This window comes from Pseudonocardia yunnanensis, assembly GCF_039534065.1.
GTDB lineage: Bacteria > Actinomycetota > Actinomycetes > Mycobacteriales > Pseudonocardiaceae > Pseudonocardia > Pseudonocardia yunnanensis.
Genome location: NZ_BAAAUS010000019.1, coordinates 1 through 57535, shown reverse-complemented (window position 1 = coordinate 57535; position 57535 = coordinate 1). Strand labels below are relative to the sequence as shown.

The following is a 57535-nucleotide window of genomic DNA, read 5'->3' as shown; positions in this document are numbered from 1 at the left end:
ATGCACGCAGCAACGCGACACCCTCGAGGCCGAGCAGATATGCCAATGGGTGCTCGTAGATCACGGCGGCACGGTAGCCGGGCGCTTCCGACGCGAGCCAACCGTTTATGCCTACTCAGAGGCAGTGGCGCATCACGCCTGTCGCGCGCCGCGCTGTTCGGCCGTGATGACGGGATCGGTGACCCCGCCAGGGGACGTCCATTTGTCGATGTCCCACCCGGCCCGCGTCGCGCCGGCCCGGTAGGCGCTGTCGTAGAACTCGAGCACCGCTGCCCGAGGATCCGGCGCCGCGCGAGCGTCGTCGTAGCGCAGAACCGCGAGGTGGCTGCTACCTCGCTCGATCCAGTCGGCCGTCGAGGGGTGCAGGGGTTCATCCGCCAGTCCGGCAGGCTCGGGGGACGTGTAGGAGTAGAACGCGGCCTCGGGGAAGGCGTCCTCGCCGAACCAGAAACCGAAGCTGGTGACGTCCCGGGAGTAGGCCTCGCGGGTGACCGGATCCGTGGACGGGGGTTGATCGACGAAAGCATCGCCGAACCGGGTGACCGCGATGTCGAACGTGTGCCAGAAGTGGTGAACAGGGCTGGTCTTGCCGGAATAGCCGGCCGCGAACTCCTCCAGCAGCAGGTTCACCTGGCTGAGAACACGCCAGTAGCGGCTCACCGCAGCGGCGTCGTAGATCGCGTGTTCGGTGTCCTCTGCGAACGGTCGGCCGGAGTCGGACAGGTCGAACGGCCAGGGCAGCGCGATCCTGACGTCGGCCCCGACGGCGGACAACCCCTTGTGCACCTGGTCGTAGAAATCCGCGACCGAGTTACCGGCAAGGGGGAACGAGTACCGCCGGCCGCTCAGTGCGGTGATGTCCAACCGGTGGTCCAGGAAGTCGAAGTCGATCGTGAAGATCGTCGATCCGTCGGTCATCGGACGAGTCGTGATACCGCGGCTGGTGACATGGAAGGGAACGCTCCACCAATGGTTGCGGCGGGGGCTGGCCGCCAATCTGACCTTGCCGACGATCTGGGCAAAACGGTGCAACGTCGCGCGAGTGTCCACCCAGGAGGTGAACGGAAGATCAGGGAAGAGTTCCACGGTGTTCTCCTCGAGGTCGGGCCCACGACGGAAGCCCCGCAAGCATCCCGCACCAGCCTCTAGGTCACCGCGCACACCACGGTGCTACGGCACACACGTCCGGCCGTGTGCACCGTGGCCACACGATGTGTGCCGTCATCTAGTGGCCTGCGCTCTGGCCTCCGTCCACGTGGAGGATCTCGCCCGTCACGAACGGGGCGTTCTCCAAGTAGGTCACCGCTTCGACGATGTCGCTCACCTCGCCCATTCGGCCGACGGGGTGGAGGGCCGCCAGCATCTCGTGCTGTGCCTCGGGGTGCATGGGCGTCTTGATGATGCCTGGCGAGACGGCGTTGACGCGGATGCCGCGGGTGGCGTACTCGATGGCCAGCGACTTGGTGGCGGACTGCACGCCACCCTTGGTCAGCGATGCCAGCACCGAGGGGACGTCGGAGTTGGCGTGGTCGACCAAGCTGGTGGTGATGTTGACGACATGGCCGCCGCCCACGCTCAGCATGTGCGGGATCGCGGCCTTGGTGATGCGGAACAAGCCCGCCAGGTTCACGCCGACGACGGACTGGAAATCGTCTTCGGTGTAGTCGGTGAAAGGCTTGGGGACGAAAAGCCCAGCGTTGTTGACCAGGGTGTCTATACGACCGAAGTGCTCGATGCCTGCAGTGATGACGCGATCTGCGCCGGGGTCGGCGACGTCGGCCTGCACCGTGAGAACGTCGGCGTCGTCAGACGGGGCGACGCTGCGTGACACGGCGACTACGGCGAAACCGATCTTGCGGTACGCCGCGACCAGACCTGCGCCGATGCCCTGCGAGGCACCGGTGATGACCGCAACCTTCTTCTCCTGCGTAGTGCTCATTCCGCCCTTTTTCTCCGCCTGAGCTCGTTGGCATGGACAGCCTCGGCGTAACGGTTATCCTTCACCGGGCGTCAGCCACGGACAACCACCATCTTTCCGCCGGCTTCGTTCGCCTCCATCACGCGATGTGCCTCGCGGATATCCTCGAACGCGAACACGCGGGCGGGTTTGGCATCGAGCTTCCCCGCCGCCACCTCCCGCGCGATGTCCTGAAGGGGCACATCGGACAACGGAAAGCCAGGCGTCCCGAAGACGAAGCTCCCGAAGAAGGTCAGGTAGACCCCACTGGCCATCTGCAGAAGCGGGTTGAAGTCGGCGATCGGGTCGAGGCCGCCGAGCCACCCGGCCAGGCAGGCACGCCCACCTCGGCGCAGCATGGCGAGAGAATCGATGATCACACTGTTGCCGACCAGATCGAGCACCGCATCGATCTGCTTGGACTCGGCGATCCGCTCCGAGAGGTCGAGCGCCTCCAGCTCGCACCGCTCGACGCCCAACGCCTCCAGCATGGCGAATCGGTTCCGACTGCGCGTCGTCGCGAGGACGCGCAGCCCGGCGTTGACCGCCATCTTGATCGCCGCCTGCCCGAAGGAGGACGTCCCGCCGCGGACGAGCAGCAACTGACCGGGCTCGATCTCGAGGTTGCGGAACAGGCAGGTCCAGGCGGTGGCATACGTCTCGGGAATGGCCGCCAGCTCGGCCCACGACAGCTCGGCGTCGATCAGCGCGACATTGGAGACCGGCGCACGCGTGAACTCGGCATAGCTTCCGTTTCTGGTACGTCCGAGACCGCCCATGAGAGCGGCAACCTTGGCGCCGACGGGAAACTCACCACCCGGGCACGACTTCACGATGCCGACGCATTCGATGCCGCTCACTTCCGCAGCCTCGGCCCACTCGCCGCGCCGCATGTGTATTTCGGCATGATTCAAACCGAAGGCCTTGATGTCGATGACGACTTCGCCTGCCTCGGGCTCGGGCTCGGGGATGTCCTTGTAGACGAGACTGTCGAGACCACCGAACTTCTCGAGAACGATGGCACGCATGATCTTCCTCCAGGGGACGGCCGGCAGCGGTCCGCGCCAGCGTAACGCATGAGAAGGTTCGCCGATCGCCATCGAAATTCCACATGCGAACCGGGACGGCGCCCGTCGAGAGCTATTCGAAATATCGCAGACACCTTTCGACAAGACGCACGTCCGCCCTCCCCGCACTGTGGTAATCGTAATTCGAGCCGCACCGCTCGGAATAGAAAGAGCCGCATGGATATCAGCAATTCCGGGCAAACCGCCGAACCGGCGCCCCCGGCGAGCCGACCGGGGCCACCTTTGCCACCCGGCCGACCGGTGCCTGCGGAGGCATCCGGCGGCCTCCCGTGAGTCAACAGCCCGACAGCCATACCGTACTAACCCCCCAACAGCGCTTGACAGGTTACATCGGCGAGTCTTACGCTTCATAACCACCATTGATAGTTGATGTGGTTAGCTGGACCGCCGGGCGTGACCACGGGAAGGAAGATCGCGATGCCACAGCGCCCAGCCGGAGCGACACCCGATCGCGTGCCGGAGCAGGTCGGAGAGCCTCCCGCGACCGCCCCGGGCCCAGCGCTCGGACGTATCGTCACCGCCACCCAGGGGCGGCCACGTGGACAGTCGCTCACCGTCACGCCAGGCTTCGGTCCACTTCCCGCCATCTACCTGCCGGCCGCACCGCTCAGCCCGCTTCGAGCCGGGAGAGGGAGAACCGCCCGTCTCAGGGCGCTGGCATCGCGTGTTATGTCCCTGTTCGCCGGAGTCCGGCACCACCGTGCATCGCAGACCGGTTGCCTCAGGTCGATCTCATGACGACGCTGCGCGCGCTCCAATGCCTCGTGGCATTGATCGACTCGGAATCGGTCACCGAGGCCGCAGCCATGCTGCACATGTCACAGTCGGCGGTCTCACATCAGATCGCAGGCCTGGAGCGCGAACTCGGAACACAGGTGGTCGAGAGGCTGCCCCGCGGCGTCCGCCCCACCGCGGCAGGCCGGGCCGCGGCCAATGAGGCCCGCACCGCACTGAAAGCCGCCGCTCGCGCGATCGAGACAGGCCGGCAGGTCGGCGGCGGCCGCGCGGGTCGACTCCGCATCGCATGCAGCGAGACGATGACGGTCTGGCTACTGGCGCCCGTCCTCAAGGACTGGAGCCGACGAAGACCCGACGTGCGCCTCGACCTCGCCGAGTTCACGAGCGCGGACCGGATGACGGAGCACATCGCCGCAGGCGAGTCGGACATCGGCGTCGGGCCACGGCCCACGACCACATCGGCCCGCATCGAGCTGCTCGGCCAGGAACCGATGGTCGTGGTGGCCGCCTGCGGCCATCGGTTCGCCGCGAAGTCGTCGGTGTCGGTGATCGAGCTCGCCGACGAGCCGTTCGTCCATTACGACCCGGACAACGGACTGTCGAGCTGGTTGGACGAATTCGCGGCGCAGCATCAGCTGAGCACGATGCCGGTGCTGCGCACCCGAAGCCCCCGGACTGCGGCCCAACTCGCCGCTTCAGGGATGGGGGTAGCGATCGTGCCGATCTCCGCCCTGATGGCCCAGTCGGCACGCATCGTCCGCCACCTGGATCCCGAGGTGCGCCGCGACGTGACCGTGCAGATCGGCAATTCCGCCGACTCGCTGGCGCAGCGGTTCGTCGCCGATCTACGCCGTCGCGGCCTTCCGTGCTCGGCGGTCTCCGATCACAACCGCGACATCAGTGCCTGACGGCGCGCGGCCTGGTCAGCCAGCCTCCTGGCTTCGCCGGTAGTGACGACGAGCCTTCAGACGATTGCCGCAGACCTTCATCGAGCACCAGCGAGCGGAGTTGCCGTGACTGCGATCGAGAAGGAACAGCCGGCATTCGGGGTTGGCGCACGGCCGGAGGCGACCGGGCATCTGCTCCTGCACGTGGCCCCAGGTGAGCAGCGCACGCGTGGCGAGGAGTCGGTCGTCGTCCACGTCGAGCCGCCAGCCCACCCCGTCGCCCGTCAGGTCGGGGCGAAGCCGGACGCCGCGAAGCGACGGCGCGAGCACCGCCACCGGCTCCTGACCCCTCACCACAGCCTGCAGCCGGTCGCGAACCCGGCGCAGATGGCCGATCTCCGGCGGCGAACCACTGCCGCCCCTGGCGAGAGCCCAGTGCTGCGCCTCGTCGTCGACGGCGAGCAGGTCTCGGCTTTCGTCCCCGACCACGGGTGTGCTGTTCAGCAGGTCGAGCAGCAACTGCTCGTCGCCCGAGTCCATCGGATGAACCACGCGATGATCCTAACCACATGAAGGCGCTTGACAAGTTATGAGTGGGCATGTCTGATGACATTCGCCTAACCAATCAAATGATGATGGGTAGTTAGTCATGTCTGACGTGCACCACCGCAGCGCCACCGTGAACGGCCACCGGATCTTCTACCGCGAGGCCGGCCCCGCCGGCGCGCCTGTGGTCCTGCTCCTGCACGGCTTCCCCACCAGCTCACGAATGTTCCGCCGCCTGGTACCTGCGCTCGCCGACCGTTACCACGTCGTCGCGCCCGACCACCTCGGCTTCGGACACTCGGCAACGCCCGGAACCGACGAGTTCACCTACACCTTCGACGCGCTGACCAACATCACGCAGGGCCTGCTCGACCAGCTCGGCATCGACCAATTCGCGATGTACGTACAGGACTACGGCGCACCCATCGGCTGGCGGCTAGCGCTGCGCCGGCCGACTGCCGTCACCGCCATCATCAGCCAGAACGGCAACGCCTACGACGAGGGCTTCGTCCCGGACTTCTGGTCGGCGGTGTGGGCCTATGCCGAGAATCCCGGCCCTGCCACCGAGCCGGGCGTTCGTGGTGCGCTCTCCCTCGACGCCATCCGCTGGCAGTACCTCACCGGCGTGGCGGAGCCCGACCTCGTCGACCCGGACATCTGGCTGCTCGACCACGCCGGCGTCGTCCGGCCCGGGAACGACGAGATCCAGCTGGCCCTGTTCCGGGACTACGCGACGAACCCGCCCCTCTACCCCGCTGTCCAGGAGTACTTCCGCACCAGCCAGGTTCCGCTGCTCGCGATCTGGGGCGACGGCGACGAGATCTTCGGGCCGGACGGGGCGAAGGCCTTCGCCACGGATCTCCCCGATGCCGAGATCCACCTCATCGAGGGCGGCCACTTCCTGCTCGAGAGCGCCTTCGACACGGCGAGCCGCTACATCCGCGGGTTCCTCGGCCGCACCACGGCAGCGACCACGTCCTGACGCTCAGGCACCCTCGAAAGGACCCACAGCATCATGACCGGACCGCTGAAGGACCAGACCGTTCTCGTCGTGGGACGCGGCGGCGGTCTTGCCCGCGCCGTCGCACTCGCCGCCCGTGACGCCGGCGCTCATGTCGTGGCGGCCGGGCGGCGCCCCGATGCCCTCGCCGGCGCCTACGCCGGCGAGCCGGACATCACTGTCGACAACGTCGATCTCACGGACGAGCCCTCGATCATCTCCCTCGGGGAACGGCTCGGGACCCTCGACCACGTCGTGTCCACCGCATCGGCCCGCGCCCGCGGCCGCCTCGCGGAGCTCGATCGGGAGGCGGTCCGGGCGTCCTTCGACACCAAGGTCATCGGTCCGCTCATGCTGGCCAAGCACCTTGCTCCGCGGATCAACGACGGCGGCTCGTTCGTGCTGTTCTCCGGGGTGGCAGCCTTCAAGATCGCCGTCGGCACGCTCGCCGTCGCGATCACCAACGGCGCCGCCGACACGCTGACCCGCTCACTCGCGCTCGAACTGGCGCCCATCCGGGTCAACGCGATCTCTCCCGGCGTGGTCGACACCGGCGCCTGGGACGCACTCGGCGAACAGCGCAAGACCGAGATGTTCGCGGACATGAGTGTCCGCAACCCGGCACGACGCATCGGCACGGCCGACGACATCGCCTCCGCCGTGCTGTTCGCACTCACCAACACCTTCCTCACCGGTGTGACGCTCGCCGTCGACGGCGGCGAGGTGCTCACCTGATCCGAGACCGATCGGAGGACCTCCCCATGGGCCTGTCGTGGCAGCAGGGACCGCTCTCGTCGGGAACGGTCGGGCGCTTTCTCGTCCCCGACCCACTCCCCCACCGACTGCTGTTCGCCGAGCCGTTGCGGCGGCGGATGCGGGTGCGGCTCGGGGGTGAGTGGATCGCCGACAGCGAGGACGTCGTCCTGCTGCACGAACCCGGCCGCTACCCCGTCGCCTATTTCCCGGTCGGCGACATCGAGCCCGAGGTGCTGGAACGGCTGGAAACCGTCACCGACCATCGCGATCTCGGGCCGACGTCCTGGTTCGCTGTGCACACCGCCGCAAAGACGGCGCAGCGTGGGGCGTGGCAGCACACGGGCCTGCCCGAACACGCGCGTGAGTTCGAGGGGCGAGTCGCATTCGCCTGGCGGGCGATGGACGCCTTCTACGAGGAGGACGAACGCATTCTCGGTCACGCCGCGGACGCCTACCACCGCATCGACATCCGCCGCACGTCTCGCCATCTGGTCGTGTGCCTGGGTGACCGCCCGGTCGCCGACACGTCGGAACCAGTCGTCCTCTACGAGTCCGGGTTCGCCCCGCGCTGGTACGTCCCGCGGGCCGACATCGACGAGACCGCCCTGACCCCTGTCGACGGCCAGACCTTCTGCCCGTACAAGGGACTGGCCAGCTACTACGACATCGGCGACGCCAAGCGGGCCGCGTGGTCGTACCGCGACGCGTGGTCCGAGGTCGGACGGGTGCGCGACCTGGTCTCCTTCGAGCCGGACAAGCTCACCGTTCTCCTCGACGGCACAGTGCTCGAACTCGAACCCGGTCAGCAGGTCACTCCGCACGGCATCGACCGCGGGCTCACCACCGACGAGGTCGCCACCGATCACGCCGATCCGGTCGTCGATACCTGACGTCCGGTCCCGGACCGAGCGGAGCGATCAAGCCACTAGCTTTCGTGTTCGGGCAGCGACGCGAGCCGTCGTGCGAGCTCGTCACGCTGGTTCTGCAGCCGCGTCAGCCGTTCCTCGACGACGGCGAGGCGGGCACGGTAGGTCCGCACGGCGAGCCCGGGGTCGCTACAGGGGCCGTCGGGCTGCTCCAGACAGGGCCCGAGCTCCCGCACGGCCTCGATGGTCAGCCCGGAGGCGAACAACTCGGCGACGTGGCGGGCCCGCGCGACGGCCTCGTCAGAGAACTCGCGCCAGCCGTTCGAGCCGCGCTCGGAGTGCAGCAGCCCGTTCTGCTCGTAGTAGCGCAGCATGCGCCTGCTCACCCCGGTCCGCTCAGCGAGCTCCCCGATCCGCAACGCCGCCCCCGTCCGGCCTTGACCTTGACACCCGTGTCACTACCTAACCTGCCTGACATGGCACCTGATTCCTCCGCACGCACAGCACTCGTCACCGGGGGTGGCTCCGGGATCGGGCGGGCGATCGCCGTCGCGCTGGCCGAACGTGGCGCCGACGTGCTGGTGACGGGGCGACGGCCCGACGCGCTGGCCGCGACGGCGGCATTGCACCCCCGCATTCGCATCCGCGTCGCCGACGTGGCCGAGCCCGGCAGCGCAGACGCTGTCGTCGCGGCCGCCGCGCCATCGGGCCGGCTCGACGTGTTGGTCAACAACGCCGGCATGATCCGGGTGATGCCCCTCGGGCAGATCGACGCCGCCGAGGCCGAGCGGATGTGGGCGGTCAACGTGCTCGGCCCGACAATGCTCACACAGGCCGCGCTGCCGTTGCTCGTGACGAGCCGTGGCGCGGTCGTCAACGTCTCGAGCGTGTTCGGCGCGAAGCCCGCCCCACAGATCAGCGTTTACGGCGCCACGAAGGCCGCAATCGAGCAGCTCACTCGCAGCTGGGCGCTGGAGCTGGCCCCACACGGGGCGCGGGTCAACGCCGTGGCACCGGGTCCGGTCGCGAGCGAGGTTCTGCAGAGTGCCGGGCTCACCCCGGAGCAGATCGCCGCGACGGAGGCGGAGGAACGAGCCCGGATCCCGCTCGGGCGCCGCGGGTCGCCCAAGGATGTGGCGGACTGGGTGGCGGCGCTGGCGGAACCGGACGCATGGATCACCGGCCAGGTCATCGGCGTGGACGGCGGCGACGCGCTGACCTGATCGATCAGAGCTTGCGTGAGTAGTCGATGGCCACCGACGGGACCGCCATCAGCAGGCCGGCGATGGCGAACATGATGAAGACCCCGACGAAGCTGCCGCTCACCTGGACGATCACGCCGACCAGGATCGGGGCGAGGATGCCGGCCACGTTGCCCGAGAAGTTCATCGCGCCGGAGAGCCGGCCGACGTGCTGCGGCGAGGCGAGCCGCGCTGGAACGGACCAGTACAGCCCGCCCCAGCGGAGGAAGAAGTTCGCCAGGCTGATCAGCAGGATCGCCGCCGCGGGTGTCGACACCGTGTTGACGAGGATGATCGCGACGGCGACCCCGAAGCCGGCGAGGCCGAGCAGGGTGCGGAGCACGAGGTTCGCCGAGGCGCCCGAGCGGATCCACCGGTCCGCCACCTGACCGGCGATCAGCTCGCCGACGAAGCCCGCGCCGAAGATCACGAACGTCCAGAGACCGGTGATGCCGAACGAGACGTGCTGCACCTCGCTCACGTAGGACGGCGCCCAGGTCAGCAGGCCGTAGACCACTGCGTCGTAGCCGAAGAACGCGATGAGCAGCAGCCAGGCACTACGGAACCGGAAGTACCGCAGGGCCGACCCCCGCGCTTCGGGCTCTCGACCTTCCTCGGCCTCGCCCGTCGCGAGGTAGTCCGCCTCCTCACGCGTGATCATGGGGTGGGTGGCCGGGTTGTCCCGCATGAAGAACCAGGCGGCTATGCCGATCAGCACCGTGACCAGGCCGACGCCGGCGAACGCCAGCCGCCACGTGCCCAGCCAGACGATCAGACCCGTGACCAGCAGCCCGCCGAACGCCGTGCCCAGCGGGCCGCCACCGTCGACGAGCGTGCTCCCGCGTGCGTGTTCGCTCTTGCGCAGCCAGCGCGTCAGCGACGCGTTGGCGCCGTTCTGCACCGGGCCTTCGAAGACACCGAGGAGCATCCGCATGCCGATCAGCGAGGCCACACCGTTCGCGAGTCCGGTCAGTCCCTCGATCACGCCCCAACCGAGCAGACTCGCGGTCACGACCTTCCGCGGCTTCAGCTTGTCCACCAGCCAGCCGCCGGGTAGCTGCATCACGGCGTAGGTCCAGCCGAACGAGCTGAGGACGACCCCCGTGATCGCGGCGTCGAGATGCAGGTCCTTGCTGATCAGCGGCATGGCGATCGACAGCGACGCACGGTCGATGTAGTTGATGATCATGACGAGGACGAAGAACCCGAACATCCACCAGCGGAGGCCGGAAACGCGGATACCGGAAGCCTGGGTACGGACTCCACTTCGAGTGCCCATGTGCACTTGTGAGAACCACCAGTTCTATCGCGTGACCGTCAGAGACGGAGGGATTCACCAGCCCGTGCGACCGCGATTCCGGGCGCATCTTCGGCGGCGGTGACGTGCGCGAGGTCGAGTTCGACACCGAGATCGCGGATACCGTCGGCGGCCGCTGCCTGCAGCCTGTCGTCGGTGACGATGCGGTCGAAACGGCGTAGCGGTACGACGTCGTACATGCCGAAGGTCCCGAACTTCGTGCTCGTCGCCAGGAGCACCGACTCGGAGGCGCCGTCCAGGGCCGCGAGCTTGACCTCGACCTTGGCTTCGGCCGGGGTGGTGACCCCTCGGCTCAGGTCCCAGGAGCTGGTGCTGATGAACGCGAGGTCGGTGTTCAGCCGGCGGAGCGTCTGGGCCGCCAGCCGCCCGACCGTGGATCGATTGGTGTGATCGAGACGGCCGCCGACATGGATCACGTCCACGTTCGTGGATCCGGTCAGATCGTCGACGATGACGCAGTCGTTCGTGATCACCGTGATTCCGCAGCGTTCGCGGATGGCCGGGGTGAGCGCGCCGGTGGTCGTGCCCGCATCGAGGTAGATCGTCATGTCGTCGTGCAACAGGCTTTCCGCCCGCTGCGCGATGGCGACCTTCTCGGCGCGCTCGGTGCCCGCTTTCGTGGCGAACGTGGGCTCCTCGCGCATGGAGCTCGCGTGGCGCACGCCGCCGGGCACGGAGTAGGCCCGACCCTCCCGCTCGAGCACGACGATGTCGCGGCGCACGGTCATGTGGGAGACGCCGAGAAGCTCGGTGAGCTGGGCGACGCTGAGAACGGTGTCCCTGCGCAGCAACCGCATGAGCTTCTCGCGGCGCTGGTCGGGAATGAGATTCGTGTCCTTCTCGATCACTGCCCGGATTCTTTCTCCGCCTGGGCCGCGGCATCGAGGCCGGGTGCGGCACCGAGCTCACGGCGCAGGACGCTGAGCCTCCGATAGGCGGCGTCCCGGTAGGCGAGCAGCGCCGGAACGTCCTCGCTGGGGATGTCGAGGAACCCGCGGCCGCTCTTGATCCCGAGGTTGCCCTCGTCGACCGTCTTGCGCAGCCGCTCCGGCGCAGCCAGCCGCTCGCCGTACTCGGCGGACAGGCTCTCGTAGGAGGCGGCGTAGACATCCAGCCCGGCCATGTCCCCGATCGCGAAGGGACCGAAGAGCGCGAGCCGGAACCCGAAGGCGTTGCTCACGACGGTGTCGATCTGTGACGGGGTGGCCAAGCCCTCGTCCACCATCCGCACGGCTTCCTTGTACAGCGCGAACTGGAGCCGATTCGCGACGAAGCCGGGGCTGTCGGCGATCCGGGCCGGGACTTTGCCCGCCTCGGTGACCATCGCCTCGACGCGGGCGATCGCGTCCTCGGATGTCTGTGGGGTCGCGATGAGCTCGATGGCGGGAACGAACGGCGCCGGGTTCATCCAGTGCACGCCGAGGAAGCGTTCGGGACGCTCGACAGATTCGGCGAGCTCACCGATCGGGATGGCCGACGTGTTCGTGCCGATCACGGTGTCGGCGCGGGCGGCCCGGGAGATCCGGCGCAGCGCGTCGGCCTTGACCTGGCGGTCTTCGAAGACGGCCTCCGTGACGTAGTCGACGTCGGCCACGGCGGATTCGATGCTGTCGGCGGCACGCAGCCGCTGTTCGAGGATCTCCACCGAGCCGGGGTCGAACAGGTCCGTCTTCACGAAGCGACGGGCCTCGTCGAGGAGCCGGACACGTGCGGCCTCCGCCTTGGCCGCATCGACGTCGCTCAGCACGACGTCCCGGCCGGACAGGGCGAGCACCTGAGCGATTCCGCCGCCCATGTATCCCGATCCGACGACTGCGACGGTGCGGATGCCGGCGCCGGACTCACTGGCTACGGGGTCGCTCGACATTCGGTCCACTCCTTCGGGGCTTCATGGGGCGACGTCATCGCGTCGTCACCTGGGACGTTAGCTCCGTATTCACAAGACCGTCAACTCTGATAACGTTTCTTCACAGATGCGATCACGGCAATTCACATGATTCGGACAGGATCGCGTCGAGAGGGGTGGACGTGCCGCAGTGGGGCTGCATAGCCGACGACGTGACAGGGGCGACCGACCTCGCCACCAACCTCGTATCCCGTGGCCTGCGCACGGTCGTGCTGCTGCAGCCGTTCTCCGACTCGGGCGTGCCGCTCGGTCCCGGGCGGCTGCCCACGGAGGTCGACGACATCGACGCGATCGTGGTCGCGCTCAAGTCGCGCACCGCCCCGATCGACGTCGCCGTGGCGCAGAGCGTGGCATCGCTCGACTACCTGGAGTCCGTGGGCGCGGAGCGGATCTATGTGAAGTACTGCTCCACCTTCGACTCGACGCCCGAAGGGAACATCGGGCCGATCATCGACGCCGTGCTCGCGCGAACCGGCGAGGACCGCACGATCGTGGTGCCGAGCTTTCCCGACGCCGCGCGCACCGTGTACCGCGGACACCTGTTCGTCGGCGACGATCCGCTGGACGAGAGCCCGATGCGCAACCATCCGCTGACCCCGATGCTCGACTCGTCGGTGCCGCGCCTGCTCACTCCGCAGACCAAGGGACGCGTGGGCCTCGTGACGCTGCCGACCGTGCGCGCAGGTCGTGCCGAGCTCGCCCGGCGCCTGGAGGCGGAGCGCGGCGACGGGCCGGTGTCCCTCGTCGTCGACGCGATCGAGAACGAGGATCTCGAGACGATCATGGCGGCCGCGGGAGCACTACGGGTGGTGACCGGGGGATCAGGTCTCGCACTGGGAATGCCCCAGCGCGCCACGTCCGACGCCAGGCGGATTCGCGGGGTCGAAGGCCGTCGCGCGGTGCTCTCGGGCAGCGCCTCCCAACGCACCCGCGAACAGATCGCCTTCGCTCGCACACGGCTGCCGTGGTGGAAACTCGACGTGGACCGGCTCTCACGGGGACTCGAGGACGCCGTCGAGGAGATCGCCCACTGGGCCGCCGCCCGCTGGGCCGACGACCCGACGGCCATCCCGCTCATCTACTCAGCGGATTCCCTCGACGACGTCGACCATGACACACCCGACGCCGCTGATCTCGTGGAACGGACCTTCGGTGCCGTCGCCCAGCGTCTCGTGGCGCTCGGCGCGGCACAGCTGATCGTGGCCGGTGGCGAGAGCTCGGGACGGGTCATGGCCGAACTCGGTGTGGCCCAGCTGCGGATCGGCCCTGCCATCGCCCCCGGAGTCACATGGAGCGAAGCCACGACGGCGACAGGCACCCTGCTGAACGTCGCGTTGAAGTCGGGCAATTTCGGCGAGGTCGACATGTTCACCGAGGCATGGCGCGAACTGGAACGGGGCACGAGCGCGTGAGCGACAACGGTTCTCAGACATTCGTGGAGACGGAAGCAATCCTTAGAAGGGAACTCGTGGCCGCCGCAGCGCAGCTTGCGGCTGCCGGCATGAGCCCAGGCTCGTCGGGCAACCTCAGCGTCCGGCACGACGACCGCATCATCATCTCGCCGACAGGCTCTGATCTCAGGTCGCTCGACCCCGATCGGCTCTCGGTACTCGATTTCGACGCGACGCTGCTCTCGGGACCCGCACCGTCGAAGGAATATCCGTTCCACCGCGCTTTCTACCGTCGCGACGAGACGTTGCGAGCCGTCGTACACGTGCACTCCCTCGCCGCCTCTGCGTGTTCGTGCCTCGACCCATGGTCGCAACGCAGCGCGATCCCGCCGCTCACACCGTATTTCGTCATGCGCGTCGGCCAGACACCCCTGATTCCCTACGCCGATCCCGGCGATCCGGCGCAGGCCGATGCCATCCAGGCGTCCCGTTCGCGTTTCCGGGCAGCGCTGCTGCAGAACCATGGAGCGATCACGGCCGGGCGCACCGTGGGTGAGGCACTGGAAGCGGTCGTCGAGCTGGAGCACACGTGTTCCTTGCTCCTGCAGCTCGGCTCCCGCCCGTTCCAGCTATTGCCACCGGAGGCCGCCGACCGGCTGGCGAAGAAGTACGACTCGCCCTGGGGCTGACCCGTCCGCATGTCACATGACGTGTGACGCCCCTCCGTCCACATTCAACGCCGATCCGGTGACGTACCCGGCCGCGTCCGACGCGAGGAACGCGATCGCCGCAGCCGCCTCCTCCGCCCGGCCGGTGCGTCCCAACGGCACCCGGAAGTCGCGGGCGAGGTCCGCGTAGAACTCCTCTCGCGTGCGCCCGTCGTCGGCCGCACGCCACCGGCGATCGTTCTGGAGGCTCTCCACCACGCCGATGCAGACCACGTTCACCCGGATCCGATCCGACGCGACATCGCGGGACAACGCCTTCGCGTAGGCGAGCCCGGCCGCCCGCGACACCGACGTGGGGGACGACCCGGCTGACGGTTGCCGCCCGGCGATCGCCAGAACGCTCACCACCGCGCCCCCGCCCCGTGCCCGCATCGTCGGCACCACCAGGCGCGCCATCCGAATGTGGGCCATCAGTTTCAGGTCCAGGTCGTCCTGCCATGCCGCATCGTCGACCTCGGCCGCGTGCCCCCTCGCCGAGGTCCCCGCGTTGTTCACCAGGATGTCGATCCCGCCGAACCGCTCGACCGCGGCGCCGTGCAGCCGCACCAGCTCGTCCGGATCCGTGGCGTCGCAGGGGACGCCCAGGCACCGCTCGTTGTCGAGCTCTGCCACCGCATCGGCGAGACGCTCCTTGTCGCGGCCGCACACCACGACGCTGCTGCCCTCCGCGAGCAGCAGCCTCGCGGTCGCGAGCCCGATACCCGCCGTGCCGCCAGTGATGACAGCGACCTTGCCGGCCAATCCCAGTTCCACAGCCACACTCCCGGACTCGGCTTCCCGCCACTCCCGACCGGCACCGCGACGGCGCCGAACTCGCGGCAGGAATTCATATTGTGAATAGCTGAGCAATTCAGTGAACTTTAGCCCACCGACGCATGGACGCCGGCGGATCGTGCGTGGCACGATCTTCCTCGACGCGGGACCTGCGTCGGGCACACGGCAAGGAGGTCGTGCGTGAGCGTCGTGCTCGGCTCGGGTGAGTACACGTACCGCGCGCACGACGGGCAGTGGGGCGACCTGCCCGAGGGCTGGGAACTGATCGACGTGGCCGGGGTCGCGGTCGACGACCAGGACCGCGTCTTCGTCTTCAACCGCGGCGCGCACCCGGTGATCGTGCTCGACCGCGACGGCCGTTTCCTCGGCTCATGGGGCGAGGGGATCTTCACCCGCGCCCACGGCATCCATCGGGGTCCCGACAGCAACCTCTACCTGACCGACGAGGGCGACCACACCGTCCGCGCGTGCACGCCCGAGGGCGAGGTCCTGCTCGAGATCGGGGTCGCAGGGCGTCCGGCGTCGTTCATGAGCGGCGAGCCGTTCCACCGCTGCACCCACACGGCGCTGTCGCCGCACGGGGACATCTACGTCTCCGACGGCTACGGCAACGCGCGGATCCACAAGTTCGCGCCGGACGGGACGCATCTCCTCTCGTGGGGCGCCTCCGGCGTCGGCGAGGGCGAGTTCAGCCTCCCGCACAACATCGCCTGCGACGCCGACGGCTGGGTCTACGTCGCCGACCGCGAGAACCACCGCATCCAGATCTTCGACGGCGACGGCCGGTTCGAGACGCAGTGGCATGCGGTCCACCGCCCGAGCGCCTTCCATCTGACCGGCGGCCCCGACCCGCTCTGCTACGTCGGCGAGATCGGCACCCCGCTCGACTTCCAGCGCGGTGCGCCCAACCTCGGGCCGCGAGTCAGCATCTTCACCCCCGGCGGGGAGCTACGCGCCCGGCTCGGCCGGGAGCCGAACCTCGGCACCGGCGCCGGTCAGTTCATCTCGCCGCACGGCCTGTGCGTCGACTCCCATGGCGACATCTACGTGGGCGAGGTGTCCCACACCGGCTGGCCGAACGTCTTCGGCTCCGACCGGCCCCGTCCGCAGCCGCTCCGGGCACTGCAGAAACTGGTGAAGGCCGGCCCTCCGAACGCGAAGGAGTCGAGTTGACCAGGAGCAACCCGCTCAAGGGGATCGGCGAGTCCGGCCGCGTGCAGATCGGTACGTGGATCAACCTGGTCCGCAACCCCGCTGTGCTGACCCTGCTCAAGAACAGCGGCTTGGACTTCGCGCGGGTGGACATGGAGCACTCCTCTCCGTCCATCGAGACGATCGCGGACATGGCGGTGCTGGCACGCGCGCTCGGATTCCCGCTGATCGTGCGCCCGCCCGCGGCCGACCGCGAGTGGGTCACCCGGCTGCTCGACGTCGGTGTCGTGGGCCTGCACGTCCCGCAGGTCGACACCCCGGAAATCGCGCGGTCGGTCGTCGAGGCCGCCTACTACGCGCCGCTCGGGCTACGCGGGATGGCGGTGAACGGCCCGCACAACGACTTCCGCGCGGAGGCCGGGCTCGACGAGCTGAACGCGCAGGTGCACATCACCGTGATGCTCGAGTCGCGCGAGGCGTTCCGGCACCTGGACGAGATCGTCGCCACCCCAGGGGTCGACGCCGTCACTCTCGGGCCCGCCGACCTCGCACAGGAACTGGGTGTGCGAGGCACACCCGACGAGGCACGCGTGGTGAACGAGCACCGGTGGCTGCTCCTCGACGCGGCGCGTCGTCACGGCAAGGACGTCGCGATGCTGTTCGACACGGTCGAACAGGCCCGCCCCTGGATCGAGGCCGGCATCAGGATCATCGCCATCGCCTCCGACGTGGCAGTGCTGCAGAACGGCTACCGCGGCATCGTCGCCGGGCTGCACACCGGCACCGACGGGCACGGCGACGACAGCTCCGCATCAGACTCCGACGTGATGGGATTCGAGCATGCCCGTTCTCGAGCACGGTGACGTCAGAATTCGCTACGACGAGCACGGCACCGGATTCCCGGTGCTGCTGTTCGCACCCGGTGGCCAGCAGTCGTCCGTCGGGTTCTGGGAGCGCGCCCCCTGGAACCCCATCGAGCACCTCTCCCCGCACTACCGCGTGATCGCGATGGATCAGCGCAACGCCGGCGGATCCACCGCCCCGGTCAGCGCGTCCGACGGATGGCACTCCTACATGGAGGACCACCTCGCGCTCCTCGACGCCCTCGGCATCGAGAAGTGCCACCTCCTGGGCATGTGCATCGGCGGACCGTTCATCGCGCAGCTCGCCGAATCGGTTCCGGACCGCATCGGCGCCGCGGTCGTCCTGCAGACGATCGGTCTCGACGGCAACCGGGATCTCTTCCACGGGACGTTCGACGCCTGGGCCGCCCGCCTCGCCGATCAGCACCCCGAGGCCGACGCCAACGACTGGAAGGGCTTCCGCTCGAACCTCTACGACGGGCCGCACATTCTCTACAGCGTCGCCGACGACGTCGTACCCCGGCTCACGACGCCGATGCTGGCGTTCCTGGGGAACGACGAGGCGCACCCGGCCAATGCGTCGCGGTTCCTCGCGGCGCACGCACCGAACACGCAGCTCGTCGAGCAGTGGAAGGAGCCGGAGCACCACGCCGCGGCGCGCTCGGCCATCGAGGCGTTCCTCGCCGACCACACGCCCGCGAGCTGAGTGGGAAGCCGGCTCCCGACGTGAGCTTCCGTCCGGGACGGGACGGGTCGACTCGCTCATCGCGGTCGGCCATCCCGTCCCCGTGCCATCGATAACAAGACATCTTGCTAAAGGAGTCTTGTTAAACTAGCTTCCTCCACATGGCGGACGACCGCGAACCCAGGACGATCAGCGATCCGAAGGCGTTGCGAGCGCTGGCCCACCCGCTGCGCTGGCAGCTGATGGAGTTTCTGGAGCTGGAAGGCAGCGCAACCGCCACGCGCTGTGCCGAGGCGACAGACGAGAGCGTCGCGAGTTGCTCCTACCACCTCAACGTGCTCGCGAAGTACGGCTTCATCGAAGAGGCACAGGGAGGCATCGGTCGGGAGAAGCCGTGGCGCCTCACCGGACACGATCAGAGCTGGGCCGCCGGCGGGGAAGGCCTGGACGTCGAGAGCGCACTGGCCGCTCAAGCGCTGAGCGACGCCGTGCTCGATCACCACCACGCGCACCTCAAGACATGGCTGCGCCGGAGAAGCCGGGAAGAACAGAGGTGGCTGGAGGCAACCGGGATCACCCGGGGGCTGGCCTTCGTCACGGATCAGGAGCTCGCCCAGCTCACCGCTGAGCTTCGGATGATCGTGAACCGCTACGCCGACCGACTCGAGGATCCGGGTCTGCGGCCACCGGGGGCGCGTCCCGCACAGATCTTCGTATCGACGTCGCTGTCGCGCCCGCCGGAAGCAGAGCGAGGCGGCACATCGTGACGGACCGCAGCATCCGGTGGCCGGACGTTCACGGCCACCGTCACGCGCTACTCGCGCAGGCCGCGGAGTATCGGCTCGTCACGAGCGCATGCCGGGCGACGGACCGGAAGCGTTTTGCAGGGCCCAGCAAGGCGATGCGGCTCTACCTGCGGATCTGGTGGGCCTCGCGACCACGGAGTCACGAACTGCTGGCTGCGTACGTAGGACCTGACAGCGGCATGCGCTCAGTGCCGCCCACTCGCCAATGATCGAACCAATGCACACTCTGGTTGTTGCTACGCCCCCGCAGCGAATGCAGGTGTGGTGCGCGGTGACCGGCGCTCCGTAGGCCACCGCCACCCCTCCCCTCGTCAGGCGTGAATGGTGGCGAGTTGTGGGGGTCTTCGCCGCGCGGTCTGCGTTTGGTCGATCCACTTCGGCGGGATGAACTCTGGGATCCCGTTGAGGATCCGCACGATCCAGCCGGACTCACGATGCAGTAGCCGGTGGTGGTAGCGGCAGAGCATCACGCAGTTGTCCACCGTGGTCTCCCCGCCATCTTCCCAGGCTTCGACGTGGTGGATCTCGGACCAGGAGGCGGGGCGTCCGCAGCCGGGCTTCGCGCAGCCGCGGTCCCGGGCGGCGATCGCCCGCCGCAAGGCATCGGGAATGGTCCGCCGGGCCCGTCCCACATCCAGGGGTTGCCCGGCCCCGCCCAGCACCACCGGCACCACCCGGGCATCACAAGCCAACATCCGCAGATCCGCCGGCCGCAGTTGGGTGCCGAAATCCAGACTCGCCGCCCGGGCCCGCTGCTCCAACTCCTGTAGCGGAATCACCACGCTGAGGTGCGGGCGTTCGCCGCCGCACTGGGGTGGCTGCCCGGTCTCCAGCACCCGCTGGCAGATCTCGCCAAGGGCATCCGCGCGGCGTTGGGCGGCGCTGCGGTCATCCTCCCGGCCGCGGGGCATACACAACGCGTCCAGCGCTGTGGGCAGCAACTCCCGGGTCAACCCATCCAGTTGGCCCTTCACCTTCCCGGTACGGATCGACAGGTGCAGCTCGTTGGGCTGCGGCGGATCGTCCTCCCGCTCACCCGGCCCATCCTGGTCGAGCAGGGTGATCAGTTCGTGGGCGAACACGCCGAGTTCATTCGGCCGGTAACCGGTGGCCTGCTCGGCGAGTTGGGCCTCGGCGGCGGCCCACACCTCGGGCGTGAGGCGGCGGGCGGCTGGGGAGCGGAGGGCTTCGGCGATGACCTCGACGTGCCTCAACCCGATCCGCCCCGCGGAGAACTCCACCGCGATCATTGGCAGTCGTGCGGGCAGGACCTGCCCGTCCAGTGAGGTGCGGGGGCAGACCTCCTCGGCCACCCGCACCCGGCGGCGCGCCACCGCTGTGTCGCAACCGAGCAGATCCGCCACCGCCTGGGTCGGGCTGCGATAGCCGCGGGCGGCGAACACCCCGTCCCGCACCAGCCCGGCGACCACCTCGATCTGGATCTGCTCCAGCTGGCGGGCCATCGACTCACATACGCTCAGCGCGGTAATCCGGTCTTCCCCCCGGCGCGATCGAACCGGCGGCGGCCCGCAGCAGACCGGCCCCGTGCTGCAGGGCCCGGTCCGCGATAGCGACCGCGTTTCCCGACACACCAGAATTGTCCCGGCCGCGTGCGACAGAACCGCGCCTTCGGGCATTGGCAATTGCGAACAATGCAACCGAACATCGATCGGATGCCCGCGCGTCGTCCACGTGAGCCCCACCGGTGGCGACCGGCGGGACCGGGCTCGGTGAGCCGCGCGCGGCCCACCGACACGTCGACCTCGCACCCCACTGGCGTGACTCGTGACCAGATGAGTAATCTGGTCACGAGTCAGGGAGTGGTCGATGGCAGAGGTCAAAGACGGCCGGCGAGCCCAGCGGATCCTGGATGCAGCGGCCGATCTGGTGCTGCGGTGGGGCTACAAGCGGGTCACCATCGAGGAGGTCGCCAGGCACGCGGGCATCGGTAAAGGCACCGTCTACCTGCACTTCGAGTCCCGCTCCTGGCTGTTCATGTGCGTATTGATGCGCGAGTCGCTGGCCATGGTCGACGAGCTGGCCGACGCCATCCGCCGGGACGCGGCGGCGGCGCTGCCGGCCGAGCAGGCCCGCCTCGGCTATCTCGAGGTGCAGCGCCGGCCATTGCTGCGGGCGATGTTCGTCCGCGACAGCGAACTGCTGGGCGAGCTGGCCCACGAAGGAGCGGTCGAGCCGTTGCGCGTATGGAAAGGCGAGCTCGCCGACGAACAGTTCCGGCTGATGCGCGAGCACGGACTGATGCGCACCGACATCGATCTCGACACCCAGATGTACATGCTCGGTGCGATACAGACCGGCTTCTACCTCTACCAGCCGGCCCCCGGTTCCGCGGGTGCCGAGCCGGAAGCGGCCGCGGCCGCGCTGAGAAGCACCGTGCAGGCCGCGGTGCAGCCGCCGGGCGCTCCCGATCCGGACGCTCTCGCTGCCGTGGTCCCGACGGTGCTCGCGAGCTACCAACGGTTCCGGACGTCACTCGCGGCGGCGATCGCCGAGCGACCGACGAAGGCCGCCAGTCCGGCCTGAGGTCCCGGAACAAGGAAAGCAAATGCCGCGGCGCACACGGAGCGCCGGCGGCCCCACGTTGTGCGGTTCGTCCCAGAAAGGGATTCGAATGAGTCGCATTGTCATGGCGGGCATGCCGGCCGCCGGTCACATCAATCCCAGTGTGCCGCTCGTGCGGGAACTGGTGCGCCAGAACGTCGACGTCACCTACTACGCCACCGACGAGTTTCGCGACTCGGTGGAGCGGGCCGGCGCCGAGTTCCGCCCCTACCCGGCGGGAACGATCACCTCGAACGACATCGCCGAAGCCACCCGTGCCGGCAGCCCCGTGCGGGTGGTCACCCGGATCCTGACCACCGCGGAATCGCTGCTGCCGTTCCTGCTGACCGACCTGCGCACCCTGCAGCCCGCCGCGGTCGCGTTCGACTCGAACGCGATCTGGGGCCGCATGGCCGCGGCGAGCCTTCGCCTGCCCATGATCTCGTTCATGACCACCATGATGGTCGGCGGCGCTGAACTCCGGAGTCTGACCGTCCGGGAATGGGCCCACTTCGTCCGGACCGCCGTACCGGATCTGCCCGGGACGCTCGCGGCGCGGCGGCGGGTGGTGCGCCGCTTCGGGAAGCAGATCCTTCCGCCGCGTCCGGCGTTCCCGATGCGCGGCGACGTGACGATCTTTTCGATTCCGCGGTGGCTGCAGCCGCCTGATCCGCGGATCGACGAACGCTGCCACTTCATCGGCCCCACGATCGACCCGGATACCCGCGACAGGGATCTCGACGCCGAACTGGCCGCCCATCTGGACGGTCCCGAACCGCTCGTGCTGGTGTCTCTGGGCACTCTCCATGCGGGCAGCGACGAGTTCTTCCGTACCTGCTTCCACGTGCTCGCCGATCTGCCCGTGCGCGTCCTCCTCACGGTCGGCTCGCACACCGTTCCCGCCCGGCTCGGCCGGCCACCGGCGAACACCCTGGTCCGCGCGTCTGTACCTCAGCTCGAGGTACTCCGGAGGACGGCGCTGTTCGTCACCCACGGGGGAATGAACAGCGCACTCGAAGGGCTGGCCCACGGAGTGCCCCTCGTCGTGATCCCCCAGCAGTTCGAGCAGCTCGTCATCGGCCAGGCCGTCGCCGACAACGGCGCCGGTGTCGTGCTGCGGCACCATCTGTCGAATCGACCCGTGCCGCCCGGCGAGCTGCGCGCGGCCGTCGAACACGCCCTCATCGACTCGTCGCAACGAACGTCCGCCAAGGCCGTCGCCGAAACCCTCGGCGACGGAGGCGGCGCCCCCGTCGGCGCCGAGGTGATCCAGAGCCTCCTGGCCAGGAGCCGCTGACGTCCGCGACCGCATCCGGCAGTCGCCGACCGATGGGCACCGGCTCATGTCGATGGCTCTCGACTCGTGCCGGCCCTACGCTGCTCCGGTGACCGCCACCGGAGGTAGCTCGCCGGTGGTCACGGTCGCCGAGCTGGTCGGGATGCTGTCGCTCTCCGCCGATCTCGGTCTCGGTCAACCGCAGGGGCATCTCGCGCGGTCCAGTCTGATCGCACTCCGGCTCGCCGAACGAATGGGACTGTCCACAGCCGACCGTGAGACCACCTACTACCTCGCGTTGCTCGCATGGGTCGGCTGCACCGCCGACTCCCACGAGACCGCCGGCCGCTTCGGCGACGACATCACGCTGCGGCAAGGCGTGTACGACGTCGAGATCGGCAGTCCGGCGATGCTCGGCTATCTGCTGCGACGTGCAGGCTCAGGTGCAGGGGTACAGCGTCGTGTCCGCGTCACAGGCGAACTGCTCGCCACGGCCGGGCGCACGGTGCGCGAGGCGCTGGTGGCGCACTGCCAGGTGACCGGTCAGCTCGCGGACCGGCTGGGCTTCGACATACGCATGCGCGAGTGCCTCTCCCAGACCTTCGCCCGCTGGGACGGACGCGGCACCCCGGCCGGGGTACGCGGAGAGGCGATCAGCCTCCCGACCCGCATCGTCTGCCTCGCCGATCTCGTGGAAGTCCACCACCGCCGCGGAGGAACTCGGGCTGCGCTCGACGTGATCCGATCTCGGCGTGGCACCTCGCTGGACCCTGCCCTCGTCGACGAGTTCGAGCAGTGGGGCGAGGAGATACTCGACAGCCTGCCTGCCGAGACGAGCTGGGCTGCCCTGATCGACGCCGATCCCGCACCTCACACGTTGAGCGCCGCGGCGCTGGACGCGGGGCTGGAAGCACTCGCGGACTTCGTCGATCTCAAGTCGCCGTTCTTCGCCGGTCACTCCCGCGGGGTCGCCGACCTCGCCGCGACCGCCACCCGCTGCGCCGGGTTACCCGCCGCCGAGGTCGACCTGGTCCGCCGCGCAGGGCTCGTCCACGACCTCGGCCGCTCCGGCGTCCCGAACACGATCTGGGACAAGCCGGGCGCACTGACCGACGTCGAACGCGAACGCGTCGAGTTGCACGCCTACTACACCGACCGCATGCTGCGCCGGGTTCCCGCGCTCGGCGACGTCGCCGCGATCGCGACGCTGACCCACGAGCGGTTGGACGGCACCGGCTACCACCGTGCCCTGCCCGCGATCGCGATCCCCATGACTGCCCGACTGCTCGCCGCAGCCGACTGCTACCACGCGATGACCGAACCCCGGCCGCACAGACCCGCCCACACCGCGGATGAGGCAGCGAGGCAGTTGCGTCACGAGGCACGAGTCGGGGCGCTCGATCCGGCAGCCGTCGAAGCCGTGCTCGCCGGCGCAGGACACCGGCCCCGTCGCGCCGCCGGAGGCCCCGCCGGGCTCACGCCCCGTGAGGTCGAGGTGCTCGTGCTGGTCGCCAGGGCCGCGTCCACGCGCCAGATCGCCCGCGAACTGCGCATCGCCCCGAGGACGGCGGGCAACCACATCGAACGGATCTACACGAAGATCGGGGCGAGCACGCGCGCCGCGGCCGCGCTGTTCGCGATGCAGCACGGGCTTCTGCGCACCCTCGAACCGCACGATCCATAGGGAGAACTCCTCACGACGCCGACCCCGGACCGCTCATAACGTCACCTCACCCGCGTACAGACGCCGGGTGCACCGGTCCGAGGAGAAGCAATGAGCAACAAGGCAGTCATCAACCTGACCACCGGCCTGGAGGACCCCGAGCGGGTGACGGTGGCGTTCCTGACTGCGGTCGCCGCTGCCGAACAAGGCCGGCCGACCATGATGTTCCTGACCAAGGAGGCCGTCCGGCTCGCCGTTCCCGGGATCGCGGTCGCCACCGCCTGCGAGGGCTGCCCGCCCCTGACCGAGCTTCTCGACCGCTTCGAACGGGCCGGCGGCCGGTACCTCGTCTGCCCGATCTGCGTCCACGCGAAGAAGATCGACGACAGCACGTTCATCCACGGAGCCGAGGTCGGCGGCACGGTTCCGCTGTGGCAGTGGATCGGCGACGGCGCAGCAACGACGTTCAGTTTCTGACGAAGCAGGGTCATGCGAGATGTACGGCGTGCCTCGCCTCGTACCAGGTGTCGCCGACCGGCTCTCCCGCCATGTTCCAGCTCCACGAGTCGGTGGGACTGATGCGGATGTACAGGCCCGGCCCGACCATTCCGGTCCGCTCCACCGGTTGATCGGCTCGTCCATAGATCCGTATCCCACGCGCGATGAACGGTTCGAAGGACACCATGTCGTCGACCACCAGCGCTACTTTCGTGTTCCCGGCGCGGACGTTGCGGAACTTCCTGGTTCGTTCGACCGACGCCCCGGATCCGCCCACCCAGAAGAACTCCCCGTCGAACTCGAACGCGAGCGGGACGACATCGGGCTGCCCGTCGGCGGAAAGCGTGGAAACCCGGGCAAGCGGTTGCGAACGTAGGTAGGCGATCTCTTCCGCGGTGAACGACATGCAGTGGCTCCTCTCGAGAAGGTGCTCACAGTGTGTACGAACGGCAAGCGTCGAGATCGACGGCAGCCGGCAAAGGATCACGAGGCGCCGATTCGCAACGCCGTGACCACCAGCGCCGTGTACCGCATCGTGAAGCTGTCCCCGAATGTGTCGACGGCGGCGCCGGTGCCCGTCAACACCTCCTGGAGCTGGGCGGGTGGGAGCCGCGTGTGCAGGCCGGTGGTCGGCAGCTGGTCCAGCCACTCGTCCCGGGTGTAGCTCCGCTCCCAGTCGAATCGCCATTGCTCGGGCTCGCCGAACGCACCCGTCCCCCGGATCCCGTCCGCCGTCATGGCTCCCATCGCCGAGTACCCGTCGATGGCCGACATCGTCGGCCGGCGGGCGGCAGGCGAGTCGGGCAACACCCGGCGGTAGACCTCGACGAACGCTTCCGCCAGTTCGGGCGGTGGTTGGGCGGCGTTCCAGAACACGGCCAGGCGGCCACCGGGCCGCAGCACCTGCGCTGCCTTGGCCGCTCCCGCAGCCGGGTCCACCCAGTGCCAGGTCTGCCCGGCGACGACCGCATCGAACTCGCGGCCTGCCGGGTCCCAGGCTTCGAACGCCGCCACTTCGACGTCGAGCCCCCGCTGCCGCGCCAGCTCGGCCATCCGCGCATCGACGTCGACCCCGAGCACCGTGCAGCCGGCCGCTTGGAACTGCCGGGCCGCGATGCCGGTGCCACAGCCGACGTCGAGAACGTCGAGTCCGGGACTGGCGGCGACGATGCGGTCGATCATGGCTTGCGGGTAGCTCGGTCTGGCCCGGTCGTAGCGCACGGCGTCCGTGCCGAACGACTCCGCCATCTGTCGGTGGTGATGAGGCTCGTTGCCGGAAGACGGCGTTCCCGCCGACGGTAGAGTGGGCATGTGCCCACTCTAGTGGGCACATGCCCACTCAACGAAGGATGCACGGTGCCGACAGGTGTGGCCATCCACGACGCGCGCGATCAGCTGTTCGACGCCGCCGAGCGCGTACTGCTCCGGGACGGGCCGAACGCGCTGACCAGCCGGGCGGTCACCACGGAGGCCGGCTGCGCGAAGGGAGTGCTGCATCGGCACTTCGCCGAGTTCGACGCGTTCCTCGCCGAACTCGTGCTGAACCGCGTGGCCCGGATCGAGGGTCAGGCCGCGGCCCTGCGGGCTTCGGCCGGGACGGGCACCGTCGCCCACAACGTCGCCCACGCCCTGACCGACCTGTTCGGGTCGGTCGCCGTGGCGATCGTCGGGCTCATCATCTCCCGGGACGATCTGCGTGCCCGACTCCGCCGGACCACGCCGACCGGCATCCCACTGCTCACGGAAGCCACGGCCATGATCGCCTCATACCTCAGCGCCGAGCGCGAACTGGGCCGCATCGCGGCGGCTGCCGACGTCGACACGCTCGCCCCCACACTGATCGGGGCCGGACACCTGCTCTTCGCCGACCGGAAAGGCACACCGCCGGAAGCCGGTACCATCGACAAGGTCGTCACCTCGGTCATCGCCGGTGTCGTGCGAGAACAGCAGCCATAACCGGCGACGCCCTAGTTCAGGCAGGTATGGCGGTCAGAAGACTGTACGGCCGTCCGGGCGATGCGAGCGGGACCACTTCCATCAGCTGCAAGCCGCAGCCGGCGAGCAACTGGGCGAACTCCGACCGAGTGCGCTCCCTTCCCGCAAGGTTGACCAGCATGGTCAGATCCCGCACCAGCATTCCGGCGTCGAATGCGGTGGGGTCGTCGGGCACCACCGACTCGATCAGGTACAGGCGCGCGTCGGCCGTCATCGACTCCCGACAACACTTCAGCACCATGCCGGCCCGCTCATCGTCCCAGTCGTGGACGATGTGCTTGAGCAGGTAGGCGTCGCAGCCGCCGGGCACCGATTCGAAGAAGTCACCACACACGATCTTGCAGCGGTCGCGGACGCCGGCCGCCGCGAGCGATGCTTCGGCGTCGCGCAACCCGGACTCGGTGTCGTAGAGCAGCCCGGACGCCTGCGGGTTCGCGGCGAGCACGCCGGCCAGCAGCGCCCCACTGCCACCGCCCACATCGGCTATCCGCCCGTGCCAGGCAATATCCAGCTCACGCATCGCCTGGACGACGCCCCGGCTGACTTCCGCCATCGTCTCGTTGAAGATCGCTGCCTGCTCCGGGTGTGTCGACAACAGCTCGAAGAAGCCCTCACCGAATATGTGCCGGACAGCGTCCTGTCCAGTACGGACGCTGTAGTTCAGTTCACCCCAAGATCCCCGTTCCGCCGCGTTGCCGTACCGCAGGATCATGTTGCGCACCGATCCGGGGACACCGGAGCACAACAGCTCGCCGGCGGTAGTGAGCGCAAAGAGTTCCCCGTCGAGTCTCACCACACCCACGGACACGGCCAGCCGCAGCAGCCGGTACAGCGACGGCGCGTGCGTTCCGGACTGCTCGGCAAGCCGCTCCACACTCGCCGCCCCGTTGGCCAGTAGCTCGGCAATGCCAAGACTGACCAACGAGTGCAGTGCATGAGGAACGTAGGAGTTCCACACCATGGAGACGAGTCGATCACGCTCTCTTTCCGCATCGTCCATAGTTCCGTCCTACCAGATGCCCTCGCCCCGGGGTCGCGCAAACTTCACGGGAATGAGCTAGCCGACATGAAGAAAATGCCGACCCGCGATCGAAGATGTGCAATGCGCAGCGCCTGCGCATATCCCTGGGACAGGTTCGGCCGATCGCGGTGGCCACCGACGTCTCGATCTCTGCGTCGGATACCTCGAGATCGTCGGCAATATCAACTGCTTCGATCGCCAGTGGACCACACCGACCTTGTTGATACCCTGTCGCTGCCGCAAAGCGCAGATGCTTGACGGACATTCGGCACGTGCCACTCTCCGCTGTCAACAATGCGCACAGTGATCGTTTTTGCGATACGTACCGTGCGGGGATGACCGACAACCCGTGCCCGAACGGGTGATGCGAGGCGATTGATCGAGTCGCAGACGGCAAGGATCTGACGTATCGGAGACTCCGACTCTGATAACGGACCCAGGGTATTCCTCTGGGCGGAGCGCGCCAAAAAATGCGGGTAATCATAGCCAGCTGGAGCCCATAACGAGCGGCGTGCGGCAATGGAGATCGACGATCGTGGATGTCGCTTTCGGCGGAGGGACGTACGCCCTTCGAGGATTCCGCGCCCCGAGCTTCAACGAGGACTTCTTCAGGCTCCTGCACGACGAGGTAGTGAAGCCGGCGGGCGAAGACATGGCGACCCAGATGATCGTCGTCACGAAGAGCCCCGGCAACGACTGGTACGTCGTGAACAGCAATGGCGCTCTGCGCGGGCCGAACAACACCGGTGGAACGAGCACCTGCGATCGGATTCTCGTCTACGCGTGAGATTCATACCTCGTCGATCATCCGGCCGCGGGCTACTCCCGCTCGGCGAGCGCCTGCGCCGCACCGCGTGGCACCACCATCACCGGCACGGGTGAGTGCCGGACGATCCGCGATGAGCGAGAGCCGATGAACACGCGCTCGAGCGGTCCCGCGGTGCTGGACCCGACGGCCAGCAGGTCCCCGTCCGCCCACCCGATGTCCTCGATCGCCCCCGCCCAGTCGGCGCCGTACCCGACCACCGACTCGATCGAGGACGGGCGGCGCGGCAGCCGTTCGACGTCCTCCAGGACGGCACGCTGAGCGAGCTTGGCGTCCGCCGCCCACTCGTGCGCCACGCCGTCCTCGGCACGGGAACCGATCCCTGCCGTCAGGGGCGTGCGCGGGCGCACGGCGAAGGACGCGACACGCAGCGTGGCACCCGCCCGCGCTGCGACCTCCGCGACGGCGATGACGAGCTCGTGGGAGTCCTCGGTCGCACCGAAGGCGGCCGTCACGCGGCGCACCCTGCTGTCGGGCCGGCAGCGGAACCCGCGGGGGCCGAGCACGACCGGCAGGGGAGAGCTGTGCAGCAGCCGGTCCGCGACACTGCCGAACGCGACGCGACCGAGCACCCCCGCCGTGGACGAGCCGAGCACCAGCATGCGCGCGCCGTGCCCGTTTGCCGCCGCGATCAGGCCCGCCGATGTCGAGCTCGCCCTGGCGACGACGAACTCGGCAGAGCAGTCGGGGGGTACCAAGCTGCGGGCCCGCTCGATGGCCTCCTTGGCGCTCTGGTCGAGGTACTCCTGGTACTCGGCGTCGACCCTGCCCATCCCGGGTGGCCACGGCGGCGGCACCACGGTGCACACCACGAGGTCCTCGTCGAACGAGCGGGCGAGCTTCCCGCCGAGGTGTACCGCCGCCGTCGCGCGCTCGTCGCGCGGCAGCCCGACGACGAGCGTCACAGCACGTCCTCCCGAGGATCCGTGGCCGCGGCACGTAGCCGCGAGTGCCGGATCCCGTAGGCGAAGTACCAGACGAGCACGACGCCCACCCAGATCGCGAATACGGCGATCGTCATCGGCTTGAGACCGACGACGATCCAGAGACAACCCGCGATCGAGAGGATCGGTGTGACCGGATAGCCGGGAACCCGGAACCCACGGGGCAGATCGGGCGCGGTGCGCCGCAGGACGATCACACCCACGGAGACGACGAGGAAGGCGACAAGGGTGCCGATGCTCGTCAACTGGGCGAGGAAGTGGATCGGAAGGAGCCCGGCCAGGAGCGCCACGGCGACGGCGACGACGATCGTGGTGTTCACCGGTGTGCTGGTGCGGGCGTTCACCTTGTGGAAGAACTCCGGCAGCAGCCCGTCGCGGCCGATCGCGAACAGGATGCGGGTCTGACCGTAGATCGTCACGAGGGTGACGCTGAAGATCGAGATGATGGCTCCGGCCGCGAGCACCGTGCCCGGCCAGCTGGCGCCGACCACGTTCTCCAGGATCGCGGCGAGCCCGGCCTCCTGGCCCTCGAAATCCGCCTGAGGCTGAGCGGCGACCGCCACGAGGGCGACAGCGGTATAGACGAGTGTCACCGTGCAGAGGGCCAAGATGATCGCCAAAGGCATCGTCCGACGTGGGTTCTTCACCTCCTCCCCCGCGGTCGACACGGCGTCGAGACCGATGTAGGCGAAGAAGATGATGCCGGCGGCCCCGGTGATTCCCGTGAGTCCGAACGGCGCGAACTCGGCGAAGTTGTCGGTGTTCCAGCCCGTGATGCCGATGACGACGAACATCACCAGCACGGCGATCTTGATGACGACCATGACCGCGTTGACCGTTGCCGACTCGCTCGCCCCGCGGATGAGCAGGAGCGCGCACAGCACCACGAGCACGACGGCGGGCAGGTTCAGCAGGCCACCGCCCTCCGGCGACTGGGCGAGGACCTCGGGGATCCGGAATCCGAACAGGTTGCCCAGCAGCTGGTTGAGGTACTGCGACCAGCCGACCGCCACCGCCGCGGACGACACGCCGTACTCGAGCAGCAGGCACGCCGCCACCCCCATGGCGACGACCTCGCCGAGCGTCGCGTACGCGTAGGAGTACGACGACCCCGACACCGGGACGGCGCTGGCCAGCTCCGCGTAACAGACCGCGGTGAGGCCCGCGACGATCCCGGCGATCACGAACGACCAGACGACCGCCGGTCCGGCGACAGGGACGGCCTCGGTCAGGACGAAGAAGATGCCCGTCCCGATCGTCGCGCCGACACCGATCATGGTGAGCTGGAAGAGCCCGATGGTGCGGGCGAGCTCGCCAGCACCCTGGCCGTCGAGTCCGGTCTCCGCGGCCATCTTTTCCACCGGCTTGCGACGGAAGGCCTGCTGCAACAACGTCGCCATGCCATCTCCTCGGTTTCGTGGCTCGACCACGATCCCGGGCGGCACGGCTGAATGCGAGCCTCCGAACGGACAATCCGCACCAATGGCTGACTCCGCGGGCGCGCCGGCGGTGGGGAACCGGCGCGTTCGCGGCGGTCAGGCCTTGCTGTAGTCCGTGCTCAGCCACTTCTCGGGGCGCATCCGAACGAGAAGGGAGCTCGCCCCGAGATTATCGGTCACCCACTTCGCCGCATCCTCCGCGGAAAGATAGCGACCCGCGATGCGCAGAGCCTGCTCCTCCGTGGGCTCCTCGTCGATCGCGATCACCGGGCCCTCAGCCGTGGCGTACTTGTACGGCGCCGTTTCGACCTGTGCGCAGATGCTGAACCGGCCGGCCTCGCGCAACAGGCGTTCCTTCAGCGATCCGCGAGAGATCCAGATCAGTACCTCACCACCCGGGACGTAGTCGTACCAGATCGGCACGGCGAGGGGGGCCCGCCCTTCACGGTTCACCGCGACCACACCGACGTGCACTCCGGCAAGGAACTCCTGGCGCTCCTGCTCGGTCATGACAAGAGACATGCGCACCCCTCGGCAAGAACGGACGAACCGCCCGTTCGGGACTTATGTGATCAATACCCCTGTTGCAACCTCACCGCCGCCCGCCGCATTCCGTCGCACGTGGATGGCCGCTCTGCCCACGGGGTGCCCACCTGTGACCCTAGACCGCACCTGATCACGGCCCGCGAAGCAACGCACTCCGGACCCCGCCTGTGATCAGGACCGGAGTCAGGTGAACCTCCGATTCGTCGGATCCGTGTCGAAGAGTGTGGATCGAACTTCCTCGGCAGCCTCGGCCCGGTCGCCCGGTTCAGGTCTCGGCGCCGGCGCTGCTGATCCGGTCCGTCGACCACGACGTGGGCCTCCCGCGGCGCGCTGTGCACCCGGCATCACGCGGCTGGTGAACACCAGGCACCGCGCACCCGTACGGGAAGGATCTCCAGCTTGTCGATTCACACCCCACCCCGCGCGCCCGCTCGGAACGACACAGCAGGCGACCACAGGGGAGTTCGGAGAGACAAGCGGCCACGCCACATCAGGATCGGCGCGATCCTCACCGGCCTGGCCGGTGTGCTGGTGTTCCTCGCTCTCGTCGCGCCCCGGGAGGTCGGACAGGTCACCCCGTTCGCGGTCCTTCGAATCCCGATCGAGGGGCTGCTCGGCGTCGCGCTCCTGATCGCTCTGCCGCCGCGGGCGCGCCGGGTGCTGGCTGTCGCCGCGGGGACGCTGCTCGGCCTGCTGACGGTGCTGCGGGTCCTTCAGATGGGCTTCCTCGCGATCCTGGGCAGGCCGTTCGACCCGATATTCGACTGGTCTCAACTCGGGAGCGGCATCACGCTGCTCGAGGACTCGATGGGTCCCGCAGGCGCGATCGGCACCACGGCCGGCGCCGCCGTCGCGGGCGCCGCACTGGTCGTCCTCATGGCGCTGTCCGTCCGGCGCCTGACGAACCTCGCGGCCAGGCACCGGACCACCACGGTCCGGACGGTCGCGGTGCTCACCGGGGCCTGGCTCGCCTGCTTCGCAGTCGGCGCACAGATCGTCGCCCCCGTGCCCGTCGCGGCGAGGAGCACCGCCGCGCTCGGCGTCCAGACGGCTCAGCAGGTGTCCACGAGCCTGCGCGACCAGCAGATCTTCGACGAGCAGGCCGCCACGGACGCGTTCCGTGGCACCCCGGACGCGAACCTGCTGACCGCGCTGCGCGGCAAGGACGTCATCTTCACCTACGTCGAGAGCTACGGGCGCTCGGCGCTGGAGAATCCGGAGTTCGCACCGACCGTCGGCACGGTCCTCGACGACGGAACCCGCCGGCTCGCCGCGGCCGGGTTCGACTCCCGCAGCGCCTACCTCACGTCCTCGGTGTCGGGCGGTGGCAGTTGGCTGGCCCACGCCACCCTGCTCTCGGGACTGCGGGTCACCAACCAGCACAGCTACGACAAGCTCGTCGCAACCGACCGCCTGACCCTCACCAGCGCGTTCCAGCGCGGAGGCTGGCAGACCGTGTCGGTGATGCCGTCCAACTCCGGACCCTGGCCGGAGAAGGCGTTCTACGGCATCGACCGCAGCTACGACTCCGCGAACCTCGGCAACCGGTCCTTGACCTACTCGGGCTTCCAGACCCCCGACCAGTACACCCTGTCGGCCTTCGAGCAGACCGAGCGCAGCAGGCCCGATCGCGGCCCGCTCATGGCCGAGATCCCCCTCGTCTCCAGCCACTGGCCGTGGGCGAAGGTCCCCAACCTTCTCGACTGGGACGCCGTCGGCGACGGCTCGGTGTTCGATCGCCCTGGCGCCGGGCGCAGCGATCCCGTGGATGTCGTCGAGAGCGACCCCGACCGCATGCGCGACGGGTATCGACGTTCCATCGAGTACTCGCTGTCCACCCTCGTGTCGTACGTGGAGAAGCACGGCGATGACGACCTGGTGCTCGTCGTCCTCGGCGACCACCAGCCCGCCGCCTTCGTCGCCGGGGACGACGCCGGCATGGACGTCCCGATCACGATCGTCACCCGCGACCGCGCCGTCCTGGACCGGATCGCCGGGTGGGGATGGCAGGACGGGCTGCGGCCCGGCCCGCGGGCGCCGATCTGGCCCATGGAGTCCTTCCGGGACCGATTCCTGACCGCGTTCGCACGATAGGTCGCTCGCGGGCGACGACGGTCATGGGCGCAGTTCGTACACCATGCTGAAGGGATTCGAGGTGGCGACTCGTGTGCGGCTGAAGCCGGCCTCGGCCGTGATCTCTGCGGTTCGGCTCGGGCCGGCCTGGTTGCCCAGGCCGACGGCCGGCGGTGCCGACAGCCCGCTGGGCAGGCAGACGAACACCGATCCCCCGGCCATCAGCCGCCCGAGCGGGGTGAGCTGATCGACAACGGCATCCGAACTCTTCGGCTCCACCACCATCACCCGGCCGTCGGGGGACAATGCAGCGCGCGCCGCGCTGAGCGCCGCAACCGGATCCGGCATGTCGTGCAGGCAGTCGAAGAAGGTGATGAAGTCATAATTCCCGCTCAACTGACTGGCGCTGGCCACCTGGAATGTGACGCGGTCCCCCACACCCGCCTCCGCTGCACGTGAGCGGGCCAGCTCGACGGATGGTTCGTGATAATCGACTCCCACCCACTCCGTGGCGGGATACGCCTTCGCCAGGATGATCGTCGAGGCGCCCAGGCCACACCCGACGTCGGCAGCTCGCACCCCGCTGATGAGCTTCTGCTCCACACCATCCAGCGCCGGTATCCACGAACTGACCAGATTCGCCTGGTACGCGCCTCGAAAGAATCGTTCGGTGCCGACGAATGTGTCGTCGTCATGCTCGTGCCAGCCTATACCTGCGCCAGTACGAAAGGCCTCGGCGAGGCGGTCCAACATCCGCGGAGCCGAGGAGAAGGTCTGAAACGCGCCCGCCATGTAGGACGGGCTCTCCGTCTTCACGAAGATCTCGACCTGCTCGGGCGACATCTGGTACATCGCGGAGGTCGCAGATCCGTCACCTGTGGTTCCCACGTATGTGATGTATCCCGAGGCCGCCATCACCAGCAGCCACTCCCGCACGTAACGCTCAGCAAGCCCCGCGCGATCCGCAAGCTTTGCCGATGTGGCTGGTCCACCGCTCCGGAGTGCGGCGAACAACCCGAGCTTGTCGCCCAGGAACGCCAGCGGAACAGCCAGCGCCCCACCGGCATCGGCGATGATCCGATCGCGAAGCCGCTCGACTTCGGCATCGTCGACCGGCTGCCCGCCGGTACCGCCTTGACTCGTGGATTCCGCGCTCGACATCACATCTCCTGATATTCGTTGATCGACAACACCCGATCGCGCCGGGTTCAGCGGGAGAGGTCCTTCCGCGAGTTGATCCGCAGCTTCGCGAAGATTCCTCGCAGGTGCCATTCGACGGTACGGCGGCTGAGGAACAGCCGGGCCGCGATCTCGGGATTGGACAGTCCCTCGCGGACGAGCCGTGCGATCTGCGCTTCCTGAGCGGTGAGTCGAGTGGCGGTTTCCGTGGGGTGTTTGCGGGCCGTAGCCCCGGCGGCCCGCAACTCACGCGACGCGCGCCGGGCGAAGGCCTCCATGCCCATTTCCCGGAACATCTCCTGGGCCGTGCGCAGCTCCTGGCGCGCTTCCCCTCGGCGACGTTCGCGGCGCAGCCATTCGCCGTACAGCAGGAGGGCGCGGGCCAACTCAGGCCGGACACGCACCCGGGAGAGCCTGTCGATCGCCTCCCGGTAGAAGCCCTCGGCTGCCGGACCCTCGGTCAGCAGCGCTCGTGAGCGTGCCGCGATGCCCAGGCCCCAGTCGGTGCCGCCGGCCGACGTCACCTCGGTGAGCAGTTCGAGGGCGTCGGCGCCCTGCTCGGGCACACCGCTTCGGACGGCGGCCTCGATCAGCTCGATCTGGACGCCCCAGGTGCACATCCCCAGCTCCTGAGGGTGCTGGGCCTCTCGGGCCGCGGCCAACGCATCCTCGTGCTGGCCGAGACCGTTGTTGAGCAGTGCCTTGGCCCAACAGGTGATGGTCTGCCCCATCCCCTCGCCCTGGTCGAGCGCCTCCGTGGCGAAGGTCTCGATCAGAGCGGAGGTCTCGGGTTCCCGGCCCTCCCACGCGGCGAGCAGCAGGCGTCCATAGGGCCTCAAGGTGCACGGCGCCGCCTCGGTGACCGTGTCCAGCTCCTCGCCGAGCGATGCCGCCGCGTCCAGCTCACCGGCGAGCGTGTAGGTCACCATTCGAGCGCTCACCGCAATCGGGAGCACGGCGAGGGCGCCGGCCTCGCGGGCTTGCCGGACGAAGCGAGCCGTCAACGCATCCCAGGCCTCGAAGTCCCACAACAGGTCGGCGACAGCCCGGCAGGCGAGCCAATGCCAGCGCAGCGCTTCCTCCGTGGAGATGTCTCCCTCCGGGAAGGCCTCGAGGGCTCGGCGCACCAGCGAGATCGCGGCCACGTATCCGTCGGTGAATCGCGCGGCCAGAGCGGCGAGGAGAAAGTCGCCCGCGCTCGGGGACGGTGACGAGGCCCGGGCCAACCAAGCTGCCTCTGCCACCTCCCGCACGCTCCCACCGCAGGCAAGCGGGCCGGCGTGCATCGCCGCCAGTAGCGCCTCGAGATACGTCTCGCGCGCCAACCGTGCGTCCAGAGGCTGCAGCTGAGCGGCCGCCTTGAGCAGCAGCGGCGCTGCATCGGCAATGCGACGGCCGGTGAAGGCCGTCCGCGCGCGCAGAAGATCGACCCGGCCCCGTTGCAGCTGGGTCAGTGGACCGGCCTCCGCGAGGGCCAGTAGGCCCTCGGCCTCGCCCCGCATGCCGGCCTGGTGCTTGGCCTCGGCTGCCTCCAGTGCCCGCTCCGCCCGTCGCACCGGGTCGGGCGTCAGCTCCGCAGCCCGTTGCCAGAACGCGGCTGCGGCGACCACACCGCCACGGGCCTGCGCTCGCCCCGCCGACCCCTCGAGACCCGCGGCGACGTCCTCGTCCGGCCCACCCGCGGCCTGGGCCGCGTGCCACGCGCGCCGGTCGGGATCCGCCTCGGGATCGGTCACTTCCGCCAGCACGGAGTGCACGCGGCGCACCTCCCGAGCCGAGGCGGCTTGATAGATCGCCGAACGCTCCAGCGGATGCCGGAACCGCACGCGGCGGCCGATCTCCAGCAACCCGGCAGCGATCGCGGGGGCAGCGGCGTCCACACCGATCCCGAGGCGCTGCGCCGCCCGCCACACCAGCACCGGGTCTCCCAACGGTTCCGCCGCGGCGAGGAGCAACAGCTGCCTCGTCTCGTTCGGTAACGGCACCAGTTGGCGTCGGAAGCAATCCTCGATCCGGACCGGCAACGCCGCGCCGCCCGTCCCGAACCCACCGGCCAGCTCAGCCGGCGTGAGGCTGCGCGGCAGCTCCAGCAACGCCAGCGGATTACCCCGCGTCTCGGCCACGATCCGCTCCCGCACGCGGTCGTCCAAGGGCCACGGAAGCACCGAGTCCAACAGCGACCGCGCGTCCGCATCGGGAAGACCGCCGACCACCATCTCGGGCAGGCCGGCGAGTGCCGGTATGTCCTGGGGCCGGCACGTCGCGAAGACGATCGCCACCGCCTCCGCTCGCAGGCGCCGCGCGACGAAGGCGAGCGTCTCGGCGGAGGCGGAGTCGAGCCACTGTGCGTCGTCGACGACGCAGATCAGGGGTCGTTCCCGCGCACCCTCGGAAAGCAGACGGAGGACACCCAGCCCGACCAGGAAACGATCCGGTGCCGGTCCTGAACTCAGCCCCAGGGCTGTGCACAGCGCGCCGCCCTGATGGTGTGGGAGGCCCTGGATCAGATCCAGCATCGGCGCGCACAGCTGATGCAGCCCGGCGAAGGCCAGTTCCACCTCCGACTGGATCCCCGCTACCCGTGCCACCCGGCATCCCGATGCCTGCTCCACCATGTAGTCGAGCAGTGCCGTCTTGCCCACTCCCGGCTCACCGCGCACCACCAGTGCCCGGCTGTCGCCCACCGTCACCGCCTCGACGAGAGAGCCGAGTGCTTCACACTCTCGACGCCGACCGCGCAAACCAGCTAGCACCCCATCCACTCAATTGATATTCGCACCCGCTCGATGGGCACTCGCCAAACCACTTCACGGTACGCATCGCGATGCGACATGGCGGATCTACGGCGCCGTTCGGCAGGCGGCGGATCGCCGGTCCGATCTCGATCGCCGATCATGTTCACGGCTCGCTACCCGGGCCTCCGCCGATCAACTGCCGTAGTCGTTCCGGGGTGTCCGTGGTGAGCACGGGCGTGTAGATCACCAGGCGCAGATGGGGGTGGTCGGACGGAGCCAGGCGATGTTGTTCCATGTGGAGATCGCCGACGACGGGATGGCGGAAGATTCGTTGCCGGGAAGCGAACCGTTCGATGTCGTGACTCTCCCAACAAGTGCGAAACGTCTCGCTCGAATCGAGGAGCCGCTTCACCAGCCGAGCGAAGGACGGCTGGCCCAGCCGGGGTCCGGCTTCGGCGCGGAACTGGGCGACGTGGCGGCGACTCGTGAACTCCCAGTCAGGTATCAGCTCACGCAGGTACGGATCGGTGAAGATCAGCCACAGCAGGTTGCGATCTGCGGTCGGCACCTTGGACAGATCCCGGTAGAAGGCCTTGTAGGCGCCGTTCCACGCCGCGACCGTCCAGTCCGGGGCGATCGCGAACGCCGGGTAACCCCCGACCGCGTCCAGGAGTCGCTGCACGTGGGCCGGGGCGGCCTGGGGACTCGGGTCGGACAGGAGTTGTGGGTCGCAGTAACCGGCCAGCAACCGGATGTAGGTGTGTTCGTCCACCGACAGCTTCAGGGCGCGCGCGAGCGCATCCAGCACCTGCCGGGACGGCATGATCTCGCGTCCCTGCTCCAGCCACGAGTACCAGGTGATACTCACGCCCGAGAGGTAGGAGATCTCCTCACGGCGCACGCCTGCTGGACCCTTTCTGATGACCGGCAGGCCCAGCTCGGCTCGCGTGAGTTGCCGTCGGCGGGTTTTGAGGAACTGGCCGAGCTCCCGACGGATCGTCGCCTCGGCATTCACGCTCGGCACCTCGCCGTGTCGACACGATGCATAGATCTCTCCTGTCCCCATCGGGCTCAGCCTTCGCCCGCTGTTCCGGCCACGCCTCAGCCGCATCCCTGCGGGCGGCCCGCCTCCGCCCAGGTGAGCCACCCGGCGCGACACTCAGGATTCGCACCAACATGACACGCCTCGGAGCAGTCGTCGTCCCCACATCGCCTTCATCGAGATCTGCCCTGGCCAGATCCCCTCCCAGGACGTGTCAAGTCTTGAGCGGGCGGCGGGCCACTCGCCCCCGTATGTGTCTCGGGCACACTCGCGGGCACGCCGCAGAGCCGACGCGGTTCGAGGGTCGGGTGACGTCGCAAGGCGGCGACCGCCGGCCCCCGTTGCAGAGCTCTGCTCACCCGGGCGCCTGTCCACAGAGAGCGACAGCCCGATCACTCGTTGCGTTCACGATGAACGGTCACCCCTGCGCCGTCCGCCTCGACCCGCGGAACGGGCCAGGCAAATGCGCACAACGAGATCTCCCCTAGGTAGAGTTAGAGCATGGGGTTTTCGTCCGGTCCGCGGATGACGTTGCCGACGCAGCTCGTGCTGCGCGCGATGATCGCCGATCCGGCCAGGGAGATGTACGGCCTGGAGATCGGCCGGGCCGCCGAGCTGGCGTCCGGCACGATCCATCCGATCCTCGCGCGCCTGGAGGGCTGCGGATGGCTGGAGTCGCGGTGGGAAGACCTGGATCCACACGATGCCGGACGGCCGCGACGGCGCTACTACCGACTCACCCCTGACGGCATCGTCGGCGCCGCTCGAGCGCTCGACCGGGTGCGCACGCCGAGGTCGCTGATGTCCCGGCTGCACCCTGGCCTGTCCGACGGTCTGGCATGAGCGACGGGGCCGGGTCGACGAGCCGGATTTCCCGACGGGCACTGGTCCAGCAGGCTCGGCGACGCGCGATCGAGTCGGCCCGTGACGAGGGCGTAAGAATCTCGGACGGTGTCCAGCACGCGGCCACCGCGCTGTCGGCGATCGGCGACCGGGCCCGCTCTCGATCTGGCGAGTCGGCACGAGTGCGGGCGCTGGGCCTGGAGTGCCTGCCCGACAGCCGCTATCTCGCCTACCGTGTCGCCGGGCTGCGGGCCGCTCTCGACGCCAGCCGCTCCCGCCGATCCTGGCTGGCGGGCGCGCGGGGTCACGCCGACGAGGTCGAAGCGCTGCTTGCCCGCGCCATCGAACTGACCTCGACCATCGACATCGCCGGCGAGCTCGAACTGCCTCTCGATCTGGTGGTGGCGGTACAGACCGGGGCTCGTGCGGGCCTGTCCGCGCTCGGCAGACTCCACGACGACCTCGATGCCGTCGAAAACGGACCGCATGAGAGCAGCGGCAACCGCGCCGTCACCGTGCAGCCGAGCAGCCCCGCCCACTGGCTGGTGCAAGTCGCCAGCCGGCTCCTCCCGGGCGCGAGCCGCGACCGATACCTCGAGGAGTTCACCGGCGAGCTGCGCGAACTCGCCGATTCCGAGGCAAGCTCACGCGCCCAGCTCGCCCACGCCCTCCGACTCGCGGCCCGGGTGTGGTCGCTCCGCAACGCCCTGCCGGGCGACGCACCTCGAAGCGCAACGGGGCCGGATCGCGTCCGGGTCCACCCCGGGAGTCGCCCCGACGGAATCAACGCCGGGAGAGCTCGTGCTCGTCGGTGGGACGTGAGCCCGACGCCGTTCGGCCGGTGGAAGGCCAAGCGAGATGCCCGGCTGATCGTGCGGATCGTGAACAAGAGAGAGCAGGCACGGGAGCGGGCGAGCCGGCGCCGCTCGCCCGCCCACGCACACGGACGCCGCCTCACCCGGGTCAGCCGCATTGAGAACGATCAACGCGACGCCTCGGGATGACCACCCGGGCGGACGAGCGCGCTGACCACCGGCTCGCCGCCTCGCCTTGCCAGGTCAGCATCCCAGTGCCCGCGCCGCCGCCCGACGCCGAAGGCGTGGACGACTCCAGCCACGAGTTGTATCACCGCGCAGAGCCCATCCCTCCTCACCGCGATCTGCACGAACCGCCTACACGAGGGGTTCCCGTGAGATTCCGGTCCAGAGCGGCTGCGGCGGGCAGGGTCTACGCCGTCAGTGGCACGAATACGATCTCCTTCGCGATCGACGGCGCCGACACCACCACAGACGGTTTGCTCGGGTTCGCCGTGGAGCGCATCGACGCCGATCTCGACGAGCGGTACTACCTGCCCGGGTTCAAGGTCTTCGCATCGGTTGTGCCGAACCCGGCGCCCTACGTCCAGGTCAGTACGTTCGAGCACCCCATGCAGAGCTTTCTGTGGGACGACTTCACCGCCCAACCCGACCACGAATACACCTACGTCTTCCACCCGCTCAAGGGAAGGCCGCGCAAGATCGACCGCAGCGCAAGGGCGCTGGCGATCACCGTGCGGACGGAGCCTCTGGTCAGCAAGCTCGAGCACGACGTGTTGTTCAATCGCGGCGTGGCCAGCAGCCAGTCCTATCAGCGGTCCTTCGGCTCCGACCCGATCGAACTCCTCACCGAGCCGAAGCGCCGGGCAGCGCTCGCGTGGCTGAGCCGAGAACTCGACGACGCGATGCTGCGGTTCATCGACGACTGCCGCACCGGTGACCGGCTGCTGGGATGCTTCTACGAGTTCCGGTACCGCCCCGTGGCCGAGGCGCTCAAGGCTGCGCTGGACCGCGGCGTCGACGTGCAGCTGATCATCGACGGGAAGGTCAACGAGCACACCGACTCCGAGGGTTTCCACGAGAGCTTCCCCCGCGAGGAGAACCTCCGGCTCCTCCACGAGGCCGGAATCCCCGACTCGGCGGTCACGCTGCGCCAGGCGCGGAAGTCGGCCATCGCCCACAACAAGTTCATGGTGCGCATCACCGACGACGGACCGAGCGAGGTCTGGACCGGATTCACCAACCTCTCGCTCGGCGGAATCCACGGCCAGACCAACGTCGGCCACTGGGTCCGCAACGCCGGCGTAGCCACGCTCTTCACGAAGTACTGGGAACTGCTCGGCGACGACCCTGGTGGACGTCCCGGCGAGCCGCGCGCACAGGTGATCGCGAAGAACGCGGCGTTCAAATCGGCAGTGCTCGCGATGTCCCCGGTGCCGGCCGATCTCCGCCAGGTCTCGTCCGGCATCACTCCCGTGTTCAGCCCTCGGCCCGACACGGCCGCGCTGCAGTCCTATGCCGCCCTACTCGACTCGGCGGACTCCCAGGCCTGCATCACGTTGGCTTTCACCATCAGTCCCGCCATCAAGGACGTCCTGAAGGACAACGCCGACCTGGATCACCTCACCTTCATGCTGCTCGAGAAGCGCGACCGGCCAGATCCGGATCGGCCGGCCGCGTTCGTTCGGATCAACGCGAAGAACAACGTGTACCAGGCGTGGGGCTCGTTCCTCCGCAACCCCGTCTATCAGTGGGCACAGGAGACCAACGCCGGGCTGCTCGGGATCAACCAGCACGTCAGCTACGTGCATTCCAAGTTCATGCTGGTCGACCCCCTGGGCAGCGACCCCGTCGTGGTGACGGGATCCGCCAACTTCAGCGCAGCGTCGGTCAAGGAGAACGACGAGAACATGCTGATCATCCGCGGCGATCAGCGCGTCGCCGATATCTACCTCACGGAGTTCAACCGGCTGTTCAACCATTACTACTTCCGTAGCGTCACAGAGAGCCGGCGCCGCCGATCGGACGAGCCGAGCCTGTTCCTGTCCGAGGACGACAGCTGGGTGGGCGGTTACACACGCGGCGGCCTCAAGAGCAAGCGGCTCAAGCTCTACACCGAGATGACGGGGTTTCGGACTCTCTGAATTGCACTGCGTCGCTCAGCTCGTATCGCGGGCGGCAACCCTCTCCAGCGTCGACGCGATCCGCTCGAGCTGCCACGGGATGTTCAGCAGCGTCGGGTTGTTGAAGGTCAGGGCGGTGAAGGCGTCGGCCTGATAGACCCGGCCCTCCCGGACCGCGGGAATGGCCGTGTAAGCCGGATTGCCATCGAGCGACGTGCGTAGTTCCGGCGCGGCGAAGCCGACGAACATGAAGTCGGCGTCCAGCGAGCCGATGTGTTCCGTGCTCAGGGATCGATCTTTGACGGTGGACGTGACGGTCGGAGAGAGGACCAGGCCCAGCTGGGCGTAGAGCGCCACTGAGATCGTGGCCGGGTCGTCGATCACGGCGAAGGGCTGACCGGGGTCGTGGTAGAAGCTGGAACTGAACGTCCGGCCCTTCAGCCCCGGCAACCGCGCGGCGACGGCGTTGACGTCTCCCTCGGTCGTGGAGATCGCCTGCTCGGTCTGCGCGCTGCGCCCGACCGCGCGGCCGATCAGCCTGCTGACGTCCTGCCAGGTGGACGTGCCCGGCTCGTTGATGAACCCGACCGTGGGTGCGATCCGGCTCAGCTTGTCGTAGTAGTTCTCGAGCCCGTAGAAGTTCGTGGCGAGGATCAGGTCGGGCCGCAGCCCCGCGACCTGCTCCAGGTTGAGCGCGTTGAACACGTTCTTCAGCTCGGTGGAGCCGGACAGGTCGATCTTTCCCGCGAGCCACGGGTACCGCCCGCCCGGCAGGAACTCGTTGGCGCCATAGGCGATCGGGGTGATCCCGAGCGCCCCGAGCGTGTCCTCCTCGTAGCTCAGGGCGACGATCCGCTTCGGCTGCGCCGGGATCGTCGTAGTGCCCAACTTGTGGTGAATGGTGACCGGGAACCGGTCGGCGGCCGGTGCAGTGGGGGCTGCACCGGGCACCGTGGAACCGGACGCTGCGACACCACGCTCACCTGCGGTGCCACCGCAGGCCGCGAGCATCATGGCGATCACCACCGTCAGTGCCGCGGCCAGCAGCGGCACCGATTGCGACCTCGTTCTTCTGGGCAGCCTCGTTCTTCTGGGCACCGGGCCTCCGGTCATGCGGGGAGCGGACGGAACGGGCACACAGGCCCGTAGCGGCGTCGCAGAGTACGCCGTTCGGGGTTAGGGTAGGCAAACCTTCTAGCCCTGTAGGCGCGCGACCACCCATCCGCGGCGGACCCCCGGGGCGTGCACGGCCTGCCAGGCGGGATGGGCTGGGTCAGTCTCGCGTGTTCTCGTTCACCGAGCGCGTCGCATGGGTGAACGTCAGATGTGTGCGAGTCGCCCGTTTCGCGCGTGTGAGCCGCTTGTTCCGGACGCACTGGCATCGCGACGGCGGTCGCCTTGGCCGCCTGAGTCGTCTCAGGGGGCGCCTGTCAGAAGTGCCGGGGCCGTCGATGATCGCGGGGCAACATCGCGGCGAGCGCTCGGGAGGCACTCCTCAGCGCTGCGGTGACCTCATTGCGGATCACCGGGAAGGTGTTGCCGTGTCCTGGGATTGCGGACGGCCGGCAGGTACCGGTGGGCGAGCAGGTCGAGGTCGGGGTCCTTGATCTGCTTTGTGGCCTTCGGCCGTCAGACCCTGGGACTGGCGTTGCGTCCGCGTACCAACCGAGGGCCGTGTTCGTAACGTGGTCGACAGCGATCATCCGGTCGCGACTCAGCGCGACCCGTTCAGCGGGTGAGGAGACCGGAGCCGGAAGAGGCGCGGCATCCCGCCTCCCCCGGCTCCGGCATTCTCGGAGCCGTCAGCTCTGGTACTCGGCCGGCACCTCGTTGAGGATCACGGTCTTGGTCTCGAGGTAGGGCAGGAGGCCCTCGCGGCCCCCTTCACGCCCGATCCCGGACTGCTTGAACCCGCCGAAGGCCACCCCGAAGTCGGTGCGGAAGGCGTTGTGCCCGACCGTGCCGGAGCGCAACCGCCGCGCGACGGCGCGAGCCCGGTCGAGGTCGTTGGTGAACACAGAGGCGTTCAGGCCGTAGATCGTGTCGTTGGCGACGTTGATCGCGTCCTCCTCGTCCTCGGCGGCAATGACGCTGAGGACCGGGCCGAAGATCTCCTCGCGGGCGATCGTGGAGGAGTTGTCGACGTTGCCGAACACCGTGGGCTCGACGAACCAGCCGCGCTCGAGGTGCTCGGGCCGTCCGCCGCCGGTGGCGAGCACGGCACCCTCGGCGATGCCCTTCGCGATGTAGCCCTCCACACGGTCGCGCTGGCGCTGCATCGCCAGCGGTCCCATCTGAGTGGCGGTGTCGAACGGGTCGCCGACGCGGACCTGCGAGAACGTGGCTGCGAGGGCTTCGACGAGCGCGTCGTGCCGCTTGCGGCTGACCACGATTCGTGTCAGTGACGAGCACACCTGCCCGGTCAGGAAGCACTCGGCGCTCGAGAGGGTGGCGGCGGCCTCTGCGACGTCGATGTCGTCGAGGATGACGGCCGCCGACTTGCCACCCAGCTCCAGGGTGAAGCGCGCGATGCGCTCGCCGCAGATCGACGCGATCCGCCGACCGGCCGCGGTCGAGCCCGTGAATGCGATCTTGTCCACGCGAGGGTCGCGCACGAGCAGCTCCGAGACCTCACGGTCAGCGGTGAGGACGTTGAGCACACCCGCCGGCAGTCCCACTGCCTCGGCGACCTCCGCCATCAGGTACGCCGCCCCGGGAGCCTCCGGCGACGCCTTGAGCACGACCGTACAGCCGGCGAGCAGCGCCGGCGCGATCTTGTAGGCGATGAGGGACATCGGCGCGTTCCACGGGATGATCGCGCCGACCACGCCGACCGGCTCACGCACGATCATCCCGAACGCCCCGCCGCCGGTCGGCTGGGCCCGCTCTTCGAAGGGATAGGTCTCGGCCAGGCCGGCGTAGAACTCGTACACGCGGGGGATCCCGTTCATCCCCGCGCGGGCCACCTTGTGGAGCACGCCCGACTCCCGCGGCCAGATCTGGCTCGCGTCGTCGGCCCGCTCGCCCACGCCCGCCGCGATCGCGCGCAGGAACTCCGCCCGCTGGGCGTGCGTCATCCGAGGCCACGGGCCGGAGTCGAACGCCTTACGCGCGGCCTCCACGGCGCGCGAGATGTCGGGTTCCTTGGCCTCCGCGATCCGGAAGAACAGCTCCTCCGTGGCAGGCTCGATGACGTCGATCGTGGCGTCGGACGACGGCTTCACCCACTCGCCGCCGATGAAGAACCGGTCCAGGCTCCGCAGCGGTGCCCTGGTGTCGCTGGTGACGCTCATGTCGTGGCCCCCTTTTATCGGTTGCACGCTAGTCTCAGTGAGACTAGTTGACGATCGACAGGGGCGCGCCCCTGTGAACAGTGTGGATCCGAACAAAGGTTGAGACCGAAAATGGTGCGGACATCCCAGGTTCGAGCTCGTACGGGCCTGACGTGAGCCGCGAAGAGCCTCACGTCCTGTTCTCCTACGGCACGCTGCAGGAGCGCGACGTCCAGCTCACCACGTTCGGCCGGGTGCTGGAAGGGCGGAGCGACGCCATCATCGGCTACGAGGTCGACGTACTCGTCATCACCGACCCCGCGGTCATCGAGACGAGCGGCAGCGATCGCCACCCTGTGCTGCGGCCGTCAGCGGACCCTCGCGCGGAAGTGCCCGGCACGGCGTTCAGCCTCACCGACGCCGAACTGCTGGCAGCGGACCGCTACGAGGTCGACGACTACGAGCGGATCTGCGTTCCCCTGCGCTCGGGGCAGCGGGCGTGGGTGTACGCGCCGAAGAGCTGACCCCAGCTCATGGTGAGGAGGGACGACACATGTCGGAGAAGATCTGGTTCATCACCGGTGCCTCGCGAGGCTTCGGCCGTGAGTGGGCGACCGCGGCGCTCGAACGCGGCGACGCTGTAGCGGCGACCGCACGCGACACCGCCACGCTCGACGACCTGGTCGCCCGGTTCGGCGAGCGCGTGCTCGCACTGAAGCTGGACGTCACGGACCGGGCCGCCGACTTCGCCGCGGTCGCGCAGGCCCACAACCACTTCGGCCGGCTCGACGTCGTGGTCAACAACGCCGGGTACGGGCAGTTCGGGATGGTCGAGGAGCTGAGCGAGGCCGAGGCGCGGGACCAGATCGAGACCAACCTGTTCGGCGCTTTGTGGGTCACGCAGGCCGCGCTGCCATTCCTGCGGGAGCAGGGCTCCGGGCATTTCCTCCAGGTGTCGTCGATCGGCGGGATCACCGCATTCCCGAACGTCGGCATGTATCACGCGTCGAAGTGGGGCCTCGAAGGGATCAGCCAGTCGCTCGCACAGGAGGTTGCGGGTTTCGGCATCAAGGTCACGGTGATCGAGCCGGGAAGTTTCTCGACCGACTGGAGCGGCCCGTCGGCCCGGCATGCCACGCCGTTGCCGGCCTACGACGCCTATCGGGCGCAGGTGGCGGAGGCCCGGGCGAAGCGCGTGAGAAGCCCGGGGGATCCGGTGTCGTCGAGCACGGCGGTCCTCGCCGTCGTCGACGCCGAGGAGCCGCCGCTGCGGATCTTCCTCGGGGTGGGGCCGCTCGCCATCGCGACGGCCGACTACGAGTCGCGGCTGGCCACGTGGCGGAAGTGGGACGAGGTGTCGGCCGCCGCCCACGGTGGCCGCAGCTGACGCCCCAGCTCAATTCCCGCCGCGTCTGCGGCGATTGACTCGATCTTCGACACTGCTCAAGGAGGGCGACTATGGACCTGTCGTACGACAAACTGTTCATCGGCGGCGACTGGGTTGCTCCGTCGTCGTCCCGCACGATCGAGGTGTTCTCGGCGAGCACCGAGGAACCGATCGGGCGCGTGCCGGAAGCGGTCGATGCCGATGTCGACGCCGCGGTCGTCGCGGCCCGCACCGCGTTCCAGGACCCGACGGGCTGGGCGACATGGGAGCCTTCGGCTCGGGCGGACGCCATCGAACGTCTCGCCACGGCCCTCGATTCCCGCGGCACGGAGATGGCCCGACGGGTGAGCGCCCAGAACGGAATGCCGATCAGCATCGCCACGATGCTCGAGGCTGCGTTCCCGCAGGTCGTGCTGCGGTACTACGCCGGGCTGATCCGATCGGCCGTGCTCGACGAGACGCGCGACGGGTTGCTGGGCGGCAAGGTCCGGGTGCGCCGCACCCCTGTCGGGGTCGTCGGCGGGATCGCGCCCTGGAACTACCCCGTGACGCTCGCGGCGTTCAAGCTCGGCCCGGCGTTGGCGATGGGCTGCACGATCGTTCTGAAGCCGAGCCCGGAGACCGTGCTCGACGCCCAGTTGCTCGCCGAGGCGGTGGCGGAAGCCGGCCTCCCTCCCGGCGTGATCAACATCGTGCAGGGTGGCCGCGAGACCGGGGCGTACCTCGTTCAGCACCCGGGAATCGACAAGGTGGCCTTCACCGGGTCGACGGCTGCGGGTCGGCAGATCGCCGAGACCTGCGGGCGCCTGCTGCGCCCCGTGACGCTGGAACTGGGTGGCAAGTCCGCGGCGATCGTGCTCGACGACGCCGACCTCGGCTCGAACCTGGAGAACCTCTTCGCCGCCACACTGCTCAACAACGGGCAGACCTGCTACCTCGGCACCCGGGTGCTCGCCCCGGCCTCGCGGTACGAGGAGGTCGTCGACACCCTCACCGGGTTCGCGTCGTCGCTGCAGGTGGGAGACGCGCTCGACCCGGCGACGCAGATCGGCCCGATGGCGTCGGCCCGTCAGCGTGACCGGGTGGAGAGCTACATCGCCAAGGGACGGGGCGACGGGGCCCGGCTCACCACCGGTGGCGGCCGGCCCGCGGGGCTCGACAAGGGCTGGTTCGTCGAGCCGACGGTGTTCGCCGACGTCGACAACTCCTCGACCATCGCCCAGGAGGAGATCTTCGGGCCGGTTCTGTCGGTGATCTCCTACCGGGACGTCGACGATGCCGTGCGGATCGCGAACGACTCCGCGTTCGGGCTCGGCGGATCGGTGTGGACCGCCGACCCGGCCAGGGGCGCCGAGGTTGCCCAGCGGGTCCAGACCGGGACGATCGGCGTCAACGCCTACACGCCGGACCCGGTGGCCCCGTTCGGCGGAGTCAAGGACTCCGGCCTGGGCCGAGAGCTCGGACCCGAAGGGCTTGCGTCCTACCAGTCCGTGCAGTCGGTCTACCTGCAAGCCTGATCTCGGTGTGGGCGGCACGACCCGGTGGGTCTGGCGCCCACACCGGTTCCGGACGTGCAGAGGGGCCGAAAAGCCGGTGCCGCCGCACGTTCTCACCGCCCCGCAGATCGCAAGGAGGATCTTCGACATGAGCATCACCCCACTGCCGCCCCTGGATCGACGGCAGGCCGCCACGGCCGTTCTCGCCGCCAAGAAGCGCACCGGCGTGCGCTGGGCCGACCTCGGCAAGGCCATCAGCATGTCCACCGAGTGGACCACCGCGGCGCTGCTCGGGCAGCACCCGCTGACCGACGATCAGGCGGCGACCCTCGGCTCCGTGCTGGAGCTCGACCCTGCCGTCGTCGATGCTCTGACTCTGCCGCCAGTCCGCGGGAAGGACGTCAGCGACTCCTCCGAGCCGCTGGTCTACCGGCTCCACGAGGTCGTCCAGGTCTACGGCAGCGCGATCCACGAGCTCGTCCGCGAGGAGTTCGGCGACGGGATCATCAGCGCCATCGACTTCGAACTCGAGCTCGAGCGCGTACCCGACCCGAAGGGCGACCGCGTCCGCCTCACGCTGAACGGGAAGTTCCTCCCCTACCGCACGTGGTGAGAGCCGCAGTCGCCGCAGCTGCATGACGAGCGTTCCGACCTCTGCCGGCGCGATCTCTCTCGCGACGACAGGGGGCGGACCGCTCCGTCCACGGTGACCTCGGTCGCCTTCACCACCGCGACGGCGAGTGAGCCCGGCTCCAGCCGTAGCTCGCGCACCGCCTCCGCGCTGATCAGGGCCTCGATGAGGGTGCCGGCGCAGAGCATCTCGACGCGGGCCATGACGGTGTCGCCGGTCACGGAGGTGACCAGCCCGACAAGGCGGTTGCGGGCGGACCGCCCGATCGTCGAGGGATCGGCGACGGGACGGGCGCGCTCGCGTACGAGATGGGCAGCGGCCAGGCCGTCGACGACGTGCCGGCCGCTGTCGTCCGACTCCGAAGCCAGCTCGCCACGTGCGATCCAGCGACGGACCGTGTCATCGCTGACGCCCAGCAGGGCGGCAACCTCCACGACGCGCAGATGCGGCACTTTCACGATGCTAGATCCGCATCTGCCGAGCCTTCTCGGCGGGGATCCCCCTCCCCGGCGGCGCTCACACGGCTGTGATCACCCGCTTCCGCCCGGTCACCGGCGGCTCGCCGAACGGCACGATCTTGCGCCGTGATCATGCTGGATCCGCCGCGATGTCGGATCTATCGTGCTGCCCGTGGCGCATTCGCGGAACAAGACAGCGTTGGTCGGCCTCCTCGTCGGAGCCTTGCTCGCCGGCGGGTGCGGGACCGTCGCCACCGTGGCGGCGCCGGAGCCGGTTGCCGTCCAGGAGCCGGCAGCCGCGTCGTCGCCCGGACTGGTGCGCCTGACCGGCGATATCCGCACTCCCCGTGATCTCGATGCCGACGACCTCGCGGCGCTGCCGCACCACACCGTCGCGGTCGAGTACGAGAGCGGGTCGGGCCGTCAGAGCCACAGCGAAGCAGGAGTCCTGCTCGCCGACATGGTGCCGGCGGATGCCCTGGCCATCACCGACCGCAAGAACGACGTGCTTTCTTTCGGCGTTCTGGCGGTCGGCGCCGACGGCTACGCGGCTCTGGTCTCGTTCGGCGAGATCTCGCCCGAGTTCGGCGACCGGGGCGTACTCCTCGCCACGGCGGAGGACGGCAAACCGCTCGAACGACCGCGGCTCGTCGTCCCGGGCGACGTGAAGGGTGGAAGGTACGTCAGCGACGTCGTCGAGCTGCGGGTGATCAGAACTGCGGACTGACGCGAGGCATTCAGATTCCGCAGATGAGTATCTCGTATCAAGTAATCACCGCAGATGCGGTGCCCTGCGGGCTATCAACCGCCTAGGGTGGCGCCATGACGGGGGACGTCCAGATTCGCCAGCTGGAGTACGTGGTCGCGCTGGCCCGCGAACAGCACTTCGGCCGTGCGGCGGTCGCGTGCCATATCAGCCAGTCGGCGCTGTCGGCGGCCATCCGCAAACTGGAAGCGGAACTGGGCGTCACGATCATCGAACGCGGGCACCGGTTCACCGGGGTGACCGCCGAGGGCGCGCGGGTGGTCGAATGGGCCGAGCGGATCCTTGCCAAGCGAGACGCCCTGCGGTCCGAACTGAGTCGTGCGAACGGCGGCCTCAGCGCCACATTGCGCATCGGCGCCATCCCGACAGCGGCGCGGGCGATCGCGATCCTCGCGGGCGCCTTCCGCACGAGGAACCCCCGCGCACGGGTGCGGGTCGAGACGGGCGCAACTGAAGAGATCCGGCATCGTCTCGCCGATTTCACCCTCGATGCCGGCATCGTCTATCTCGACACGGACACGTCCCACGGCCGCCGCGGTGGACACGAGCTCTACCGGGAGCGGTACGTCCTGCTGACCGCGCAGGACGGTCCTCTGGGAGGCCGGAAGACGGTCGACTGCGTCGACGTGACCCAACTGTCGCTGTGCGCACTCACCCCGGCGATGCAGAACCGCCGCATGCTCGACCTGGCAATGGCGCGGTCGGGCGTCCAGCTCGTGCCGAGCGTCGAGGCCGACACAGTGGACGCCCTGCACGCTCACCTCAGCACCACCCGATGGTCGAGCATCGTGGCCGACAGCTGGCTGCACACCTTTGGAGTACCACCCGGAATGAAGGGGATCCCGATCGCCGATCTCGACCTGCGGCCCGTCGTCGGCATCATCACGGGCGACCGCGAGCCGGCGTCGATGGTGGCCGGAGCACTCATCGATGCGGCCCGCGATCCCGACGTGCGCGCCGAGTTCGCGCGGGCGTTCGCAGCGGCCCTCCCGGGCTCGAACGGTCCTGCCGCGTCGCGGCCGGCCGGTCGGTCGTCTCGCATCGGGCACACCCGGCATTCTCATTCGGCCGACTAGTCTCACTGTTACTAGACCACTCCGGAGTTCCACTGGACCCGCGCGTCACCACGTGACCGAGCGTCAAATCTCGTCCACGTATCACCGGCGATCATGTCGGCTCCTATGGGGCAGGGCATTCGCTGCCCCTCACGGCTGTCCCGACGACGGGAGAACAGACCATGACCGAACAGCCAATGACCGAGCAGAATCCCCCCGGCCGAGTCCTGCGTGACCTCAGCCATGGCGGCACCGTCGAGCCGACCGAGATCCGCAACAGGGTGAGCCGCGAGCTCGTCGACGTCTCCACACCGTTCGACTATCTCTTCGAGACCATCAGAGACGATCCCGCAGCGCACCTGCCCGCCGACGACCCAGCGGCCATGGTCGCGGCTCTGGATACGCTGGGCCGGCTGATGGTCGAATCTCAGCCGCCGGCGGAGGACCCATTCCAGTCCGGCGACGGCAACTCCACGATCCCGGCGGTCTACACCTACCTCGGCCAGTTCATCGATCACGACATCACCGCCAACACCGACCGCCAGAACGACATCGGGCATGTCACCGATGCCGACCTCCACCCAGTTCCGCCCGCCGACGTCATCAAGGGCATCCGCAATCTGCGCGTACCCGCTCTCGACCTCGACTCGGTCTACGGCGACGGCCCCACCTTTCCCGACGGCCCGCAGACCGAGGCCGGCAGCCTCTACGACGGCATCACGTTGAAACTGGGCCGGGTCGCGCTGGAGCCGAAACCCGACACAGCGCAGATCAGTGGCGTCCGAATTCCACTGCAGGCCGACCTGGAGCGAGATGTCCCCAGAGGGGTCGGCCGCAAGCCGAGCGAGGCCAACATCGGCGACGCGCGCAACGACGAGAACCTGATCGTCTCCCAGTTGCACGTGGCGTTCCTGCGCTTCCACAACAAGACCGTCGACTGGGTACGCCGCCACGAACCCCAGCACACCGACGACAAGGCGGTCTTCGAGCGCGCCCGGCAGCTCGTCCGCTGGCACTACCAATGGATCGTGATCAACGACTACCTGGCGACCATCGCACTACCCGGTGTCGTGGACCAGGTCCTGGGCGAGGGAAACAAGCTCTACGACAAGCGCGCCGGCGAGGTCTACATGCCGTTGGAGTTCTCCGTGGCTTCGTTCCGGTTCGGCCACACAATGGTTCGCGGCGCCTATGACTTCAACCGCAACTTCGGTCGGCAGGGCCACGTCCGGCCCTCGGCGCCGTTCGGCTTGATCTTCCTCTTCACGGGCAAAGGCGGGTTCAGCGGCCAGGCCGACACGTTGCCGTTCAACTGGGTCATCGAGTGGGACAGGTTCGTCGAGAAGGATCCTCGCTTCCCGGACCATTTCTCCCGCAAGATCGACACCAGACTGGCCTTCGCCCTCGGTGAGATGGCGAACGAGATCCCGAATCCTGCACCCGGCCCGGACATCACGGCGATCCTGAAGCAACTCGCGGTCCGAAACCTCCGCCGCGGGTACCAGCTCTCGATCCCGACCGGCCAGGCGGTAGCCAAGGTCCTGGACCTGGTCGAACTCACCCCCGAGGAGCTGACGCAGGGCAACAGCGACGAGCTCAACACCCACCTGGCCACCAGCGGGTTCCTCGACCGGACGCCGCTCTGGTACTACGTGCTCAAGGAGGCCGAGGTCCAGGCGAACGGCAACTCGCTGGGCGAGCTCGGCAGCCGCATCGTCGTCGAGACACTCGTCGGTCAGGTTCGCCACGATCCCGGCTCCTTCCTTGCCCAGTCACCGTCCTGGGTGCCGGAAAACGGCGTACTACTGCCCGACGGCCGTCCCGTCCTCACGATCAAGGACTTCCTCCGATTCGCGGGAGTCCTGCCGACCCGCCCGTGATCAGCTCCACCAGGCCGGCGCCGCTCTCGCAGGCGGCGCCGGGCCGGCAGGATGATTTCTTCGGTTCACGGAGCGTCGCCCGAATTGCGACGTAGCGTCATATGGCGCTGGCGTTGCTGGCGTCCCGATGTGCCCCTGGGGTATAAGGCCCAGGTGTGATGACGCGGAAACTCCGTGGGGGTGTCGACGAACACCTGAGCAGGTGATGCCTGTGTTGCGGGACCGTCACACCGAACGCAGGGCGCTTGACCAGTTCGTCACGGACGTTCGGACGGGCAGGAGTCAGGCTCTCGTGGTTCGCGGCGAGGCGGGCGTGGGCAAGACTGCCCTGCTCGGGTACCTGGTGGACGGGGCGCCAGGGTGTCGGGTGGAGCGCGCATCCGGTGTGCAGTCGGAGATGGAGATCGCCTTTGCCGGGCTGCACCAGCTGTGCGCTCCGTTGTTGGACGACGCCGAGCGGCTACCCCATCCGCAGCGGGATGCCCTCTACACAGTGTTCGGGATGAACGGCGGTTCCAGGCCGGATCGTCTTCTCGTCGGGCTGGCGGTGCTGGGCCTCCTTGCCGAAGGCGCCCGCGAACAGCCACTGATCTGTGTGATCGATGACGCGCAGTGGCTCGATCAAGCCTCCGCCCAAGCGCTGACGTTCGTCGCGCGCCGACTGGTGGCCGAATCGGTGGGGTTGGTCTTCGCGGCGCGCGATACCGACGAGGTCGCAGAGCTCGATGGATTGGTGCAGCTGCCGATCGCTGGTCTGCCGGATGACGATGCGCGGGAGCTGTTGAGGTCGACGCTGCCCGGGCCTGCGGACAACCGCGTTCTCGACCGGATCGTCGCGGAGACGCGCGGCAATCCGCTGGCGTTGCTGGAGCTGCCGCGAGGCATGACCCCGGCCGAGCTGTCGGTCGGTTTCGGGTCGCCGAGTCCACAGGCACTGCCACGCCGGATCGAGGAGAGCTACCGGCAGCGGCTCTCGCCACTCCCCGTGGCGACGCGGCAACTGTTGCTGGTCGCCGCTCTCGATGCACTGGGCGATCCGGTGCTGGTACTCCGAGCAGCCGAACAGCTCGGGATCGGGCTCGATGCCGCGCGACCAGCAGTGGAAGCGGGCCTGCTCGAGATCGGCGCCCGCGTGCGGTTCCACCATCCGCTGGTGCGCTCGGCCGTCTACGGGGCAGCCCTCCCGGAGGAACGGCGCCGCGCGCACCACGCTCTTGCGCAGGTGCTCGATCCCGACACCGACCCCAACCGCCGCGCCTGGCACGCCGGACAGGCCGCATCCGGACCCGACGAGGACATCGCCGCGGAACTCGAACACTCGGCAGGCCGCGCACAGGATTGCGGCGGGTGCGCCGCGTCGGCCGCGTTCCTGGAGCGGGCCGCCGAGCTCAGCGTCGATCCGGGGCACCGGGCGCAGCGGTTGCTGGCCGCCGCACACGCCACGCACCAGGCCGGCATGTCCGACGCAGCGGAGCGACTCCTGTCCCTGGCCCAGGCATGCCCGCTGAACGAGCTCCAGTCCGCCCAGGTGGACCTACTGCACGCTCAGATCACGCTGACCACCGATCGCGGTGGATCGGCGCCTTCCCTCCTGCTCAAAGCGGCCGAGCAGCTCACGACGCTGGACGCCCGGCTCGCCCGCGAGACCTACCTGGACGCGCTGATGGCCGCGATGCTCGCCGGCTCGCTGGCCAGCGGCGATGGCGTGCGCAAGACGGCCGAGGCCGCCCGTGCCGCACCTCCGGCCCCGCTGCCCCCGCGAGCGTCCGATCTTCTTCTCGACGGCCTGGCCATACGTTTCACCGACGGTTACGCCGCCGCGATGCCGATGGTGAAGCGAGCACTGAGCGCCTTCCGAAGCCCGGAGCTCTCCGAAGAGGAGGCGCTGCGCTGGCTGTGGCTGGCCAGCCGCACGTCCGCGCACGTGTGGGACTACGAGACCTGGAAGGTGCTCGCCACCCGCCACGTCGAGATGAGCCGCAAATCCGGCGCGCTCGCCCTGCTTCCCTTCGCCCTCAGCGCATGCATCATGGCCCACATATTCGCCGGCGAGCTGCCGGCGGCCGCCTCGCTGACCGAGGAGCTGAGGTCGGTCACCGAAGCGACCGGCGGTCCCCGCGTACGTGATCCCGGCCTGGTGCTCGCCGCGTGGCAGGGGTTACAGGCCGAGACCCTCCGGCAGATCGACGTCATGACCGAGGAGGTGCAGCGCCGGGGCGAGGGGATCGGGCTCACCGTCATCGGGTGGGCGAAAGCGTTGCTCTGCAACAGTCTCGGCCATTACGACCAGGCGCTGGCCGCGGCCAAAGAGGCCGCCGAACACCCCGCCGTTGTGGGCTCCGCAGCATGGATCGTGCTGATCGAGCTCATCGAGGCGTCCACCAGGTGCAGCACACCGGAACCCGCCACAGACGCCCTTCACCGGCTCGCGGAGACGACCCGTGTCAGTGGCACCGACTGGGGGTTGGGCATCGAGGCCCGCTCACGTGCGCTGCTGAGCGGCGGTCCGGCCGCCGAGAGCTCCTACCGCGAGGCGATCGATCGGCTCGGTCGCACCGCCATCCGCGGCGAACTCGGCCGCTCCCACCTCCTCTACGGCGAATGGTTGCGCCGCGAGAACCGGCGGGTCGACGCACGCGTGCAGCTGCGCACCGCCCACGACATCTTCACCGAAATGGGCGCTGCGGGATTCGCCCAGCGTGCCGCCCGCGAGCTACGGGCAACCGGCGAAACTGCTCGCAAACGTACAGCCGAAACCAGCAGTGAGCTCACCGCTCAAGAGACCCAGATCGTACGACTCGTTCGTGACGGCCTCACGAACGCCGAAATCGCGGCCCGGCTGTTCATCAGCCCGCGGACCGTGGCATGGCATATGCAAGGAATCTTCGGCAAGCTCAATGTCACCTCACGCAGACAGCTCCGTCTCTGACCAGCGGCTCTGGCGGGCCGCGACGCCTGCGGTTGTGCGGTTGGCCACGTGATCTATCAATAGTTCACGCCACCTGATTGGCTCGACTCGCCGACACCGGGGGGTGGGCATGAGAGCGACTGCTCTCGCGCTGGGCGCCGCTGTCATGGCGAGCGCCCTCACGGCAACGCCAGGAGGCCACGCCTCTGTCGTCATGCAGACCGTATATGTATCGACGAAGGCCGCCGACAATGCGGCCGGCCGTAGCTGCTCAAGCGCCGCCTACGATTCCATCAGCAAGGGAGTCGCGGCCGTTGCAGCCGGGGGCCGCGTCGTCGTCTGCGACGGCACCTACCACGAGGGCGTGTCAGTGCAGAAGCCGCTGACGATCGACGGCCGGGGAAATGCCACGATCGACGCCACGAACATGACCAACGGCATCACGGTTACCGCATCCGACGTCACGCTCACCGGTCTCATCGTGAGAAACGCGATCGGCGAGGGCATCCTCGTGCGGAACGCGGATCGCACCGAGATCGCGGACAACGTCGTGGCGGGCAACAATACGGGCCTGCGGTTGGCAGATCCGGTACCCAACGACTATCCACCGTGCCACCTGCCGGTCGGTCCGGACTGCGGAGAGAGCATCCATCTGCTCGGCAGCTCGCACGCCATCGTCCGGGGCAACATCATCACCGACGGCACCGGAGGAGTGCTCCTCTCGGACGAGACCGGGCCGACGGCGCACAACCAGATCGTGGGCAATATCGTCGCCGACAACACCACCGCATGTGGCGTCACCCTTGCCGGCCATAACGAGCACGGCGCTCCCGGCGGTGTGCCCGACCCCCGAGTCGGCGGAGTGTTCGACAACGTTGTCGAGCACAATGCGATTTTCCGAAACGGATTACAGGGGAAAACCGGAGGCGCCGGCGTACAGATGGCCACACCGGTGCACGGCGGGGCCGTCTACCGGAACACCGTCTCGCAGAACATCATCGACCACAACGGTCACCCGGGCGTGACCCTGCACAGTCACGAGACCGGCCAGTATATGGACGGCAACTCGGTCACGCGGAACCGAATCGGCAGTAACAACGTCAACGGTGACGCGGACTTCACCGCCAAGGACCCCGAGCGCACCGGAATCTTCATCGGCACGGTCGGCTCGATGTCCATCGAGGTCAAGGACAACACCGTCAACCGAGATCAGTACGGGATCTTCACATCCGGTCCGGTCACAGTGACCGGCGAGCGCGAGAACTCGTTCTCGAACGTGGTCGTGGCAGTTTCACGCAACTGATCGATCAGGCCTTGAACGAACGGCACCGCCGTCCAATAGATCTGTGAGTGTCGCTGCGGTGCTCCTGGGTGGAGGACCAGCAGGCTCGGTGCCCGGT

Annotated in this window: 52 protein-coding genes and 1 pseudogene (1 of these 53 cut by a window edge); 30 read left to right on the top strand and 23 right to left on the bottom strand. The window is 68.6% G+C overall.

Annotation, left to right across the window (positions count from 1 at the left end; translation table 11 throughout):
* From ABD743_RS18340 to ABD743_RS18325, 4 genes are all read right to left on the bottom strand, one after another.
* Window positions 1-64, bottom strand: partial view of a class I SAM-dependent methyltransferase gene (locus ABD743_RS18340; RefSeq protein WP_344723310.1) — the beginning only. It extends 821 nt beyond the left edge of the window; only the first 64 of its 885 coding nucleotides appear in the window; it begins with the start codon at window positions 62-64; the stop codon falls past the left edge of the window.
* A 68-nt stretch (window positions 65-132) separates the two neighbouring features.
* A complete protein-coding gene (locus tag ABD743_RS18335) occupies window positions 133-1086 on the bottom strand; it encodes a DUF5996 family protein (RefSeq protein WP_344723309.1) in 954 nt (317 codons plus the stop codon).
* 139 nt (window positions 1087-1225) lie between these two features.
* Entirely contained in the window at window positions 1226-1939 is a 714-nt protein-coding gene (locus tag ABD743_RS18330) for an SDR family NAD(P)-dependent oxidoreductase (protein ID WP_344723308.1), read from the bottom strand.
* A 71-nt stretch (window positions 1940-2010) separates the two neighbouring features.
* Window positions 2011-3057 carry a zinc-binding alcohol dehydrogenase family protein gene (locus tag ABD743_RS18325; protein WP_344723307.1) on the bottom strand — a complete coding sequence of 349 codons (1047 nt, stop codon included), beginning with the start codon at window positions 3055-3057 and terminating at the stop codon, window positions 2011-2013.
* A gap of 722 nt (window positions 3058-3779) precedes the next feature.
* Between ABD743_RS18325 and ABD743_RS18320 the strand changes: the two genes are divergently transcribed.
* Window positions 3780-4691: a LysR family transcriptional regulator gene (locus tag ABD743_RS18320; protein ID WP_344723306.1), complete on the top strand. Its 912-nt coding sequence runs from the start codon at window positions 3780-3782 to the stop codon at window positions 4689-4691.
* Between the two features lie 15 nt (window positions 4692-4706).
* Here the strand turns inward: ABD743_RS18320 and ABD743_RS18315 are convergent, their stop codons facing one another.
* Complete coding sequence (locus ABD743_RS18315; protein WP_344723305.1) at window positions 4707-5222, bottom strand: CGNR zinc finger domain-containing protein; 516 nt, start codon at window positions 5220-5222, stop codon at window positions 4707-4709.
* A gap of 97 nt (window positions 5223-5319) precedes the next feature.
* Here ABD743_RS18315 and ABD743_RS18310 point away from each other — a divergent pair, with 97 nt between their 5' ends.
* Genes ABD743_RS18310 through ABD743_RS18300 form a run of 3 tightly spaced genes read left to right on the top strand, consistent with a single transcriptional unit; the run spans window position 5320 to window position 7862 of the window.
* The gene (locus ABD743_RS18310; protein WP_344723304.1) at window positions 5320-6198 is read left to right on the top strand and encodes an alpha/beta fold hydrolase; all 879 of its coding nucleotides are present in this window, start codon (window positions 5320-5322) and stop codon (window positions 6196-6198) included.
* Between the two features lie 33 nt (window positions 6199-6231).
* A complete protein-coding gene (locus ABD743_RS18305; protein ID WP_344723303.1) occupies window positions 6232-6951 on the top strand; it encodes an SDR family oxidoreductase in 720 nt (239 codons plus the stop codon).
* 26 nt (window positions 6952-6977) lie between these two features.
* The gene (locus tag ABD743_RS18300; RefSeq protein ID WP_344723302.1) at window positions 6978-7862 is read left to right on the top strand and encodes a DUF427 domain-containing protein; all 885 of its coding nucleotides are present in this window, start codon (window positions 6978-6980) and stop codon (window positions 7860-7862) included.
* Between the two features lie 35 nt (window positions 7863-7897).
* On the opposite strand, the gene ABD743_RS18295 is transcribed toward ABD743_RS18300, so the two are convergent.
* Window positions 7898-8257 carry a MerR family transcriptional regulator gene (locus tag ABD743_RS18295; protein ID WP_344723301.1) on the bottom strand — a complete coding sequence of 120 codons (360 nt, stop codon included), beginning with the start codon at window positions 8255-8257 and terminating at the stop codon, window positions 7898-7900.
* Between the two features lie 57 nt (window positions 8258-8314).
* Between ABD743_RS18295 and ABD743_RS18290 the strand changes: the two genes are divergently transcribed.
* On the top strand, window positions 8315-9061 hold the full coding sequence (locus ABD743_RS18290) for an SDR family NAD(P)-dependent oxidoreductase (RefSeq protein ID WP_344723300.1): 747 nt from the start codon (window positions 8315-8317) through the stop codon (window positions 9059-9061).
* Between the two features lie 4 nt (window positions 9062-9065).
* Here ABD743_RS18290 and ABD743_RS18285 read toward each other — a convergent pair whose 3' ends face one another.
* From ABD743_RS18285 to ABD743_RS18275, 3 genes are read right to left on the bottom strand one after another with little or no spacing between them, the layout of a single operon-like run.
* The gene (locus ABD743_RS18285; RefSeq protein WP_344723299.1) at window positions 9066-10358 is read right to left on the bottom strand and encodes an MFS transporter; all 1293 of its coding nucleotides are present in this window, start codon (window positions 10356-10358) and stop codon (window positions 9066-9068) included.
* A gap of 38 nt (window positions 10359-10396) precedes the next feature.
* Window positions 10397-11245 carry a DeoR/GlpR family DNA-binding transcription regulator gene (locus ABD743_RS18280; RefSeq protein ID WP_344723298.1) on the bottom strand — a complete coding sequence of 283 codons (849 nt, stop codon included), beginning with the start codon at window positions 11243-11245 and terminating at the stop codon, window positions 10397-10399.
* Window positions 11242-12264: a 3-hydroxyacyl-CoA dehydrogenase family protein gene (locus tag ABD743_RS18275; protein ID WP_344723297.1), complete on the bottom strand. Its 1023-nt coding sequence runs from the start codon at window positions 12262-12264 to the stop codon at window positions 11242-11244. Before ABD743_RS18275 ends, ABD743_RS18280 begins: the two co-directional genes overlap by 4 nt.
* A 155-nt stretch (window positions 12265-12419) precedes the next feature.
* On the opposite strand from ABD743_RS18275, the gene otnK reads away from it, so the two are divergent.
* Both otnK and ABD743_RS18265 read left to right on the top strand, forming a co-directional pair.
* Complete coding sequence (gene otnK / locus ABD743_RS18270) at window positions 12420-13715, top strand: 3-oxo-tetronate kinase (protein ID WP_344723296.1); 1296 nt, start codon at window positions 12420-12422, stop codon at window positions 13713-13715.
* A gap of 23 nt (window positions 13716-13738) precedes the next feature.
* Window positions 13739-14383 (top strand): class II aldolase/adducin family protein, encoded by a 645-nt coding sequence (locus ABD743_RS18265; RefSeq protein ID WP_344723295.1) that lies wholly within the window; start codon window positions 13739-13741, stop codon window positions 14381-14383.
* A gap of 12 nt (window positions 14384-14395) precedes the next feature.
* On the opposite strand, the gene ABD743_RS18260 is transcribed toward ABD743_RS18265, so the two are convergent.
* A complete protein-coding gene (locus ABD743_RS18260) occupies window positions 14396-15175 on the bottom strand; it encodes an SDR family oxidoreductase (protein ID WP_344723293.1) in 780 nt (259 codons plus the stop codon).
* A gap of 201 nt (window positions 15176-15376) precedes the next feature.
* Between ABD743_RS18260 and ABD743_RS18255 the strand changes: the two genes are divergently transcribed.
* From ABD743_RS18255 to ABD743_RS18240, 4 genes are all read left to right on the top strand, one after another.
* Complete coding sequence (locus ABD743_RS18255) at window positions 15377-16369, top strand: peptidyl-alpha-hydroxyglycine alpha-amidating lyase family protein (RefSeq protein ID WP_344723292.1); 993 nt, start codon at window positions 15377-15379, stop codon at window positions 16367-16369.
* Window positions 16366-17211, top strand: a complete 846-nt coding sequence (locus tag ABD743_RS18250) for an HpcH/HpaI aldolase family protein (protein WP_344723291.1) — start codon at window positions 16366-16368, stop codon at window positions 17209-17211. Before ABD743_RS18255 ends, ABD743_RS18250 begins: the two co-directional genes overlap by 4 nt.
* Entirely contained in the window at window positions 17189-17917 is a 729-nt protein-coding gene (locus ABD743_RS18245) for an alpha/beta fold hydrolase (protein WP_344723290.1), read from the top strand. Before ABD743_RS18250 ends, ABD743_RS18245 begins: the two co-directional genes overlap by 23 nt.
* Before the next feature lie 140 nt (window positions 17918-18057).
* Window positions 18058-18663, top strand: a complete 606-nt coding sequence (locus tag ABD743_RS18240) for an ArsR/SmtB family transcription factor (RefSeq protein ID WP_344723289.1) — start codon at window positions 18058-18060, stop codon at window positions 18661-18663.
* A 350-nt stretch (window positions 18664-19013) separates the two neighbouring features.
* On the opposite strand, the gene ABD743_RS18235 is transcribed toward ABD743_RS18240, so the two are convergent.
* Window positions 19014-20405, bottom strand: a complete 1392-nt coding sequence (locus ABD743_RS18235) for an HNH endonuclease signature motif containing protein (protein ID WP_344723288.1) — start codon at window positions 20403-20405, stop codon at window positions 19014-19016.
* A 124-nt stretch (window positions 20406-20529) separates the two neighbouring features.
* Here ABD743_RS18235 and ABD743_RS18230 point away from each other — a divergent pair, with 124 nt between their 5' ends.
* The 4 genes from ABD743_RS18230 (at window position 20530) to ABD743_RS18215 (ending at window position 24680) form a co-directional block, all read left to right on the top strand.
* Window positions 20530-21246, top strand: a complete 717-nt coding sequence (locus ABD743_RS18230; RefSeq protein WP_344723287.1) for a TetR/AcrR family transcriptional regulator — start codon at window positions 20530-20532, stop codon at window positions 21244-21246.
* A gap of 88 nt (window positions 21247-21334) precedes the next feature.
* Window positions 21335-22561, top strand: coding sequence for a macrolide family glycosyltransferase (locus ABD743_RS18225; protein WP_344723286.1), 1227 nt, complete (start codon window positions 21335-21337; stop codon window positions 22559-22561).
* A gap of 88 nt (window positions 22562-22649) precedes the next feature.
* Window positions 22650-24224 (top strand): HD domain-containing phosphohydrolase, encoded by a 1575-nt coding sequence (locus ABD743_RS18220; RefSeq protein ID WP_344723285.1) that lies wholly within the window; start codon window positions 22650-22652, stop codon window positions 24222-24224.
* A gap of 90 nt (window positions 24225-24314) precedes the next feature.
* On the top strand, window positions 24315-24680 hold the full coding sequence (locus ABD743_RS18215; RefSeq protein ID WP_344723284.1) for a DsrE family protein: 366 nt from the start codon (window positions 24315-24317) through the stop codon (window positions 24678-24680).
* A gap of 10 nt (window positions 24681-24690) precedes the next feature.
* On the opposite strand, the gene ABD743_RS18210 is transcribed toward ABD743_RS18215, so the two are convergent.
* Both ABD743_RS18210 and ABD743_RS18205 read right to left on the bottom strand, forming a co-directional pair.
* Window positions 24691-25107, bottom strand: coding sequence for a PPOX class F420-dependent oxidoreductase (locus tag ABD743_RS18210; RefSeq protein WP_344723283.1), 417 nt, complete (start codon window positions 25105-25107; stop codon window positions 24691-24693).
* A gap of 77 nt (window positions 25108-25184) precedes the next feature.
* Complete coding sequence (locus ABD743_RS18205) at window positions 25185-25949, bottom strand: class I SAM-dependent methyltransferase (protein ID WP_344723399.1); 765 nt, start codon at window positions 25947-25949, stop codon at window positions 25185-25187.
* 108 nt (window positions 25950-26057) lie between these two features.
* Here ABD743_RS18205 and ABD743_RS18200 point away from each other — a divergent pair, with 108 nt between their 5' ends.
* Window positions 26058-26657 carry a TetR/AcrR family transcriptional regulator gene (locus tag ABD743_RS18200; protein ID WP_344723282.1) on the top strand — a complete coding sequence of 200 codons (600 nt, stop codon included), beginning with the start codon at window positions 26058-26060 and terminating at the stop codon, window positions 26655-26657.
* 16 nt (window positions 26658-26673) lie between these two features.
* On the opposite strand, the gene ABD743_RS18195 is transcribed toward ABD743_RS18200, so the two are convergent.
* Window positions 26674-27696 (bottom strand): methyltransferase, encoded by a 1023-nt coding sequence (locus tag ABD743_RS18195; protein WP_344723281.1) that lies wholly within the window; start codon window positions 27694-27696, stop codon window positions 26674-26676.
* 556 nt (window positions 27697-28252) lie between these two features.
* Between ABD743_RS18195 and ABD743_RS18190 the strand changes: the two genes are divergently transcribed.
* The gene (locus tag ABD743_RS18190; RefSeq protein ID WP_344723280.1) at window positions 28253-28504 is read left to right on the top strand and encodes a hypothetical protein; all 252 of its coding nucleotides are present in this window, start codon (window positions 28253-28255) and stop codon (window positions 28502-28504) included.
* 32 nt (window positions 28505-28536) lie between these two features.
* On the opposite strand, the gene ABD743_RS18185 is transcribed toward ABD743_RS18190, so the two are convergent.
* The 3 genes from ABD743_RS18185 to ABD743_RS18175 all read right to left on the bottom strand — a co-directional run bounded on the left by ABD743_RS18185 (window position 28537) and on the right by ABD743_RS18175 (window position 31448).
* Complete coding sequence (locus ABD743_RS18185; RefSeq protein WP_344723279.1) at window positions 28537-29448, bottom strand: universal stress protein; 912 nt, start codon at window positions 29446-29448, stop codon at window positions 28537-28539.
* Window positions 29445-30887: an APC family permease gene (locus tag ABD743_RS18180; protein ID WP_344723278.1), complete on the bottom strand. Its 1443-nt coding sequence runs from the start codon at window positions 30885-30887 to the stop codon at window positions 29445-29447. The genes ABD743_RS18185 and ABD743_RS18180 overlap by 4 nt, the downstream gene beginning before the upstream one ends.
* A 135-nt stretch (window positions 30888-31022) precedes the next feature.
* Complete coding sequence (locus ABD743_RS18175; protein WP_344723277.1) at window positions 31023-31448, bottom strand: pyridoxamine 5'-phosphate oxidase family protein; 426 nt, start codon at window positions 31446-31448, stop codon at window positions 31023-31025.
* A 423-nt stretch (window positions 31449-31871) separates the two neighbouring features.
* Between ABD743_RS18175 and ABD743_RS18170 the strand changes: the two genes are divergently transcribed.
* Window positions 31872-33566, top strand: coding sequence for an alkaline phosphatase family protein (locus ABD743_RS18170; protein WP_344723276.1), 1695 nt, complete (start codon window positions 31872-31874; stop codon window positions 33564-33566).
* A gap of 21 nt (window positions 33567-33587) precedes the next feature.
* On the opposite strand, the gene ABD743_RS18165 is transcribed toward ABD743_RS18170, so the two are convergent.
* From ABD743_RS18165 to ABD743_RS18155, 3 genes are all read right to left on the bottom strand, one after another.
* Entirely contained in the window at window positions 33588-34817 is a 1230-nt protein-coding gene (locus ABD743_RS18165; protein WP_344723275.1) for a class I SAM-dependent methyltransferase, read from the bottom strand.
* Window positions 34754-37477, bottom strand: a complete 2724-nt coding sequence (locus ABD743_RS18160) for an AAA family ATPase (protein WP_344723274.1) — start codon at window positions 37475-37477, stop codon at window positions 34754-34756. Before ABD743_RS18160 ends, ABD743_RS18165 begins: the two co-directional genes overlap by 64 nt.
* A gap of 145 nt (window positions 37478-37622) precedes the next feature.
* On the bottom strand, window positions 37623-38474 hold the full coding sequence (locus ABD743_RS18155; RefSeq protein ID WP_344723273.1) for a helix-turn-helix transcriptional regulator: 852 nt from the start codon (window positions 38472-38474) through the stop codon (window positions 37623-37625).
* 528 nt (window positions 38475-39002) lie between these two features.
* Here ABD743_RS18155 and ABD743_RS18150 point away from each other — a divergent pair.
* The 3 genes from ABD743_RS18150 (at window position 39003) to ABD743_RS18140 (ending at window position 42303) form a co-directional block, all read left to right on the top strand.
* Window positions 39003-39344, top strand: a complete 342-nt coding sequence (locus ABD743_RS18150) for a PadR family transcriptional regulator (RefSeq protein WP_344723272.1) — start codon at window positions 39003-39005, stop codon at window positions 39342-39344.
* On the top strand, window positions 39341-40348 hold the full coding sequence (locus ABD743_RS18145) for a hypothetical protein (RefSeq protein WP_344723271.1): 1008 nt from the start codon (window positions 39341-39343) through the stop codon (window positions 40346-40348). Before ABD743_RS18150 ends, ABD743_RS18145 begins: the two co-directional genes overlap by 4 nt.
* A gap of 185 nt (window positions 40349-40533) precedes the next feature.
* Window positions 40534-42303: a phospholipase D-like domain-containing protein gene (locus ABD743_RS18140; protein ID WP_344723270.1), complete on the top strand. Its 1770-nt coding sequence runs from the start codon at window positions 40534-40536 to the stop codon at window positions 42301-42303.
* 15 nt (window positions 42304-42318) lie between these two features.
* Here the strand turns inward: ABD743_RS18140 and ABD743_RS18135 are convergent, their stop codons facing one another.
* Window positions 42319-43335 (bottom strand): iron-siderophore ABC transporter substrate-binding protein, encoded by a 1017-nt coding sequence (locus ABD743_RS18135; protein ID WP_344723269.1) that lies wholly within the window; start codon window positions 43333-43335, stop codon window positions 42319-42321.
* Between the two features lie 749 nt (window positions 43336-44084).
* Window positions 44085-45575: an aldehyde dehydrogenase gene (locus tag ABD743_RS18130; RefSeq protein WP_344723268.1), complete on the bottom strand. Its 1491-nt coding sequence runs from the start codon at window positions 45573-45575 to the stop codon at window positions 44085-44087.
* A gap of 152 nt (window positions 45576-45727) precedes the next feature.
* On the opposite strand from ABD743_RS18130, the gene ABD743_RS18125 reads away from it, so the two are divergent.
* The 4 genes from ABD743_RS18125 (at window position 45728) to cynS (ending at window position 49050) form a co-directional block, all read left to right on the top strand.
* Window positions 45728-46078, top strand: a complete 351-nt coding sequence (locus ABD743_RS18125) for a gamma-glutamylcyclotransferase family protein (RefSeq protein ID WP_344723267.1) — start codon at window positions 45728-45730, stop codon at window positions 46076-46078.
* A gap of 29 nt (window positions 46079-46107) precedes the next feature.
* The gene (locus ABD743_RS18120; RefSeq protein ID WP_344723266.1) at window positions 46108-46941 is read left to right on the top strand and encodes an SDR family oxidoreductase; all 834 of its coding nucleotides are present in this window, start codon (window positions 46108-46110) and stop codon (window positions 46939-46941) included.
* A gap of 71 nt (window positions 46942-47012) precedes the next feature.
* The gene (locus ABD743_RS18115) at window positions 47013-48458 is read left to right on the top strand and encodes an aldehyde dehydrogenase (protein WP_344723265.1); all 1446 of its coding nucleotides are present in this window, start codon (window positions 47013-47015) and stop codon (window positions 48456-48458) included.
* 127 nt (window positions 48459-48585) lie between these two features.
* On the top strand, window positions 48586-49050 hold the full coding sequence (gene cynS / locus ABD743_RS18110) for a cyanase (protein ID WP_344723264.1): 465 nt from the start codon (window positions 48586-48588) through the stop codon (window positions 49048-49050).
* A gap of 86 nt (window positions 49051-49136) precedes the next feature.
* Here cynS and ABD743_RS18105 read toward each other — a convergent pair.
* Window positions 49137-49520: pseudogene (locus tag ABD743_RS18105) on the bottom strand (TOBE domain-containing protein); the annotation flags it as partial.
* A gap of 178 nt (window positions 49521-49698) precedes the next feature.
* On the opposite strand from ABD743_RS18105, the gene ABD743_RS18100 reads away from it, so the two are divergent.
* The 5 genes from ABD743_RS18100 to ABD743_RS18080 all read left to right on the top strand — a co-directional run bounded on the left by ABD743_RS18100 (window position 49699) and on the right by ABD743_RS18080 (window position 57438).
* A complete protein-coding gene (locus ABD743_RS18100) occupies window positions 49699-50253 on the top strand; it encodes a hypothetical protein (RefSeq protein WP_344723263.1) in 555 nt (184 codons plus the stop codon).
* Between the two features lie 95 nt (window positions 50254-50348).
* Window positions 50349-51368 (top strand): LysR family transcriptional regulator, encoded by a 1020-nt coding sequence (locus tag ABD743_RS18095; protein WP_344723262.1) that lies wholly within the window; start codon window positions 50349-50351, stop codon window positions 51366-51368.
* 161 nt (window positions 51369-51529) lie between these two features.
* Window positions 51530-53227 (top strand): peroxidase family protein, encoded by a 1698-nt coding sequence (locus ABD743_RS18090; protein ID WP_344723261.1) that lies wholly within the window; start codon window positions 51530-51532, stop codon window positions 53225-53227.
* A 127-nt stretch (window positions 53228-53354) separates the two neighbouring features.
* The gene (locus ABD743_RS18085; RefSeq protein WP_379659427.1) at window positions 53355-56156 is read left to right on the top strand and encodes an ATP-binding protein; all 2802 of its coding nucleotides are present in this window, start codon (window positions 53355-53357) and stop codon (window positions 56154-56156) included.
* 145 nt (window positions 56157-56301) lie between these two features.
* Window positions 56302-57438: a right-handed parallel beta-helix repeat-containing protein gene (locus ABD743_RS18080; protein WP_344723259.1), complete on the top strand. Its 1137-nt coding sequence runs from the start codon at window positions 56302-56304 to the stop codon at window positions 57436-57438.
* The last annotated feature ends 97 nt before the right edge of the window (window positions 57439-57535 follow it).

Excerpts from the sequence above, each read along its gene's own strand:
- ABD743_RS18180 (WP_344723278.1), bottom strand. The coding sequence starts at position 30,887 with ATGGCGACGTTGTTGCAGCAGGCCTTCCGTCGCAAGCCGGTGGAAAAG.
- ABD743_RS18330 (WP_344723308.1), bottom strand. The coding sequence starts at position 1,939 with ATGAGCACTACGCAGGAGAAGAAGGTTGCGGTCATCACCGGTGCCTCG.
- ABD743_RS18275 (WP_344723297.1), bottom strand. The coding sequence starts at position 12,264 with ATGTCGAGCGACCCCGTAGCCAGTGAGTCCGGCGCCGGCATCCGCACC.
- ABD743_RS18095 (WP_344723262.1), top strand. The coding sequence starts at position 50,349 with ATGACGGGGGACGTCCAGATTCGCCAGCTGGAGTACGTGGTCGCGCTG.
- ABD743_RS18310 (WP_344723304.1), top strand. The coding sequence starts at position 5,320 with ATGTCTGACGTGCACCACCGCAGCGCCACCGTGAACGGCCACCGGATC.
- ABD743_RS18130 (WP_344723268.1), bottom strand. The coding sequence starts at position 45,575 with ATGAGCGTCACCAGCGACACCAGGGCACCGCTGCGGAGCCTGGACCGG.
- ABD743_RS18145 (WP_344723271.1), top strand. The coding sequence starts at position 39,341 with ATGAGCGACGGGGCCGGGTCGACGAGCCGGATTTCCCGACGGGCACTG.
- ABD743_RS18285 (WP_344723299.1), bottom strand. The coding sequence starts at position 10,358 with ATGGGCACTCGAAGTGGAGTCCGTACCCAGGCTTCCGGTATCCGCGTT.
- ABD743_RS18305 (WP_344723303.1), top strand. The coding sequence starts at position 6,232 with ATGACCGGACCGCTGAAGGACCAGACCGTTCTCGTCGTGGGACGCGGC.
- ABD743_RS18175 (WP_344723277.1), bottom strand. The coding sequence starts at position 31,448 with ATGTCTCTTGTCATGACCGAGCAGGAGCGCCAGGAGTTCCTTGCCGGA.
- ABD743_RS18320 (WP_344723306.1), top strand. The coding sequence starts at position 3,780 with ATGACGACGCTGCGCGCGCTCCAATGCCTCGTGGCATTGATCGACTCG.
- ABD743_RS18325 (WP_344723307.1), bottom strand. The coding sequence starts at position 3,057 with ATGGCGATCGGCGAACCTTCTCATGCGTTACGCTGGCGCGGACCGCTG.
- ABD743_RS18115 (WP_344723265.1), top strand. The coding sequence starts at position 47,013 with ATGGACCTGTCGTACGACAAACTGTTCATCGGCGGCGACTGGGTTGCT.
- ABD743_RS18080 (WP_344723259.1), top strand. The coding sequence starts at position 56,302 with ATGGCGAGCGCCCTCACGGCAACGCCAGGAGGCCACGCCTCTGTCGTC.
- ABD743_RS18150 (WP_344723272.1), top strand. The coding sequence starts at position 39,003 with ATGGGGTTTTCGTCCGGTCCGCGGATGACGTTGCCGACGCAGCTCGTG.
- ABD743_RS18195 (WP_344723281.1), bottom strand. The coding sequence starts at position 27,696 with ATGGACGATGCGGAAAGAGAGCGTGATCGACTCGTCTCCATGGTGTGG.
- ABD743_RS18085 (WP_379659427.1), top strand. The coding sequence starts at position 53,355 with ATGTGCCCCTGGGGTATAAGGCCCAGGTGTGATGACGCGGAAACTCCG.
- ABD743_RS18205 (WP_344723399.1), bottom strand. The coding sequence starts at position 25,949 with ATGGCGGAGTCGTTCGGCACGGACGCCGTGCGCTACGACCGGGCCAGA.
- ABD743_RS18215 (WP_344723284.1), top strand. The coding sequence starts at position 24,315 with ATGAGCAACAAGGCAGTCATCAACCTGACCACCGGCCTGGAGGACCCC.
- ABD743_RS18225 (WP_344723286.1), top strand. The coding sequence starts at position 21,335 with ATGAGTCGCATTGTCATGGCGGGCATGCCGGCCGCCGGTCACATCAAT.
- ABD743_RS18165 (WP_344723275.1), bottom strand. The coding sequence starts at position 34,817 with ATGGCACCTGCGAGGAATCTTCGCGAAGCTGCGGATCAACTCGCGGAA.
- ABD743_RS18245 (WP_344723290.1), top strand. The coding sequence starts at position 17,189 with ATGCCCGTTCTCGAGCACGGTGACGTCAGAATTCGCTACGACGAGCAC.
- cynS (WP_344723264.1), top strand. The coding sequence starts at position 48,586 with ATGAGCATCACCCCACTGCCGCCCCTGGATCGACGGCAGGCCGCCACG.
- ABD743_RS18210 (WP_344723283.1), bottom strand. The coding sequence starts at position 25,107 with ATGTCGTTCACCGCGGAAGAGATCGCCTACCTACGTTCGCAACCGCTT.
- ABD743_RS18230 (WP_344723287.1), top strand. The coding sequence starts at position 20,530 with ATGGCAGAGGTCAAAGACGGCCGGCGAGCCCAGCGGATCCTGGATGCA.
- ABD743_RS18120 (WP_344723266.1), top strand. The coding sequence starts at position 46,108 with ATGTCGGAGAAGATCTGGTTCATCACCGGTGCCTCGCGAGGCTTCGGC.
- ABD743_RS18300 (WP_344723302.1), top strand. The coding sequence starts at position 6,978 with ATGGGCCTGTCGTGGCAGCAGGGACCGCTCTCGTCGGGAACGGTCGGG.
- ABD743_RS18290 (WP_344723300.1), top strand. The coding sequence starts at position 8,315 with ATGGCACCTGATTCCTCCGCACGCACAGCACTCGTCACCGGGGGTGGC.
- ABD743_RS18240 (WP_344723289.1), top strand. The coding sequence starts at position 18,058 with ATGGCGGACGACCGCGAACCCAGGACGATCAGCGATCCGAAGGCGTTG.
- ABD743_RS18090 (WP_344723261.1), top strand. The coding sequence starts at position 51,530 with ATGACCGAACAGCCAATGACCGAGCAGAATCCCCCCGGCCGAGTCCTG.